Below are 57,671 nucleotides of genomic sequence, written 5' to 3'. Positions count from 1 at the left end.
CTGTCGGCAGCAGCGGCGACCCTTTCATATAAAGTCCGAAGATAATCTGGCACACCGCCAGGAGTAACATTCCGCTGCAGTTCACTGCCCCCACGATTATCATATTCTTCTTCTCGCTCATGTTCTTAAACCGGAAGGAATTCACTAGCATGCTGTTTATGAGATAGAACGGGAAGAAATACAGTGCATATAGGAAATAACTGTAATATTGGTGATCCGCAAGCGCCGCATACATAATCTTTCCTAGCAGCGTGACCTTCATGTTCGCAGCGTGAAAACAGGTATAGAAGCATTGGAGCAGCACAGCGATCACGGCGAAAATCACAAGTCCTAATACGATACTTTTCCCTATATTTTTCCAGCTTATCTTCAGACCATACATCTCCCGGAAGCAAACGCCCATCCGTTTCTTATCATATGCATAATATTTTACAACTATCAAGGCCAGAATCATCAGCGCCATCAGCGCGGCCCAGAAGGCCGTCTGGGTTGCAATCTGGATCGTAGAGAGCGGACTGGCTTTTACATTCATCGCCCACCCCACGCCTTTGGAATATAAGAACATCGGTACAAATATCGTGATCAGCGTGGTAATCACAAGGGCTGGCGTAATTTTCGTATGAAGCGGCTCGCTTGGAGTGTTATGCATACTTTGAAACATACGGCTGTCAAGAAGCAGGTTGACGAGGGGCATAATCATAAGCAGCAGGGCAATAAATGCGAACCCGCTTGCCGCCTCCTTGATCTTCCAGCTGCCTGTTGAAGCAGGCGCTGCGCTTGCCGCATTGACCCCAACCGCCAGCTTCCCATTATCATATGTAAGGGTCGTCGTAAAAAACTGCACCGCGGCCGTCGCCGTCTCACCGGAAATGTAGGTAAATGCATGCCAGCCCTTAGGCTGGACCAGAACTCTGAGGCTATGGGAGTCCGCCAGTTTTTGGATTGTCTCATCCGATGGGCTGGTATAGAAGTCTAATACCGCCGTGCTCTCCTCCTTCACCGCAGTTCCCGAGAGCTGAACGGAGTACCAGGTATTCCGCTCTGCTTTTGTACTCAGGCCCATAATTCCAAGCACAGATTCTGAGCTGAGGCAATAATCTTTGTCCTTGATTCCCTTTGAGAGTCCGCCGCTTATGTTGGCAAATAATGCAAAATTCGCCTGTACATCCCGCCAAACCGGATTCCCGGCAACCTCGACCTCCTTGGGGGCGCTGAATCCAACGTCCGCATCCAGGACAATCACATTGCGCACTCCCAGGCCGTATTCTTTTGTAATCTCTGCTTTTCTCGTCTCGTATAGAATCCGCTGCTTTTCATCCAGCTTCTCATTTGCAATGGAGTCCGCATCTTGTGCTGTCACCTGCTCTGCGGATATCGGAAGGCCGAATTCGTCGTGCAGCAGATTAAGAAGCTGATCCTGCAGCGTATAAAATCCGGCTGTACTCGCCGCCATCGCTCCAACGGCGCTGCCGCCCAGAGAGTGTCCCACCATCCCGATCCGGGTTTGATCCACAAAGCCCAGGCTTCTGAGATAATCCAGCACATCATAAGCGCCCAACAGCGCCATGTCATCCCCAAAAGGATCCGGCACATTTCCATAGCCCCTTGTGGCGGTCGTGTCACTCTTGCCGTGCCCGTACATATCAAACTGCGCCACTACAAATCCCCGCCTGGCAAGCTCAATGGATACATTATCCAGACAGGCTCTGTTTTCCGTGTAACCAGAGTTTATAATCACAGCCGGATAGGTATCCGCATTTACAAAGTTACCGCTGTCATCCGTTTCCAGGGCGGAATCCGGCATATACATTGACATCGCAAGATCTGCTCCGTAGGGAGAGATCACTACTTCTTTGACCGTAATATTGCCGTTATCCGTTTTAACCGCCGATATGATAAGTCCGCATATCATAATCACAATAAGACATACTGCTAACAGAACTTGATTTTTATAGTTCTTAATCCTATTCATTCCCTATTTCCCTCCTAATCCTCAAAAGTTGAACACAGTAGTTTCAGATGCCGACACTCTGCCGCGTGTCTCTGACTGATGACACGCACGTATCCCGGAACACAAGATACACCTCCTCCTAACAGCTTATCATTATGGGACCTCGTTTAGTACCATTTCCACCGCCTTTCTCCAGAGTCTTAACCTGCGAACTCTTACTTTCTCATCCATCTGATTCTCAAACCGGGTAAAACTCTGCCGGGAGAAGATCTCCCTTTTATCATAGATTCCCGCCGTAATCCCGGCCAGATAAGCCGCTCCTATACCGGACAGTTCCTCATTCTCTGCCACGCACACGGCTGCGCACAGCAGATCGCTCTGGAACTGCATCAGATAACCGTTTCTTGTAGCTCCGCCATCCACGCGAAGCTCCACGATACTTTTGCCGTAATCCTGCGTCATGGCCTGCAGCACATCAACGATCTGATAAGCGATACTCTCCAACCCGGCTTTTATCACTTCCGCCTTTCCGGTGAGTCTGCTCATCCCCGCCAGCACCGCTCTCGCGTCATCTTTCCACCAGGGCGCCGACAGTCCGGTAAAGCCCGGAACCAGCACTGCCTCATCCGCCGGATTGGCCCGGCATGCCTGTTCTTCCGCTTCCTGAGGCGATGCGATCAGGTGCATATCATCCTTCATCCAGGAGATAACCGCGCCGGTATAATTGATATTGCCTTCCAGCACATAATTCACCTTACCGCCGATCTTCCAGGCCAGAGAGGCTGCTAATCCGTGTCTGCTTCGGATATATTCCTCCCCTACATTCAACATAATAGAGGTTCCGGTTCCGTAGGTCGCTTTTACCATTCCCGGTTCATGGCAGCCCTGCCCGAACAGCGCGCCGTGGGAATCCCCCAGCACGCCGCAGATGGGAATGGGCGCCTTAAGATAACCGTCAAGATCCGTTTCCGCAAAATAGCTGTCGGAATCGCACACTTCTGCTAAGGCGGACATCGGGATGCCAAACAGCTCACACAGCTCAGAGTTCCACGTTAATTTCCTGATATCAAATAATTGCGTTCGTGACGCGTTGGAATAATCCGTCTTAAATACCTTTCCTTTCGTCAGCTTATAGATCAGCCAGCTGTCGATCGTTCCGCAGCAGAGTTCTTCTCTCCGGGCGCACTCACGGGCGGCATCCACATTCTGCAAAATCCACGCAAACTTTGCAGCTGAAAAGTAGGGCGACAAAGGCAGTCCGGTGCAGTCGCGGATCAGATCATCCTGTTCCTTTATGGCTTCACAGATCCCGGACGCCCGCGCACACTGCCAGACTATGGCGATAGATAGCGGTCTGCCCGTCGCTCTGTCCCAGGCCACGGCCGTCTCTCTCTGGTTGCTGATTCCAAGCGTCCGAATCCCGGCTTTGTCGATGCCGGATTTTCCAAGGAGATTCTTTGCCACCTGAACCACGTTTTGGTATATCTCCTCCGGATCGTGCTCCACCCATCCCTTATCATTTACAATCTGACGGTGCAAAAGATCTTCCCGAAACAGCAGCGTTCCGTTTTCATCAAACAGTAATGCCTTGGTTCCCTGGGTACTCTGATCAATCCCCAATACATAACCGGCCATTTTACAAATTCTCCTTTATCACTATCACAAGTCCATTTGCGTTCAGCCCATAGTGCTCAAATACCTCGCCGGAAGTTCCTGTAATCACCGGCGCGTCGGGAAGCGCCATGTTAATGACTTTTCTTGGAGCCCTGCTTCCGATAAGCTGGCTGACCATAGCGCCAAGACCGCCAAACGGGGAATGCTCCTCCATGGTCACCAGCAATTTCGTCCTGGCCGCCGCTTCAAGGACCGCCTCCCGGTCTAAGGGCTTCAGGCAGTACATATCCAGCACCGTGATATAGATTCCTTCCGCTTCCAGCATTTTGGCCGCATCCACCGCCGGCCTGACCATCTCCCCGCAGGCTATGACCGCCGCATCTTCGCCCTTTGCCAGCAGATTCGCCTTATTCAGCTCAAAGGGGCAGAACTCCTCGCTGTAGATATCCTCCACCGGGTTTCTGCCCACACGGATATACGCGGGTTTGTCGTCTTCCAGCAGGGCCTTTATCAGCTTTGCCGTCTGGAACCGGTCGCTGGGAAGATAGACGCGCATATTCGGAACCGACGACATGGCCGCGATATCCTGCGCAGAATGATGGCTCATCCCCAGCGCGCCGTAGCTGACCCCGCCGCTGACACCGATCAGCTTCACATTTGTGTTGGAATAGGCGCAGTCCACCTTTACCTGCTCGTAGCTTCTGGTGGAAAGAAAGCTCGCCGGAGAGGCTGCAAACGGTTTTTTACCGCATTTCGCAAGTCCTGCGGCGATACCAACCAGATTCTGTTCCGCGATTCCGACCTCTACAAACTGCTCCGGGAATTCTTGTGCAAAGGGAGTCATGGAAGAGCTTCCCCTTGAATCACTGCACAGCACGACAATATCTTTATCGGTTTTCGCTTTTTCTATCAGAACATCGCAGATCGCCTGACGGTTCGGTATCTTATTCATGCAGCGCAGCCTCCTTTCGTTCCTCCAGATCTCTTACAATCTGTCTGTATTCATCCGTGGTTGGAACCCTGTGGTGCCATTCCGGCTTATTTTCCATAACGGCAGAGCCATATCCTTTTATGGTATTTGCTATGATTACGGTTGGCGCGCCCGTGTAATTCCCGGCCTCCCGGAACGCTTCGTTTAACTCCCGGTAATCATGGCCGTTTACCGGGATTGTGTGCCACCCGAAAGCGCTCCATCTCTCTTCCTGACTGTCCTGGGCCATCACGTTCTCCGTATCGCCGGAGATCTGCAGCCGGTTTCTGTCGATCACTGCGCACAGATTATCGAGCTTGTGGTGATGGGCAGCCATCGCGGCCTCCCATATAGAACCCTCCGCTAACTCCCCGTCTCCCATCACGGTATATACCCGGTTCTTCCTGCCATCCATTTTCCCTGCCAGCGCCATACCGGCGCATACCGACAACCCGTGACCCAGCGAGCCGGAATTCATCTCGATACCTGGAAGTTTATTATTGGGATGCCCTATGTATTGGGAGCCGAACTTCGAGAAGCTGTGAATGACCTCCCCGACCGGGAAAAATCCCTTCCGCGCCAGCACCGCATACAGCGCCTCCACAGAATGTCCCTTGCTCATCACCAGGTAATCCCTGTTTGGGCTGTGCATGTTCTCGGGGCTGATATTCATCTGGTCAAAATATAGTTCTGTCAGAATATCCATCACGCTCATATCACCGCCGATGTGGCCACCGCCGCCTTCCACCACCATATCGACCACATTTTTCCTCAATTCAAAGGACAATGCTTTTAAATTCTCCATGCTATCATTCCTCTCATTCTCCGCGCAGATATCCCTTGATCTCTTCTTCGATCGGATCATATAGATCCGGCTGGATCCCCAGGTATTTGCAGGCCTCATACAAGACCGGTACCACATCCTTGTGGATTCCAACGCAATGGTGGATGTAGGGTCCTTCCACAATCTTTGCCTCTAAGCGCTTGATATTCTCAACCTCCACCCACAGGTAAGTACCCATTCCCTTCGGGCCGTCTATCCCCTTCGCCCGGCCCAGCAGCATGGAATACTCTCCATTGTCGCCGTCGAATCTGGCCAGTGTGACATCCCCATGCTTCGCCTCTGCCGTAATACTCCCGGGGTAGTCAAAGGCCAGCGGATAGGTGAGCCTGGGCTTCTCCATCGCCACCGATATGGGCCACGGACCGCAGTGCTGCAGCAATTCACCGTTGGGTACATCCGGATGCCGGATGGTCCAGTCTGCGAAAAAGCTTCTGGCCTCGTTCATCCCTGCGGCCTCCACCAGAAGCGCCGTAACCGCTCCATGGATATCCGTCTCACAGACGACCGGAATACCTTCTTCGTTCATAAGAGAATTGGCGGCGCAGGGCATAATGCCGATCTCCGACTGCAGCTGATTCCAGCATTGGATGGCGGCGGCCTGACAGCCATACTTTTGCACCAGATGCATCATGGCCACTTTCAAAGCCGCCACATTTTCCAGCTCTTCATCTTTGATGCAGATATCCAGGTGTTCCCGGCAGTCCCTCATCACCTCTGCGGCCTCTGTCTTTTCCTCTTTTACCCTGCGCATCTCATCCGTTAATTCCGGCATGGGGACCGGCGCCAGCTGGATATTGAATCTCTCCAGTAATTCCCCTTCATTGCACATGGTGCTCCAGAAATCAAAGGGCCTCGTGGAGATCTGTAAAATCCGGATATTCCGAAACGTTTTCACCACATTGCAGACGGCTAAGAAATCGCGGATTCCCCGTTCAAAGACCGGATCATCCAGCCTGCAGTTTGTCATATAGGTAAACGGCACCCGGAATCTCCGCAGGACCTTGCCTGTGGCAAACAACCCGCACTGTGTGTCCCGCAGCCGCACGCCGTTCTCATCCGGGCGCTCATCCAAGGGTCCCCAGAGCAGCACCGGAACATCTAATTCCTTCGCCAGTCTGGCACACTCGTACTCGGTGCCAAAATTACAGTGGGGAAGAAATAATCCATCCACCTTCTCTTCCTTAAACTTGGCGGCAATTCTGAACATATCCCCGTCGTTGTACAGAAGCCCTTCCCCGTTGATGTCCGTGATATCCACAAAGTCGATATCCAGCTCTTTCAAGCGCTCTGCCGTCAGGTCTCTGTATTTTATCGCGTCCGGCGCGCTGAATATGCTTCGTCTGGTGGGGGCATACCCCAGTTTTATTTTTGTCATCTCTCTCCTCCAATTTGATCATCCTCTGATGATGTGATCTGTGTTGTTATCTTTAGTTTATTTAGAACTATACTTTATTTCAATATAATATAAAGTATATTTTACTTTATTTTTAACTTTACTATTGTCTTATGTCTGTTTTGCAGATAAAATAAGGTATATCCGATCGTAACAGGAGGCAACGCAATGTCTATTACTGCAAAAGAATTAGCCAGGGAGCTCCACTTATCTGCGACTGCCGTCTCCATGGCGTTAAATAATAAGCCAGGGGTGAGTACCCAGACCCGGAATATGGTGATTGAAGCCGCCGAAAAACGCGGTTATGATTTTTCAAAATTGTCCATGAAAAAAAATAAGACGGGGAATATTTATACGATTTTTTACAGGACTCATAATGCGATATTAACTTACGCACCGATCTTTAACGAATTGTTAGATGGAATTGGACAGGTATGCCGCGAAGAAGGGTATACCTTGAAGATAGAGCAGTATTTGGAAAAACAGCAGGATCTGCAGACCTATATCGAGGATCTGCTGGTATCAAACTGTCTGGGTATCATTCTCATCGGCACAGAGATGGGCGAGGAAGCCGGGAGGCAGTTTCTCGCATCACAGCTGCCCGTCGTGATTCTGGACTCTTATTTTGAGTCGCTGAACTGCAACTGTGTGTTAATCAACAATACACAGGGCGCTTATACGGCCACGGATTATCTCATCAGCCGCCTGGGGAAACAGCCCGGTTACCTCCGCTCCTCCTACACTCTGCGCAATTTTAATGAACGCAAGGACGGCTTCTACAAGGCGGTAAAGGCGAACGGGATGTCTTCCTCCCAGTGTGTCGTCCACCGGCTCTCGCCCAGTATCGAGGGGGCTTTTGCGGACATGCTGGAAATCATCGACCGGCAGGATGAACTGGCGGAATGTTATTTTGCCGATAATGATCTGATCGCCATAGGGGCCATGAAGGCGTTCAAGCTCCGGGGATACCGGCTGCCGGAGGACATTGGAGTCATCGGCTTTGACAATATCTCCGAAGCAAGAATTGTCGAGCCGTCCCTTACCACCGTCAGCATTCCCAGGCATTACATGGGACAGACCGCGGCCAGGCAGCTGATTGCATCCATCACGAACCCGGTGCCGCATACGAGTAAGATTGAGGTGTATACTTCTTTGGTAAAGAGATTTTCGGTTTGATATGCAGGCAAAACTGATCGTGCGGGAAATGGCCGACCTGCTGGCGCTGGACCTGGTCGATCAAGGACTTATGACGGACCAGATTGTGCTGACCGTAGGATATGATATTGAAAACCTGTCGAATCCGGAGAATTAACGTCACGGCAAACCATGTGATAGAGAAAAGCAGCATACCGAAGCAGGAACCGTTTAAGCAGATGGATCTGTTTACCGATTATGCTGCACTCTTAGAACAACAAGAGCGGGAGAAACTGTAACTGGAACGGGAAAAACGGCTGCAGAAGGCGATGTTAGACATTAAAAAGAAATTTGGGAAAAATGCCATTCTAAAGGGGACGAACCTGGAAGAAGGCGCCACAACCATACAGCACAACAATCAGATCGGAGGCCACTAGGCATAATCCGCAAAAGGAGAGATAAATGCAGGAGAATCATAAAAATCCTCATCGCTATGATTATATCATGGATCTGCCCCGCCATGGTTCATCCGCCCGTGGCAGTTGCAGACCGTACCGCCCAGTTTTCACCGTTTGCGGCCCTGACCGATCACGAAGCCGCCATCCGGGAAACAGCGCGGCTAACGGACCGGAAGATAAAACGAGATAGAATATGAACACCGTAAGCGTCTGGAGGCTATGCAGTGGGAGAATGAGGCGGCTCAGGGTGGAATTACCAGCCAGTTCCAAGTCAGTAAGACATCCGTGCAGCAGTGGATATTCAGAAATTATAGGCGAATATCCCTTACCATATTATAGTTTTTCGAACCAAAGAACGCAAGCCCGTATATAGTTTCCAGACTCCATAAACGATCATCATCCAACCGGCCACCAATGGCAGATGAAAGAGACCAAGTGTTGATGCAGTGCCTCCAACCATTTCTCCCTTTCGAAACTGGATTATTATAATAAACAGGTAAATACCGAATGCCGGCAGCATCCAGGGTATAATCCTATATCCCTTCGCCGGTTACGCCTCCAGAGGTACGGGTGACATACATAATAGTACCAATGCAGTAATTAAATCGCCTAAAATTGTGACATAAGCCCAACCATTCGTTTTTTCTAATCCTTCCATTACAGATGGTTCAGCGGTTAAGTCAGGAGATTTTACAGACATAGTTATAAACCCCCGAACCGTATTGCATTACCTGGCCATCCGGCAGCGGGGCTATCCGTATCTTCTTATATCCAGGCTCTAACGGCTGAATACCTCCAATATAGCGATACATCCAATCACCGACACAGCCAAACGCATAGTGGTTGTAAGAAACGGAGGTAGGCGTACCAGCCGGAAGCATCGCCTGCCATGCCTCCCAGATGGTAGTTGCTCCCATTTTGACTTCATACAGCCATGAAGGGCCCTCCTCTTGAAAGAGTAATTGATAAGCAAGTTCTGACTCTCCCTCCTCTGTTAGCACATCCAGCAGAAAAGGAATCGATAGGAAACCTGTATCCAGGCGGTCCCCATTTTCATGAATCATTTTTTTAATTTTTTAACTGCATTTTTTCTAAGGTCTTCAGGAACTAACCGCATTTTTAAGGCTAATACATAGACACCCTGCAGCTGTGTTTTTATTTCACCGCTTTGATCCATACACTCTTTCACAAATGCTTCTTTTATATGCCGGTCTAATTCCTTATAGTATACTTCATCTTCCTGCTTTCCAAGTACTTTTGCTATCTCAGCCATGAGTTGTGTCGTATAGGCATAAAAACAGGTGGGGACGATATCCATCGTACGTATCGCGCTCTGTACCATATCCACATCACCCGTTGCAAAATTAAAACTGACACTGGGGGTCAGCCAGTCACCAAAGTGGAAGTTCGTATTCCACAAATTTTCTGCCATTCTCTCCGCTCCGGGGTGATATCTTTTTCCACTCCTGCCGGCATTTCTTTTTCAGCCCTTCTTCCATGGCGTTATTATCTAAGAATCGTATTCAATCCTCATAAACCGTTGTAATAATCTCTCCGTTGGCGCAGTCGAAGGTTACGGCATCGGAGTAAGCGTAGTTGCCCATGGCATCCCACATCTCATAGACCATGGAATAACCGCCGTCCGGCAGTGTTATCTCTCCAAAAGCTGTGTCTGTCGTTACCGTAATAGTGGCGGCAGTATAGGGTTCAAATTCGTCGTCACCGGAGGCAGAGGCCATGTACCACACGGTAGTGAGCTCATCCCCTTCCTGCAGCAGGCGAAGCTCTTTATCCGCCATGCCGCTTTCATCAATGCCCTGCCGCGCACCCAGGACACTCCACAGTTCTGTATTGAAGTCGTAGGCTACCTGGAGGTTATATTCCTCACCGTTCAGGAGGATGGGCACGGAGTAGAGATTGTAATTCTCGCCCTCATAGGAAAGCTCCATATAGACGATATTACCGTCAATGCTGCCCCAAACACCCCGGAAATTGTCGTAGAACACTCCATTATCCCAGTCGGCGTCCATGTCGTTGTCAGTGCCCAGCAACAACATGGTATCGTTGGCCTCATCCACGTAATAGAGTGAGAAGCCAATACCCGCCAGCACATCATTGGCCTCCGGCCCCAGAGTCAAAAAGGAGGTACCCTCATCGTCCAGATCCAGGGGAGCGCCGCTCCAGCCCATAGTGGTCAAATTCTGGATCTTGGGCAGCTCGTCAAGATTCATGTCCGCGATGTAGTCCATACCTGCCTCGTCCAACTCTCCGGTTAACTCATAGGCATAGAAATACTTAAACGCGGTTCCGGCCCCCAAGTCGGCATAGCCTGCAAAATCATCCACGTCACCATCGTAGGAATAGTAGCAGGAAAGACCGGTGGCCTCGGTGCGGTACTGTCCGCCCACCTGATACAGAACGCAGCCGTCCAGTGCATCCAGTACGCTCTGGGCCGTGCTCAGAGTCCCCACATTCTTACGGGCCAGGTGTCCCAGGTCCACCATGTTGGTGAAACCCTGCTCCTTGGTGTTGCCGCCGTAATTCTCACACTGGGCAGCGGCACGGCCGAACTGTGAAAAGAAGCCGGGGTCCTCGCAGGCAACGGCCAGAGCCTCCGCGCCGAAGTTCTCGTATGCCTCCATTAGTGGGCCCACCTTAGACAGATCGGTGAGAGACAGCGTTGTATTATCCTGGGTTCCAACAACCTCGCATCCGGTGTAATAAGCGTCACAGATATTCTTTCCCAGCACTTCCCCATCCATGGTGGGATCCTTTGCCAGCGCACCTACCCACTGGGAATAGTACCAGCCGTTGCCAGGCTCCACCTCCTCTGAGGCTACTAGGTAATGGGCAATATCCGAGAAAGTATCGGCCACATCCACCGTGGCCATCAGACAGGTGTCAAAACCCACCAGCTCCAGCGCAGGACTCTCGGCAGAAGGTTCCCATACACTTTGGAAGGCGTCAGACATCTCCTCCAGCGTTAGAGAATCATAGCCATACAACTCGTCAAAGGATGCACCGGAGACGCTCCCTCCGCCGTGATTCCAAAACACCACTGCCGTCTTGTCAGCGGGATAGTTATTCTTGGCAAACTCCAGGAAGTCCGCCAGTGTCTGGGCCTCGCCCATGCTGGCGGAGGGCTGCTCATCCACCAGCTCCAGTCCCTCACTGCTATATACATAGCGCTGGAGCTTCTCGGCATCCACAAAGTCGTTCTGCCAGGCCGATGAGCCACCGGTCTCAATAACCACGTTCACATTCTCAGGCAGTTCCACTTCCATCAACTCCCCAAGATCTGTAGATGCGAAGCCGCCTGATGATTCCAGATCACTGCCGCAGAGATACCAGTAGATGGACCAGCTTCCCTCCTCCACTTGCCTGGCCGCTTCATTCTCGACCGGGCCTGGATCGGAAGCGGCCGTTTCCATAACCCCGTCCCCGCAGGCGACCAGGGAAAAACTCATAGTCAGGACTAAAAATATCGCGAGCAGTTTCTTCTTCATTCCGCTTTTCCTCCATAAATGCCAAGTAACTATTTGCGCTTTTTGGCCGCAAATTCCTTCCTCTGTGATAACACCCGAATCTAACAATGTCTTATTTCTATATCTGGTGGTCAGACAACACATGAAAGAATCGTTATTTGCCGCATTACTTTTTCCTGCCAGTGATTCCTGCAAGAACCGTCAAGTCCGGCGTTGCCGTTTTGAACTCCCTCCTGTTTCAAGACCTCGTCCGGTGTGGACTTTGCGTTAATGATACTTCGGCAGAATTTGATAGTCTCGATCAGAGGATGGGCTTCATAGGCGGCGTAGTCTTTCACCAGCTCTAACAGGGCTGTCAAAGCGTCAAAGCGCGAGGAGAGCTGTACGTCGATCTGAATCATAGCGTTGTTAATATTCTCGTCCATGACCACCAGCTTTCGATACGTAGTCATGACCCAACTCATGATTAGAGCTAAGACCAGAGCTATGATGATTAAAATTGCCATTGAGAACTCCTTTCAGTAAAAAGCACGAATTTTAACTCGGCATTGTTACGTTATTTTGCCGGTGCCTTAGGGAGGGCTCCATCGGCCGGCTGAAGCTTCTTTTTATAAAAGGCCAAAATCAGGTCTCAGAAATCTGCGTGAAATAGATGGCATTCAGGCCAGTATCATCAGGAAAGAGCATCATCACCGGCGTACCACCGGCATCCGTGAACAGTGCTGCATAGTTCAGTTCTGCATTGTCACTGGAAAACACTATGTGCAAAGTACCCTCGTCCGCCTGTGTATAAGTGCCCTCCAGCGTGCCTTTGCCCTGTACCATGCTGACTTTCGAACCATCTGCGAACACGATCTGCAATGCGCCGCCGTATTGTTCCAGTGTGGATGCAGCCTCTTCCTGGTTCATTTCCTGGCCATCAATATAACCACCCGAGAATTCCCAGCCGCTACCTGCAATTCCTTCCGGAATCGAATAGAATTCCAAAGTATCCAGAAGACTCTTACCAACAGCGGCGGCCTCCGTGTCATCCTTCGCACTGTTATCCGCAGCCTCCTCACCGTTCTCTGCAGCAGCCTTTGCATCGTCTTTGGCAACGTAAGGTTCAGCAACTATGGCGCTCATATCGCCCACCCACGCATTGAGATCATCACAGCTCTTTTTAAGCTCATCGATCTGCTCTTGGGTCGCATCGGAAGGATCCTCGATAACCAGCTTGACCGTGCTTATTTCATCTACGATCTTATTCAGGCCATCGGCGATCTCAGTGTCCTGATTCCAGCCATTGTTAGTAGCGATATCCACCATTTCGTTATAGGCGTCGGCCAGATTGTTATAGCTCTTGGTCAAAGCCGTAACATCAGGGCCCGAGTCGCCGCAGGCCGCCAGAGAGAGGGTCATCACAAAAGCAAGTAATGTGGCAAAAAACTTTTTCATCATACATTCTCCTTTTTCAATCTTTATGTGCTTCTCATCGGTATACAAGTACAGAATAAGACACTGTTCCCCCAAAAAGGATATCTTTGTATGAAACGAACGAAAATTGTATTGAATCGTCAGTTCGCTCAAACAGACAATTGCAAAACAAACTTACCATACTTTGACGAAAAGGAATGCACCCCGCCGTAGCGGTCCACAACCGGACGGGTCCGATTTCATTTAGATTTAACCGGGTAACAGCCTTAAGTGAGGAAGAGGCCCATAGACACCGCTCTCCCTGGCGGGCTGCGCCTGGTTTTCGGACAGTCTCTCCGGGGGGTTCCGTGGGGGGGAACAGATTATATCCAAAAGAATTGCCCCAGGAATTATTTGGGGCATATATCACGCACTTACAAATCAATACAATCGGGCAGGAGGCAGCGCTCACCCAGGGAAACTCCGGAAAATCTAACGCGCCTGCATTGTGATTCATGAAAAAACGGTGTATAATCATTTTCATTGATGAAGGCGGGGAGGGATAACGATTGAACCGAATTTTGATCGTGGAAGATGATTTGGAGATAAACAAGCTCCTGGCTGATTTTCTAACGGAAAATGCTTATGAAACCAAGAGCCTTTATAATGGGCTCCATGTCTTAGACTATATGCGGGATAACCAGGTAGATCTGGTCCTGCTGGACCTTATGCTCCCCTATCGGAGCGGCGATATGGTTCTCGCCGGAATACGAGAGCAGTCCTCTGTTCCGGTCATCATACTTTCCGCCAAAGAAACCACCCGGAGTAAGATTGATCTGCTGCGGCTGGGAGCCGATGACTATATGACGAAGCCTTTCGACATGGAAGAGGTGCTGGCCCGGATCGAAAGCAACCTGCGGCGGATTCAATACCAGGCCGGGCCGTTGGAGCTCCTTGCATATAAAGATCTGAATTTAGATATCAATAAAAATACAGCACACCTGAGGGGTCAGGAACTGATCCTGACAGCCAAAGAATTCGCGATTCTGGAATTGCTGATGAAGTACCCGGATAAAATCTTTTCCAAAGCAAATCTGTATCAAAGTGTATGGAAGGCTGAATATTTCAGCGAGGATAATACGCTGAATGTACATATCAGCAATCTGCGCAATAAAATAAAAGCGGTCTGCCCGGATGATGAATACATTGATACGGTCTGGGGGATTGGTTATCGCTTGCATAGGGCTAAGGACTGAGGTCCTTAGTTTTCTTTTTATTCCATAGGTAAGTGCCCCTATGAAAGAAAGAATTAAATCAACTTTATTTAATCCTTTCTTTATGGTTTTTCAGACAAAATTAAGGAATTCTTTAAGCTTACCGTTTAAACTAACGGATAGAAGGAGGCTGATCCTATGAGCTCTGTTATTTTAGAAACACAGGCGTTAACAAAAACCTATAAGCGGACCATTGCCCTGGATCACATAGACCTGAAAATCGAGAAGGGTAAAATATATGGTTTTATTGGCCAGAACGGCGCCGGCAAGACCACGCTTCTCAGGCTTGTGACCGGACTTTCGTTCCCTGACAGCGGCACCTTATCCCTATGGGGAAAATCCAGCGATTCCCAATTGCAGGAACAGCGAAAGCGGATCGGCTGTATGATCGAAACTCCCGCCCTTTTTCCCAGTCTGACTGCCCGGCAGAACCTGGAAGTGCAGCGCATCCAGCGCGGGATACCGGATAAGGCCATTATAGAACATTGTCTGAATCTGGTGGGATTAAAGGAAACCGGAAAAAAGAGAGTCCGGAATTTTTCGCTGGGAATGCGGCAGCGGCTGGGCATTGCCGCAGCTCTTTTGCATATGCCGGAGTTTCTAATCCTGGACGAACCGGTTAACGGCCTGGACCCCGCAGGTATCGTGGAGATCCGAAATCTTTTGAAAGCCTTAAATAAAGAATACGGCATAACCATTCTGGTATCCAGCCATATCCTGGAGGAACTATATCAGACCGCATCAGAGTTTATTTTGATAGATAACGGGAAAATTATCGAGGAACTATCAGACCGTGAACTGAATGAACGCTGCAGGCGCCATATTGCCATACGGACGAAAGATACGGAAAAAGCTTTGCTGGTACTGGAAGACCGGTTGGATACCGAGCAGCTGCAGCTCATGCCGGATGGGACGATCCGTCTGTATGACTGCCTGGATGACCTGGAAAAGGTCGCAGCGGTTCTGTCGGACGCGCATCTGCTTGTCACCGGCCTGACATTGTCCGGCGATACCCTGGAGGATTATTTTCTGAGCAAAGTAGGTGGAAAAAGCCATGACTGATCTTCTGAAGGCAGAATTTTACAAACTGATGCACAGCCGCAGCTTTTGGGGAATGACACTTTTTTCCCTTATACTGGGAAGCATTCTGCTGCTGGACAGTAAACCGCTGGTCTTCGGCCTGTTTCACGCATCCCTCTATAATACACCTCTGCTCTATTTCCTGGCCATCGTCTTTGCGGCGCTCTTCGTGGGTGAGGATTTCTCAGAACAGACCCTTCCCTGCTATATCAGCGCGGGCCACAAAAGAAGTACCGTGCTGTTTGCGAAAACAATCGTATACCTGGCTTCCTGTGTATTCCTGCTGGTCCTACCGCTGCTCGTCCACGGCCTGGCTGGAGTGATCAGGAACGGGGAAACCCGTTTTATCACCGATATTCTGGCCGAAGGAGCGGTTATCCTTTCAGCGGTTCTTGCCATGTGTATGCTGCCCCTGTTCTGCGCTTTTGTTTTCCGGGATATCGGCAGAACCTTAGCGGTACCTATGGCGATCTATTTCCTGATGATTTTCGCGATGAACAGTGATCATTCGAAAGCCTTCGCCGCTGTCTTACCCATGGGACAGCTCCGTTTGCTGGCTTTGCAGGAACCTGCGGTTCCCAAAACGGCGTTTTTCTGTGTGGATGCCTTATGGATTATTCTCCTATATACCGGGGCATACGTCAGTTTCCGCCGTTGTGATCTGAAGTAAAGGAGGGACCAATATGAACAACTTACTCAAAATGGAGAGGTACCAGCTGTTACGCAATCGGACTTACTGGTTTGGTATGCTGGGCGTATTTTTGATTGGTTTTATGACCGCAGAAACTTATGTCCCGGAGGTGATGGGGCCTTCGGGCGGAGCAGCCACGTCTCTCACTGATATTTTTAACGGGATGGTCTACGATTCTACCTTTCTCCTCATTTTTATCTCCAGTATTGCTGCGCTGATTTTTGGACAGGAATTTTCCTGCCGGACTCTGAGCCAGGAAGTTTGCGCAGGACATACCCGCAGGCAGATTTTCATCAGTAAGGTCGTCTCCTATCTGGCGGCGTTTAACCTCATGGCGCTTGTCTATCCGGTCTCCGGCTGTATCCGTGAGTTCTCTAGATTCGGGATTGCCAGCGAAGATCTGTTTCTTTACCATGTCAGCAAAGCTGTCTTCTATTCTTTTATGCTGAACAGCGCGGTTTTTCTGATCGCCATATTTTTATGCTGCTGTTTTCAAAATGCGGCAAAAGCTGTGGCGGTCACGGCTGTTGTCACCTTTGTACTCAGCCTGTATTTGGGTTATGGCCTGATGTTAAAACTCCCGGTTTCCTTTTTACCTACATTTCAAATCCGGGAAGCCCTCATCATACCCGGTTTTCTTACCGTTCCCGCTTTCCTGGTAGCCGCCGTCTGGATGGCGGTACTGTTAAGCGTGTCCTGGGGGATATTTTGTAAATGTGATTTAAAATGACAGGGAAGGAAGGTGGCCGATATAGACACGTTTATCATTGTTGTTCTTTCTTTACTGCTGTTTTCGCTCCTGCGCAGGCACCTTATGCTGAAAATGCAGATCCGCCATCTGAACAGACAGATGTGTGATCTGGCCGGCGGCGCTTCGGATAAGATGCTGGATATTTCCCTGATGGACCGCGACCTGGAGAAGCTGGCAGGCGTATTGAACCGGTACCATACCCGGCAGCGCTATACAGTTGCCCAGGCTCTGCGTCATGAAGAACATCTGAAGGAATCGATTGCGAATATTTCTCACGACCTGCGAACTCCGCTGACGGTCATTCTCGGACATCTGCAGCTGCTGCAAAAGTCTGACTTGACACCGGAGCAATACCAGCGGATAGAGACGGTTCTGCATAAAGCGGAGCGGATGAAGGAATTCATCGGCGCTTTTTATGACCTTTCTGTTCTGGATTCCGATCAGGTAACCCCCCGGAAAGAACGAATCAACCTTTCCAACCTGCTGATCGATCTGCTCACGGAAAATGCCCCTGCTATGGAAAGCAGAGGCATCTGTCCGGATATGATACTGCCGGATCACTCCATTTTTATATTATCTGACCGCGATATGACCGAGCGGATCTTTCAAAACCTGCTGACAAACGCGATACGGTATACCGCCGGGATAATAAGAATCCGTCTTTCCCAGGACGAAAAGGGAAGGATTCTTTTCTGCATTGAAAATACGGTATCCGAAGATTTGGATCTGGATACGGCGAGAATATTTGAACGATTCTATACAGGAGATACCTCCAGGCACAGCGGCAGCAGCGGATTAGGACTTGCCGTTGTCAAATTACTGACTGTGAAACTGGATGGCCAGATATCGGCGGAGATGACGGCAGGGGGCCTTGCGATCCGCTTGATGCTTTAGCCATAAAAACCCAGATTTTATTCGTATAAATTACTGATAACAAATATCAATTATTCAGCAGAAGCACAGCTGGAACAGCTGGCGCCACAGCTTCCGGAACCCGAACAGCTGGAGCTTCCGCAGTCACAATCCGCCGCCCCTGCATGATCGTATCCCAGCGGTTTTATTCCCAGTAGGCGCCGTACGACCGTTCTAATCTCCTGCTTCTGCAGAACTCATTATAACTCCAGTTAAGCCCCGCGGCCTTCAGATTCCCGATCTGCGTCTCGGTCTGTATGGGAAATGCCAGTGGAACCTGGGACTGATAACCAGGCAGTTTCTTACTCAGCCCTTCCTGTACCCCGGGCGTCAGATCCTGGGCTTCGATACGCGCCCCCTTCGCAAGGATCATAAAATCAATCACATGTTCTAACATACGCCGTACCACCGGATAATACTCCGGCTTTTCCTGGAGCGGACACATTTCCTCTGTATTACGCACCAGTTCACATTCGCCGGAAAACGGATAATAGACAAACCGGTATTCCCGGTCCACCACGATCTTCGCGCTGTCGCAGAACTCACTGTAGATCACCTCTCTGCGAAGCCTAGGCTTTTGGTACAGTGCCGCCATATCCCTGGAATACCCAAACGGCTTCTCATCCCCCATATATGCCAGGACCGTCGCACCGATATCCAGATTGCTCGTAAGCTCCTCACAGACTTCTCCCCGCGGCAGATCCGGGTGATGTGCCACGATCAGCGGGATATCTAACTGCGCCCCGTACAGAAACGGCCCCTTCTGGCGCATCCCGTAATCCCCGCACAGGTCGCCGTGGTCCGCAAAGAACAGGATCAGGGTGTCCTCATACAGCCCCTGCTCCTCCAGATGGCGGATCAGTCTCCCTACCTGGCAGTCAATCTCTTCCACCAGGCACCCATATTTCTTCCGGTACTCCCGATGCTCCTCCTCCGTAAAATGGCCGTCCAGCCGGTATTTCCGGTAACGGGCCACCTCGCAGGGAGGATCATAATCCAGGTGCAGATCGGCTGTTGGCTGTTCTCTGCCTTCATAGACTTCCGGAAATGGATCCAGCGGCGTGTGGGGACCCTGGAAGGAAATCCAGGCAAAAAAAGGAGTGTCTGTGTCCTTCATGAATTCCATCGCCCGGTCCGCAATCCAGTTTTCATAATACAGATCCCGTCCGAACGGGAAACAGCCGTCTTTTTCCGGAAATACATCCAGCTTAGCAAATTCCACTGCCTGCGCGGTTGACGCAGCCTCATCCATAATCTTCTCTTTCAGCCACAGAAGGTAATCCTCCTGTTCCCCCAGTCTGTTTTCTTCCATCTGATATGCAGTCTGGAATCCTTTGGCATCTCTGGCCGGATAATGATGCAGCTTTCCAAAACATCCGGTCCGGTAGCCCAGTGCGTTCACCCTGGCCGGCAGACATTCGATCCCTTCACGAAACGGCACATCATTGGTCCACACCTGATGGTCGCTGACATACCTGCCGGTCATCATAGAAGCCCTGGCCGGGGCACACACCGGTGAAGCGGTCACAGCGTTCGTAAACATCACTCCCTCCTTTGCCAGCCGGTCGATATTTGGGGTGTACGTATCTTTTGCACCATAGCAGGATAAATGGTCCAGCCGCAGCTGATCGCACAGGATCACCGCCACATTTTTCTTCTTCATTACAATCTCCATTTCCGCAGCCTTAGCTGGCCGCACAAATTTTCTCCGTTACTTAGCTAAGCTGTCCTTCTCACTCGAAACATCATTCTCTATCACTCGATCTCGATTTTCAGAATCACCGGCAGCTTTAACTCCTTAAGCCCGGTTGTGACTTCCAGCCAGTCCCCGCGATATTCATACAACGGGCTGCATTCCTGCCCCAGCACCCGGATATTTCTTATGGTACTGGCCAGATAACCGGCTCCGCGCCCCAGAGAATGGATCCGGACGATACCGTCCACCGGCCATCTCATCACAATAGCATAGATATAGTTAGCCCTGGCGGTAAACCGTATATCTTCTGGGGTAAATACGGGCGCCTGCTGATCCTGAAAATGGCCTTCCTTCATCTGCGTGGGTCCTTCCCCGTAGATCTTCCAGTAGGTTGTCCCATAGACTGCCTCCCCGTTTATCGCAAGCCAGGCGCCGATATCCTTCAGAATCATCCGTTCCTCTTCTGTTATCGTACCGTCCGCCTTCGGTCCTATATTCAGCAGCAGTGCCCCATTCTTACTCACCACGTCGATCAGGTCCCACAGGATTTCTTCGGAGGGCTTGTAAATACTGTCCTTTGTATAGCACCAGGAATTCCGTGCCGTAGAAGTATCGCTCTGCCAGAAATCCGGTGAAATGCCGCCGAGCTTTCCCCGCTCCACATCCTTCACCGCGCTGCCGTGTACATAACTGTCGAATTTTGCGGCGATGGCGGTCTGAAGTCCCCATTCATAACTTCTGTTATAATAGTAGGCAGCGAACTTTCTAAGATAGGGTTTGAAGGCACTCACCTGGATCCACCAGTCAAAATACAGCAGCCCCGGCCGATAGCGGTCCACCATCTCACAGGTCCGCAACAGCCAGTCTTCCAGGAAAGCTTCATCCGGCGGGTTATCGTACAGGCTGTCCTGATCCCTGGTGATACCGGCCGCCGGACCGTACAGTTCCTGATACTCCGGATCACACACATCCGTGTCACCGTGAAGCCTCCCCTGATTGAAAAACCACCAGTGTTCCGCCCGGTGGGACGATGCGCCGAACATCATTCCCCGCTTTCCGGCCTGCTCTTTTAACTCTCCCAGGATATCCCTTTTCGGCCCCATCTGAACCGCATTCCAGCGGGACAGTCCGCTGCCATACATCTGGAATCCATCGTGGTGTTCTCCCACCGGAACGATAAAACGGGCCCCCGCAGCCTGAAACAGCTCTCCCCACTCGTCCGCCTGAAAATTCTCAGCCCGGAATTCAGGAATAAAATCCTTATATCCAAATTTGTTTAACGCACCATATTTTTTCAAATGGTATCTGTTTTCCCTAGAATTCTCCTTATACATATGCCGCGGGTACCACTCGCTGCCAAATTCAGGTACGCTGTACACGCCCCAGTGGATAAAGATACCAAATTTCGCTTTCCGGTACCAGTCCGGCATCGGGTGCTCACACAGGGATTCCCAGGAATCCCTGTACGGTCCCTGTGCGATAACCTTCTCGATCTCCCGCAGATAACCTTTTCTGTCCATACGCTCTTCCTCCTATCCTTTCACAGCTCCCGCCGTCATACCGCCCACGATATATTTCTGCAGGCACAAAAACAAAATCAGAATGGGCAGAATCGTGAGTGTCAGCGCCGCAAACACGTAATTCCAGTCTCTGGCATACATGCCGAAAAAATTATAGATCGTCAGGGGCACGGTCCATTTGGCGGAAGAATTTACAAAGAACAGCGGAAGCATAAAATCATTCCACACGCTGATAGCCGTGATCACCACATTAGTCATCATGATCGGTTTCAGGATGGGCAGCAGTACCCGGAAAATCAGATTGTGGATGCTGCACCCATCGATGATAGCTGCCTCATCGATCTCCTGGGGAACTCCCTTCACGAATCCGGAGAACGTCATGATCGTAAACGGCATCCTCATCCCCACATAGATGCAGATAATGGCCATCCTGGTCCCGTAAATGTGAAGGACCTTCAGCAATGCGAAGGTGCTGGCCGTCTGCATGGTCATAGTCAGTCCCAGCAGGAAAAAATAGTACAGGGAGCGGGAACAGCGGTCATTTCTTCTTCCTATGACGATCCCGGCCAGCGCACCGGCCAGAATCGTCAGCAGAGTGGCAGCGACCGTAATCAGGATACTATTTTTATAGCCGCCCAGGATATTGCCGACCTCCAGCACGTGAACATAGTTTTCCCAATGGAACTGTTCCGGCCAGCTTAAGTCGAAGCGGATCGCCTGGCTGTTATCTTTTACCGATCCCAAAAGCATCATGGCCACCGGCACCAGATACAGACAGGCCAGCCCCGCAAGGAACACATATTTGATACCACTGTATATTTTTCTGCGCTTCATTACAGCTCGACCTCCCTTCTTCGAAGTATTTTATTCAGAATAAATGAGATGACTGTTACGACCACCATCAGCACAACCGCCGAGGCGCTGGATTCTCCCAGAAGTCCCAGGCCAAAGGCACGATAGGTAAAAGTACTTAATACCTGTGTGTCAAATCCGGGGCCTCCGTTGGTCAGTACATAGATCAGGTCGAATACTTTGAGGCTTCCCGTAACATTCAGGGTGATAATCACGGTAAAGGACGGCACCAGCAGCGGCAGGGTGATGTGCCGGAACTGATTAAAGCGGCTGATTCCCTCTGTCTCGGCAGCCTCGTAATAATCCCTGGGGATGGCCTGTAGGCCGGATATGAAGATAAACATATTGAATCCCGACCACATCCAGCCCTCGATCAGGATCACGGATCCCATAGCCGTTCCGTAGGAAGCCAGCCAGTCCTGGGCCATAGGCGACAGATGCAGCACCTGCAGCAGATTGTTCAAAAGACCTTCCCGGGCCAGGATCGAGGTAAAGATAACGCCGATAATCAGCGGACTTAACACACAGGGCACGTAAAATATGGTTCTCAGCACGCTGTTCAGCCTTGTGGCTTTCAGCAGTCCCAGCGCCAGCAGCAGGCCGAACACGGTCTTCAGTATGGTGGTTGAGAAGGCAAATAACAGCGTATTGCCCAGGGACCTTATAAAAATCGGATCCTGAAAAATCGTGACATAGTTATCTATCCCTCGGAATACCGGCTGAAACAACCTGTCGATATTCCAGTCCGTGAACGACAGTACCATACTCATGAAAAAGGGAACCACGATGAACAGGCCGTAGAAAAAGAGGGCTGGAATGGAAAGCCTGGCCGTATAAAAACTTTTTTTTGTATTACTTTTCCTTCGCATCTATACTATTCCTCCTATTTTTGGGCGCAAAAAGGGCTGCTGCACAAAGGGGAGCATTCAGCTTCTGACATAGTGCATCCTGAATACCTATTCCTGTGCAGCAGCCCCAACCCGTCCCGGACTGTTAGAATCCCGGTGCCTGTTTTTCCTTCATATATTTTTCAACATCACCCTGGAACCGTTCCAGCAGCGCCTGTCCATCCATCTTTCCTTTCGAGGGCGCCTCCAGATAATATACCCACAGGGTACTGCTGAATAAGGGCTGCAGATCGTTGAGGATCGGGTTCATCTCTTCTACCAGCTTCCCGCTGTCCAGATATTCCTGATAGAGCTTGAGCACTTCCTCATTCATCTTCCCGCCGTCCACATCCGGGAATGCCGGGAATCCGGCGTTTTCCTCAAACCACAGATTACAGTATTCCGGAGTGGACCACAGATTGAAGATCTCTTTTACCGTATCCAGGTTCTTGGAGTCTTTGTACGCGGAAAATCCGATAGAATTATACACCGCGCCCATCACATCACTCTGGTCAAAATCTGCCGGCATATTAAACATCCCGATCTGGGCATCCGGGAAAGTCCCCTCGATCGTGCCGACCATCAGGGAAGTCCCGTACAGCATTGCCCCTTCCCCATTTGCCAGCCTCTCCAGACAGCTGTCATAGCTGACGGTCAGATAGTCCTCGTTGACATAGCCCTTCGTAAAATTAGACAGATAGTTATCGATTACCTGTGCAAGCTCCGGATAATCCGTAAGCTTCGCCTGATTGCTGAGCACTGCCTCGGCGAACTCGTAGCTCTTCTCATCACTGCCGAAAGCGCGGCTGAAACCTGAAGTCATCCAGATCTGCGGTACCCAGGTGTCGGACGGAAGCAGAATCGGGGTTACTCCCGCTGCCTTCAGCGTCTCACACATCTGGTCGAATTCTTGCGGTGTCTTGGGAAGATTCGTGATCCCGTTCTCTTCCAACACCTTCTTATTGTAGATCATACCCTGTATTCCATTGAAGGACTTGAAGGTAAACGAATAGATTTTTCCATCATCATGGGTGGAGATATCCGGATTGACCAGACGTGACGTCCACGCTTCCCCCGTCAAATCCGCCAGGTACTTCGGCGCATCAATCAGGCCGTACAGCTGGGGCACACTGTAATCGATCATATCCGGGCATTCCCCGGACCCCAGTTTCATTTTCAGCAGGTTGTCATACTGATCGTCCGGTACTACCTGCAGATCCACCGTAATATTTTCTTCCTCTTTCAATTTGGTGATCATTTTTCCAAGTCCCGGATAATTTCTGGACTGCATCACCATGGCGGAGACTCTTCTCTCTTCCTTGTCCCCCGCATCCGCGGTCTGATTCTTATCCGCCTGACTCTCTTCTTTTGCCGCAGGACTCTCCCCAGCCGTATTGCTGTCTGGTTTCGATGGCTGCGCCGCCTGGCCGCATCCCGCTAACCCTGATACCCCGACGATCACCATACATAGCAGCGCGCATAACCTGTTCACACTTTTCTTTTTCATTATTTTAATCCTCCTTTCTTTGATGTGCTCATGTTACCATTTCAAGCGCTTGTGGAGAATGTAAGAAAGAAAAATTTTCTATGGATTATTGGAAACTCTTTTTCGATACTCCGATGGTGCCATTCCCTCCTGTTTTTTAAATATCTTAGAAAAATACATGGAATCCTGATAACCGATCTCCTCTGCGATCTTCTTCAATGAGATCTCCGGCACCGCTGACAGCAGTTCCTTTGCTTTCTTCAAGCGCAGCTTCTGAAGGTATTCGTTAGGCGTACATTCATAATGTTCCCGGAAAATAGACCGCAGATAGATTGGCACAAAACCGAACCGTTCCTGGAGGACGGCACTGGTAATCTGTGTGGCGAACTGTTCTTCCAGATACTTCTTCATCTCCCAGGCCAGCGCTTTTTTATTGCCTCCCTCGCTGACATTGAAGCGGAAGCAGTATAAAATCACTTCCTGCAGCCCCTCCTCGATTTCCTGCAGGCGATATCCCTGCTCCATCACCTTCAGAATATCTTCCTCCAGATCCGCGTAGGCACACTCACAGTTGGCTCTTCCGCAGATATTCTGGAAAAACCGTTTGATGTTGTCCACCATCACGCTTCTGATATCTCTCGTCAACTCCAGCTCATGACGCAGCGCACGGGAAATCCCTTCGATACTGTTATAAACCGCAACGAAACCGCTGTCCCTGAGCCTGCTTTGCAGGGGCTCTGAGTCCTCCCGCTGTTCACCAATACGCACGGAGAAAAAGCCGGAAGCCGATATCCGCATGTTTTTCTTAGCCACCCGTCCCAGTTCTTCATAAGCCCTGTGAATCTGTCCCATAGTAAGAGGTGTCTCCTCTAATATAGCGGTCACAGGCACCCCTTCTTCCTGATCCATCTGTTGTATGAGTGCCCTTATTCTCCTGCCCACTCCCGTAACCATTTCCTTAACCAGCAGTATCCACTCCGCCTGGTATCTTCCATTGATCAGCCAATAGCTATCTGCGGGAAACTCCCGTTCCAGCAATTCACGGATTCTTTTTACGCGCTCTTTTTGCCGGTCGGTCATAAAATAACCTTCGTCTGTCATCTGGTAGGTACCGGCCCAGAAAGCCCCGATATAATACTTTTCCCCGTCCAGTCCCTGCCCGCTCTTTGCGCCGTCCTCTCCTAACAATAGGTGCTCATGAAGTTCCTGCAGCCGTTTATAATCCCTGGCCTGAAACTCTCCCTCCAATTTATCAAGCAGATCCGCCAGCTTTTCCTTGTTCAACGGCTTTAGCAGGTATTCTTTCACCCCATAGCGGATGGCCTGCTGGGCATAGGCGAATTCCCGGTAACCGCTCACTATAACGGTTACCACCTGCAGCTTTTGATCCTGGATATATTTCAATACCTCCATACCGTCCAGCACCGGCATATTGATATCCAGAAATGCCAGCGAAATCCTGTGGTTTTTAAGCGCCTCGATCGCTTCCTGCCCGTCCGCGGCCCTGGCCGCCACATGAAATGCCCCGTTCAGCTTCTCGATATTATTACTCAGATTCCTCAAGAGGGGAAGTTCATCTTCCGCCACCAATACTTCAATCATTCTTCAATCCTCCGATACACACCACTGCACCCTCGTTTCCGATTCCAGGCATCTTGATTTCAAAAAACATTGTATTTCCATAATTCATCCACAGCCGCATCATCACATTGATCAGTGACAACCCGCCGATCTTCAGATTCTCCATCATCTCCTTGGGATTCTTCGTCTGTATCAGGGAAAGCTGCCTGCTGATCTCTTCCATCTGCTCCTGATCCATTCCCACACCGTTGTCCCTCACTTCCAGATACCAGTTCCTCTCATCTTCATAACAGCGGATTTCGAGCTGCCATGGAAACCCCTTTTTCTTAAACCCATGCCGGAAACAGTTCTCCACCAGAGGCTGCAGGACATACTTGGGAATCTGTATCCGCCAGTCGATCCCGGAAGAGATCTGATACTGAAATTTGTCCTCATACCGCACTTTCATAAGATCCAGATAATTCTCAGCATGCCGGATCTCCTCCTGCACCTGTACCCGGGCATCGCCGTATTCGGTGTTGTACCGGATCATCTCCGACAGCTTCTGGCACATAAGGACCGCTTTTTCATTTTCCCCCTCGTCCGCCAGCGCCCCGATGACAGCGATGGCGTTGTGGATGAAATGAGGGTCCATCTGGGCCTGTAATGCCAACAACTGGGCGTTGAGCTCGCTGGTCCTGGCGAGAACCACTTCCTCCATGGACTGGCGCAGATTCCCCAGCATCTGATTAAATGCCGTTTCTATGTGGGCAAATTCATCATAACCGCCTTCCAGGACTAGTCCTTGTTCCGCTCCTCCCCCCTCAATTCTCGTTACCGATTCACATAACTTTATAAGGGGACTGGTCAGCCTGGTCAGAATCGATTTCTGTATGATAAACACTCCGCCGGTCAATACAATCAGCACGGCCAGGATGGTGAGCATCATATTCCGCATGAACACAGCCTGTCCGCTGTTATCCTGCTCCATCTCTATCTGAATACCATATTTTTCTATCGGAACAGCCCGGCGGATAATCGCCTTATCTTTCACCGACTCGGGAATTTCGCTGTCCGAGCCGAACAGAAACTCTTTACTCTTTAGATCCTTCACACAGAAATATTCGGTGTCGACCCCGGTGTTAAGCATCCTGCCCAACACCGTTATGGACAGCTGCACCTCCACATACCCAAGAGGGGTCCCCCTTAACATAGGGTCTTCCTGAATCGCGCGGATCACCGACACGTATCCCGGATTTGATTTTAACGTCAGCCGGTCCTCCTGGCAGTTTTCGTAAAGGCTGTATATCCCATCCTGCGCCAGTTCCTGTTCTATACTGTCAATATGGTCCCGGCGAATGTATTCCACCACTTTTTCATTGTCCACCGCATTGCCGGTATAGACAAAATCTCCGTACCGGTTATAGATACACACGCGGCTGGCCACATCTGTCTTCAGGATATAAGACCACATAAACTCGTGGATGCGCTTCGTCTCTACCACTTCACTCTGAAAATAATTATCAGGATTCTGAACATCCAGATCTTTTAATACGCCTACTATGTAATTGTTCGTGCTCAGCTGCAGAGCGATACTGTCCAGCATTTCGATAGAAGTCTCCATCCCGCTGCTCACCTTCTGGATGGTGCGTTCCATCTCTTCCGCATTTTGATCCGAACGGATATCCAGATAATACCAGAGAAAGGAAACCAGGAAGACCGTGATGACGGCCCCGATCACGCATACGTTGGTGAGAAGCAGTTTAAAGCGGAATTTGTATTTGCGCATCTCTTTTCCTCCAATGTTCTGTATCACATTTGCCTGCGCCGGCCTCTTTTGCTCTATTGTATCATATCATAACGGTTAGCAAAAATCTTTTCCCAAACATTCTGGTGTTCTCCTTCTTCTTCCAAGCAGTTCTTCCACCATACTGTATAAATCTACAAATTTCGCGCATGAAATTCAGGACATATGCACAAATATTTTTTATCATCTGATCGTGTATTGACTATTATGCATAACCATCATATAATAAAACCAGTTTACTAATGGGAGGGGGCGTTTGACACCTGTATAAGCAGTTATGTTGTGCAACTTGCGGAATCGATTCCGCGGAAAGGAGGAATTTATGAAACCCACTCTGCTGGATGTGGCCGAACTTGCCAAGGTATCCCGGACTACCGCCTGCCGTGCAATGAACAATGAAGGACGAATCGACGAGGAAACCCGAAAAAGAGTTCTGGAAGCGGCAAAATCACTCAACTATCAACCCAACCGTCTGGCGCAGTCCCTGCGGGTAAAACAATCTTTTGTGATCGGAGTAATCTTTTCCAATCTGTTTGCGGGTCATTTTTATTCTGAGATTTTCCGGGGGATCGAGGAATACACGTCCGGTCAAAACTATAATCTGATTCTGGGCTGCTCAGACGGTAGTGTGGAAAAAGAAACGGAACTGATTGAGTCCTTCCAGGCCAGACAGGTAGACGGATTGATCATGACTCCTACCAATCACATGAGCGCAGAGGCCATCGAGATACTGGAAAAAAGCAGAATCCCTGTTGTCTTTATTGATCGCTGTTCTACCGATTATGAACATGACTATGTCGGCACGGATAATCTGCTGGGTGGAAAACTGGCGGCGGACTATTTGAAAAAACTGGGACATCAGAATGTAGCCGTCTGCATGGGGCCTGATGGGGAAACTATGTCTGTGACGGACCGCCTAAGAGGCGCGGTACAGGTCTTTGAAAAAGAACAGATGCACTATTTCACAATTACAGGTAAGAGCAAAGCCAGGAATTCCAAGGAATTTTCCTATGAGGCGATGTTGGAAGCCATGGATACACTGGAAAGCAAAAAAGTGACCGCGGTTATGGCAATGTCGGACAGCGTGGCCCTGGGCGCATCCCGGGCATTGATCGAGCATGGTTACCGGATCGGAAAAGATATCGCCCTCATCGGTTACAACAACGATGACTTTTGCCCCTATCTAACGGTTCCGCTGACTACGGTCGGACAGCCGAAATACGAGCTTGGCGAGCGTGCAGCCGAGTTGTTGCTGAATAAAATCCGCGACAAAATGAGTAAAAGCAACACAAAGATTATTCTGCAGCCAAAATTGATGATCAGACAGTCTTGTGGTGAATCATAACAGGAAAGTTTCTTAATATGTAGTATTTGGAATCGGCCTATAGAAAGAATGTAAGGCAGAAAGCAGAAAAGTATAAATTTTACAAACCACTCCACTGGCTGTAAAACCTATACTTCTCATGTAACTACAATCCCTGATGCAATTTGTAGAAGATCATTCCCGCGAATCACTTTCCCACCAATTCAGCAAAGGATCAGAAAGTCAGATCGAAGTGAATGCTCATATTCTACCTGTCCGTATTTTAACACAAAGCTCGGATAATCACAACTCTTCAGCCACACAATGTTTCACTGCATAATCAACTTTTCACTGCATAATCAACTACTTATCACTACATAATCAACTTATCACTGCATAAGTAACGAATCAAATTGAGATTATTATACAAACCTATCCGCTTTAGCGGGGAAATGGAGTAAATTATGAAAAAGAAACTTAACATGCTGTGTTCTTTTCTTCTGATTATGATAATTATGGTAACAGGCGGATGTTCCGGCAAACAGGCCGGTGAGAACAGTCCTTCGTCACAGCCCCAGCAGAAAAAAGAAGAAAGCGGCGCAAAGATAACCGTGTCTCCTCAGATGATCGGAAATGAAAACGCCTCCATCGAGTTGGTGTGGCAGCCGAATCCGCCGCACTCCCTCTCCGATTCCAACCCGAAGAAACTGGAATATCTGACTGCAAAGGCAACCGAATGGGCGCAGGCACACCCGGATGTCAAGATCAAGATTATGGATACGACCACGGCGATCACAGAGTCTATGGCGAAAACACTGGTACAGGCATCTTCCGGACAGGCCCCTGATATGGGCGCCATCGATTCCTTTATTTTCCCTCAGTTTTATGACTATGTACAGCCGATCGATGACGTCATGCAGGAAAAGGGCATTCAGATTGATGATTTCTATGACTTTGCCAAGGGTGTCATGAAGCCCCAGGACGAGACGTTGGGGCTCTGGTACACAACGGATGTGCGGGTTCTGTTCTACAGAAAAGATCTGATCCCGGAAGCCCCGAAGACCTGGGCAGAAGTGGAAAAGATCGGCAATGATCTGAAGGCCAAGGGAATGGACGCCTTTATCTATACCGCGGCCAGAGACGAAGCAACCGTCATGAGCTCTGTACTGCCGTACTTCTGGGGACAGGGCGGAACCCTTGTGAATGACCAGGGCCTGCCTGCCTTCGGCGAGGGTGACAACCGGCAATATCTGATCGACCAGCTGACTTTCCAAAAAAAATGTATCGACGATGGGATCACGCCGTCCAGAGTGGTGGGCTTCGGCACCGATCCTGACTACATCCCCGATGTCGCGGCCGGACAGGTCGGCATGTTTGTGGCCGGAAACTACATGGCTGGACAGCTCAGCTCCGTGATTGGTGAGGATGAGTACAACAAAATGTGGGGAGTTGCCCAGATTCCCATGAAAGATGAGGGCAGTCATGTCACCGCATCTGGCGGATGGGTTTCCGCTGTATTTACCAAGGACGAGGAAAAAAGAAAACTGTGTGCGGATTTCCTGATCAGCATGTATGTGGATGATGAGGGGATGGCAGGCTGGTGCAAAGCCGGCGGTTACCTTCCGACCAGAGAATCCGTGTACGATACCGATGACTATTTCAACACAGACGAAGTGATGCAGGCCTGCCGGGAGGAATTAAAATACGCCGAAGTACGGCCGTCTGTTGATTCCTATACCAAAATCTCAGAATCCCTTCAGATCATGCTCAGTGATGTCCTGACCGGTACCTCTTCCCCGGAGGAAGCTGTTGACAACGCATTTGAAAATGCATTGAAGGAATAGAGGGATATTGTCCATGAACAGAAAACACTCAAAATCAAAAGCAGCAGGGGCGGGTAAACCGCCGCTCCTGTGGCTTGTGCCTCTGGCTGTCGTATTGCTCCTGATCTTCATCTATCCGCTGCTTGATGTGGTCAGATTGAGCTTTACGAATACGAAAATCGGAAGCCTGGATTACAACTATACCATAGCTTCCTACAAAAGCATTTTGACCGACCGCAACTTTTACTATATGCTTCGCACCACATTGGTCTTCGTGTTCTTCAGCGTGGTCTTTCAGACCCTGCTGGGTCTGGCCATCGCAGTATCTGTTGATAAAGGGGAAAAACTTGGACTTCGCGGCACTGTCTGCGTCCGCACCATATCCCTGATCTCCATGGTCATTCCCGGCGTCGTCATCGGTATCATCTGGAAAATGATGTTCGATGAGTCCAATTCCGGCCTGCTGAATTATATGATACAGAAGCTGGGTTTTGGCCCGGTACCCTTTCTGACCAGCCCAAACGTGGCACTGGTATCGGCGACGGTCGCCAATGTCTGGAGAGGCACCGCCCAGAGTATGATCCTTCTGTACTGCGGCATCAAAACAGTCTCCGCCGATATTCTGGAGGCAGCCATGGTAGACGGGGCCAGTGCCTGGAAGCGTCTGATTCACATTACTCTGCCATCCATGAGAAATGTACTGGCAGTTAATATCATCCTGAACCTGATCGGGACCTTCAACACGTTCGATATGGTGATGTCCCTTACAGGAGGCGGCCCCGGCAGAAGTACCGAGGTACTGGCGCTCAGCGTTTACAACCAGATCTTCGGACAGCTGAACATGGGTAAGGGAAGCGCCATTGCCGTCATACTGATTGTGCTGAACATGATTATGGCATTTGTCTATTTTAAAATCCAGCAAAGGGGGGAAGTACAGTGACAAAAAAGAAAAGCAGGACAGGCACAAAAATAGGCCTTTATCTGGTATACATCGTCATCAGCATTTTCTTTCTATATCCCGTGCTGTGGGTACTCTCCTACTCATTTAAGACGGTCCCGGAATTATTTTCCGTACCGCCGAAGTTTTTACCACAGTCCCTGCAGCTGGACAATTACAGATATGTGATTCAAAATACCTATATTGTCAAAAACATCTGGAACTCCTTTTATATCGTAGTTCTCACCATACTGGGAACCCTGGTGCTTGCCTTACCCGCGTCCTATCTGTTCTCCAGATTCCGGTTCCGGTTGAGCCGCCAGCTCCAGTTCTTTATCCTGATCTTCCAGATGATTTCACCTATCGTCATCGCCATCCCGCTTTACAATTATCTAAGCAGGATAAACCTGGTCAACAATCACGCCGTCCTGATCCTGATATACATCGCCATCAGCATTCCCATGGCGGTGCTCAACATCAAAAGTTATCTGGATACCATACCAAAAGAAATCGATGAGGCAGCCATCATCGATGGCTGCAGCCACTGGCAGATCCTGACGAAGATACACATTCCCACCTCCATATCCGGAATCATCTCCGTCTCTTTGATGATCATGGTTTCCCTGTGGGGGCAGTTCGTCGTGCCGTTTATCCTGTTAAACGATGCCGTAAAGTTCCCGGTATCCGTGGGCCTGATTAACCTGCAGAGTTCTTCGGAGGCGATCACCACACATTATCTGGCCGCGGCCTGTATATTGGGGATCCTGCCCACCACTTTGATCTTCCTCATACTGCAAAAATATATCGTTTCCGCTATGACTGCGGGAGCAGTGAAAGGATAACAGACTGTATAAAATGAAAAAAATATTGCATGTGATTTCACACACCCACTGGGATCGGGAGTGGTACCTTTCTTTCGAGGACTTCCGGATCCGGTTGGTGGATATGATAGACCGGCTTCTGAACTATCTGGACCGTGATCAGACGTACCGTGCCTTCATGCTGGACGGGCACACCGCACTGATATTGGACTACCTGGAGATCAAGCCTTATAAAAAAGAGCTTTTGAAAAAATATATACGGGAACAGCGGATTCTAATCGGCCCATGGTACATACTCCCGGATGAGGTTCTGATCTCCGGCGAGTCCCATATCCGGAATTTCCTGATGGGAGCCTCCATCTGCCGGGAAATGGGCGGCTGCATGAACACCGGTTACCTTCCGGATGCTTTCGGCCATCCATCCCAAATGCCCCAGATCCTGAAAAAACTGGGACTAAACGAGATCGTATTCTGGAGAGGGATGCCGGATTCCATCAAAAAAAATGAATTCCTGTGGGAGGCACCTGACGGCGAAAGCCTGCTGGCGATAAATCTGCCTTACGGTTACGGCAACTGTCCCCATCTTCCCAACGAGAAAGAGGCATTCCTTCAGCGGATCCAGGCGGTGGCCGATGCCTACGAGAACAAATCATGGAGCGACGTGATACCCATTATGAACGGAAGGGATCATCTGGAGGCTCAGGAATGCATTACCGATATGCTCGCCTCTCTGAAGGATGAGACGGAGGATTACGAGATCATCCACTCCACCCTCCCCGATTTTGTCCGGCAGCTCCGGGAACAGCTGGATCTGGAAAAACTGCAGCACTATAAAGGCGAAATGCGCTCAAGCGACAGGACACTGTTATTAGGCGGGACACTGTCCACCAGAATCTATCTGAAACAGCACAACGAAGAGGTAACACGCCTCTATGAAAGATGGGTGGAACCGTTTACGGCGGCAGCACGGCTGCTCGGCCTCCGGAATTATCCCAGGGACCTGATCCGGCAGGGCTGGAGGTATATCCTGCAGAATCATCCCCATGACAGCATCTGCGGATGCAGTATTGATGAAGTGCACCAGGAGATGGAAGTACGGTTTCTAAAAGCTCGGCAGATCGGAAGAGAACTGTGCAGCAGAGCACTTCAGGCAGTCACAGGCGCCCGAATAACAGATGTGAACGACGATGATGTCTGGATTACCGTATTTAACCCGTTGGCCTACAACAGAAGTGCCATTATGACCTGTACCGTGGAGTTCTATCCGCAGCTTCATAATCATTTGAATTATCAGCATATGAATCAGCGGGAGTATTACCCCTACGCAAAAGAAAACGCTGACTTTCCTTCCTCGGTCACCCTGGAAGATTCCCGTGGGAACCGCTGTGAGGCTGTCGTGAACCGCGCCTACATAGGGCAGGGTCTCTGGCTTAGTACACAAGAGCAGCCCAAAGAATACAAATGCCACTGTTATGAGATCACCTTTACGGCGGATCAGGTTCCGGCCTTTGGATTCAAATCCTACCGTGTTATTCCCCGATACGGCACTCAGACAGTACAGACAGAGCCGGAAGCAGCTTCCGATGATATGGGCTGTTTCATCGAAGATGAGTATTACCGGGTGGAATTCCTGGATGGAAAACTGAATATTTACGACAAGGTGCTTCACCAAAACTATGAGGACTGCGCGCGTCTGATCGACAGCGCGGATGCGGGGGATGAGTATACTTATTCTTATATTGAGAATGACCGCGATATACGAATCGACCCTTCCTCCCTGAAAATATGTGCGGACGGACCCACAGATATCGGCAGGAGCCTGACCATATCCGGATCCATGAATCTTCCAAAAGGTCTGACGGCCGATGAGAAAAGCAGGAGGCAGGAAACAATCGCCTGTGCATTTACCATGAAAGTCGTGCTGCAGTCATTCGCCAAACGAATTGACTTTACAGTTACCTTTGATAATCAGGCCGAAGACCACCGCCTGCGTGTCTTGTTTCCCGCTGCATTTTACACGGACCACTCCTGGGCTCAAAACGCATTCAGCGTCGATCGGCATATGATCCGAAGGCTTTCGGATATGCATGGTACCGAGATTTTCTATACAGATTGTCAAAAAGAATTCGTCAGTATCGACGACGGGCATACCGGAATATCCATCTTCAACAAAGGATTGCCGGAATATGAATTAGTACAGACTGACAGCGGCAGCGCACTGGCACTGACTTTAGTACGGTGTGTGGAATATCTCTCGAAGGCGAAGATGCCGACCCGGACAGGGGATGCCGGCTGGAATCTGGAAACTCCGATGGCTCAGTGCCGCGGTATACATGAATTTGAATTCGCCTTCACCTCCCACGCCGGTACAGCTCTTAAGAATCATGTGCCCAGGATGGCGCAGGAATACTCGAATCCGCTTAAAGCCCACCAACTGCCGGATCATTGCAGGCCTGCGCGGGAAGAGTGTTCTCTGATCCGGATTGATCAGGAACGTTTCATCCTGTCGGCTGTTAAACTTGCTGAGTTAACCGATGATGATCTGATCGTAAGATTCTACAACTGTAGTGATCATATGGATACCGGGACGATCCAGTTTGGATTTCCGGTAACCCGGGTGCAGTTATGCGATCTGAAAGAGGATTCCATATCGGAATTGGATGTTCGTGACAACCGGGTTAAAGTGTCCGCTAAGGGCTGGGAGATCGTGTCCTTGAAGATCGGGATCGGACAATAAGAGCAGCAAACTTCTGAATGGATATCTACTTAATAAGACTGCCGGGACCAGATAGTCCCTGAGAGGCTGTAAAATAAGTCCCTAACAGAGGGAATTTTTACAGCCTCACATTCCTCAACACGTCCTGTTCACTTATCGATTACCTCAGACTGCGCCTTTTAACTTGGCAAACATATCACCAAATACTGCATCTCGATAAATAAAATTACAGATACGCATCAGATGCCGGGACGGGTCACTTTTCCACTTGATTTCCGGCAGGAGGTGCGGCGCAGGCACCAGAGTGGAGGGACACCAGATCGGATTTACCATATATCCGATGGTTGAAATATCCCATATGATACGTGATGGCGCTATATCTGTAGTAATCAGATCTTTTACCAATTTATTGTCATAATCATCCTGTCCCCTTAGATACGAATATCGATAACCATTAAGCATAGCGATAGATGCCTCTTGGCCTAACTGATTTACAACGATATCAGTAAGATAAGTTCCGATTCTGCTTTTACCTTTTATTTCCGTTTCCAGCTCAGGCTTCGTTGTCGTTAGATGAGAGCATACGCCCATACATGGAAGCAATACCAGCGGGACACCGCTATCAAATATCAGTTGCGAGGCAATCATATCCTGGCCTAAATTAAACTCAATTGTCTGTGGCCAGTAAAAAGGCTGTCCCGCCAACCATATAACTACGATTTTTTTTACGATCTCCGGTTCTAACATCAATGCGGAAGCTACATTGGTAATTTCACCAATCGAAACCACATAGAGCAGATCATCACTTGCCATAGCCTTCTCGACCAGATCATGCGCCGCATCGCTGTGCACAGGCCGTTCAGGATCGGTCAGATAGGTATCCGATCCTTTGAACACCTTTCCTTTGGATGACATCCCCAGCAAATCATATATTTTTATTATCTCCCGGTAGCTTAGTTCCATGCCTTCTGTTAGATCATGCGTCATAGGGATGGACGCTTCGTCCGCCCCCAGAGCTCTGGCAAAAAATGAGGAGGAGTATGGCGCTGCATATACAGCTTGCACATCAAGGCGATTTGGTGAAAGCAAGGCGTAAGCCAGCGCGAATTGATCATCCACTTCATTATAGGTGTCTGTATCCAAAACCATTGACAGTTTTCCACTACGTGGTCTCAAGCGTTCTTTTCTTTCATCTTCACTCAATACAGGAAATTTCATTGTCTTTATCCTCCCCTTTTATACCTCTCGTTCGTTGTTTCCCATCTCCGGAACAAATAAGTTATCGATCTCCTGCCTAAATGGCATAGAAGGTGCCGTTCCAAACTTTTGCACTGACAATGAAGCCAGGGCATTTCCAAAATCAGCAGCCTCAAAAACATCTTTTCCTTCCGCCAGCGCAGTCACAAAACCGCCATTAAAGGCATCTCCCGCTCCCGTCGTGTCCATTGCTTCGACAATTCGTGCCTCTACCATTTTTGACTTTTTACCATCACTCACGAAAACTCCGGATTTTCCCATAGTGATTACAACAGTTTTAACCTGATTTGCGTGAAAAATTTCAGCGGCTTTTTGAGCTGATTTTTCATCAAAAACACTTACGCCTGTCAATACCTCCGCCTCCACCTCGTTAGGCGTAATGATATCAACCATAGATAGCAGTTCCTCAGATATTTTCCTGGCGGGCGCAGGATTGAGCACAATCATCCCTCCCGCCTGCTTCCCGATTTTAACTACACGCTCCAAGGCATCCAGGTTTATTTCGAGTTGAACCAGCAAAATATCAGAAGCCACGATCTTCGGCCTTAGTGTCTCTATATCCTTAGCCGTAAAATTTGTACAAGCCCCCGGGACAACAAGTATTTGGTTTTGCCCGGTATTTTCATCCACACAAATCAATGCAATCCCAGTATCATAGTCTTCGTCTAACAAAATGAGATCCGTCGAAATATTATTCTCGTGGTAAAAATCCAGCGCATGATCACCAAAAGTATCCTTGCCTAATTTAGTAACAAGCATTACATCAGCCCCAGCGCGATGCGCAGCAACCGCTTGGTTGCTGCCTTTACCTCCAGGGCCGGTCTTAAACCAATTTCCAAATACTGTCTCTCCTGCTCTTGGTAAATGTGGCGCTTTTCCCGTTAAATCGGCTACATAGCTTCCCCAAACCATAACTTTTTTCGACATGTTTTCTCCTCTGCAACATATGGCAGCGTGGGGATTACCTGTTTTCTGATCCGGCAATCCCCACACAATATATATTACTACAAACGAACCAATTCGCTGTTTAACATTACATCAAGGTGATTCCTTCCCCGTCGCCATAAAGGATTTCTATAGATCTTTGGAGTTCTCCACTCGCATCATCCATTTTTTGATGATAAAGGCCCCAACATTTTGCATTGCTGAAAAAGCAGGTGAAATCATCCTTACTCACAACGGGCTCAAATCCTATTTGTCCTTTTGTCATGTCATATTGATACCCGGAAGCAGCGATCAGCAGTCCCCAGCATGCCATTGAGCGTACATAGTGGTGCCCCTGTTCCACTTCATCCCACGGGTTTCGTTTGACGCCGTCATACCTGTTGCGTGAAGCAGATACAACCTTCATGGCTTCATCGAAATAACCTTCGTATACCAAATGTGATGCAACCTGGTATTCAATGCCGGACCAAAGTTCATCGCTATATACAAAAGGTACGATCGGCTTTTCGCCGTGGGGCCATGTACAAGTGATTAATCCCCCTTCATCATTCAATCCATATACACGCTGCACATTTACATGGTTTGTCATATCCGATTTAAAATTATACTTAAAGACGGAATGGATGGCCTTTTTTACATGTTCTTCCGGCAATATATATCCCAGTCCCGCAATATGCGCCAATTCCTGTCCAAATACCTGATCTGACAAACACCCTTCATGATATTGATAATTATAAGTATCTCTATCATTGAGTTTTTGTATATAGTATTCATCGTTAAAGAGCATTTCGTCCATTTTTCTGGAGCCCTGCTCCCGTGCCTTCTTATACTTTTCGGCCCTGCCATCCTCGCCTAGATATCTGGCTATTTCTTCTGCCGCTTTTAATGCTGCGTAAAAAATTGAGTTTGTCATTGAGGAAACCCCATAAAATTCAATATCATAGGTATTATGCTGTTCACTCTCAAAAACAAAATCTCCATCCTTATCCCACTTTGTGAACGCATACTCCAGTGCGCGCACCGCGGGTTCCCACATTTCTTTTAAGAACTCATCATCACCGGAAATCTTCCAGTCCCGGTAAAGCTGAACGATCGTTCCCATCTGTCCATCTGCGCATGGTGGTATATATTTAAAACGATCAAATCCGAATACCACATTCGCTCGATAACACATCTCACCATCTTCGTCCGTTTCCTGGATGAAGTTGATCCTTCTCATAGTTTGTTCCAGCTCCGGGAACAAGAATGCAAGTATCTGCTGGTAATTCCATACATGGCTGCAGTTACCTTCACAGCTTCCGGCATCGTCAAAGCAACCTTCCCAACCAAGAAATGTGCCGTTTTCCAACCGGAAACACGTATTACTCCTCAATACCGTAATATTCGCTGCCATTGCATCGATCATAACCGGCGGAAGTGTTGTTTGATACAGTGCTCTCCTAAAATCATCGGATTGTTTTTCCAGCTTCACCAAGTTTTTTACAAGGTAATCGTCCACATCCCATGCACTCTTAAACAGGTTCGTATAATAATTTTTCACCCGCCTTCCATCATCTTTGCCTGTGCGGTCAAACATCATACCGCCGGCCCATTTCGCCGGCCGGTCGGGGAAGTACCAGGATATAATAAACTCTATTTCCTTCTCTTCTAATGCATCCAGCTCAAAATCTGAGCATATGGAACCGACCGACATTTCTCCTAACATCGGCAACGCACTTTTATGCTTGCTTAGAGTCGGCTCTATTTCCAGTTTGCCATCCTGTTCAAAATCATGCCAGAACTCATGGGCTCCATTCCACCAGCCGCTGCTGCTCCAATAAGGCGTCACCGTAACATTTTCTTTTGTTGTCGTTACGATCGACATGCTTCCTGCTGTCAAATGGCCTTCGGGAAGATCCGGATTGGTGTAATAGAGTCCGCGCAGCCCATCCATCTCACGGTATTCATTAATAGGCTTACCTTCCGTTCTGAGCAAAGGGAAGTATTTGACATATCCTGAAAATCCTACCGCGTTTATGATCGATCCCGCAATCGATACATTGATTTTGCGGTTTTTCTTATTTTTGACCTTGTATCTTATAACAGCCGCCGGTATTCCGGAATTTGCCGCATCCAATGGGATAAAAGGCGTAAACGCAACCAGATCTACGTCAACCGGCATATCCGGGTCCCGCAATTCCACCATGGCTTTGCTTACTTCGCCGGAAATACGCGCTTCTTCAAAACGTGGTATCCCGTAACCGTCCCATGGCCAATACCCATTCGAAGTTTCAAAAGGCGGGCGCAATTTGGATTCCAATATCTTGACTTGTGCGTTATCATTGCCTTCTTGTGTTCTTATCGCAAAGAATGTATAGGAAAGCTTCCCCCCTTTTTGAGGTCTGTTAAATATTTCCCAGTCACACATCTGCCCTCTGGAGCCTATTGAGAAATTACCGGTACCTATACCGCCCAATAAAAACTTTGCTACCGTAGCATCATCTTTATACCAGATACGGTTTGAATTTATATTATCCATATTTATTATCCTTTTTCTTTCTACTAAAAGTTAGATACAGAACTCCTATCATTTTTATTATCACCTTCCTATGCAAGTGTTTTTTTACGCAAACGTTTTTTAGGTCCCTGACGGCCTACCACAAAACCGCAAACTGACAGTAATGTGACACCAAGCACAACGTTTTGCATAATGCTGGGAAGTCCCAGCGCAATAAGGGCGTTAAAAATCATGGATAAAGTAAACTGACTGACAAAAACACCAATCGCCATATTGCAGAACGGTTTCATAGTACTTGCAATAAAAACACAAATCATAGGCCTGAATATCATGGTGACACTCGTCATACTCTGTGCCGTCGAGATAGTATCCGCATATGTTATTTGCAAAACTGCAGTAATTCCCAAGAATAAACCGGAGACTGCAAAAGCCAAAAATTTTATTTTTGAAGTTTTTACGCCCATTGTTCTCGCTAACAGCTCATCGCTTCCGACTACACCCAGATGACAGGAAAATTTAGTATGATAATACATGAAGTAGAACAGTACGGCAGCGCCAATCATGATAAAAATACTATAGGGAAATTTACCGATCATACCGTAGACTGGATCGATGGTAACAAAAACCCCGTAACCAAGTTGCGTGCCAAGCACCTCATAAACAAGCAATAGTCCTAAACAAACGATCAGAGAAGGGATTTTAAGCGCTATATATACCGCACCATTTATAATTCCCAGTATTAAAGCTATTAAAACGCAGCCAACAATCAATCCTGCCATTCCATAAGCGCCGCACAGCTTTCCCCCTATCATCGCTGCCAATACAATAATAGAACCGCTGCTGATATCAAAAAGCCCTGCAGCTATTGTGAAACACATTGCGTATGACATGACCGTTGGAATGACAGATTGAAGCAGCACGATCTGTACTGTAGCCAATCTAAAATTCGGAATCAGCAATGTGCAAATTACAAAGACGATAATCGGAACTATTGCAGTTTTTAATATTTTCTTTGATAAGTTCTTCGTATTTTTCACGTCCTTTACCTATGGTTCTACATATCCTTCATAATCTTTTATGGGGCCGGGAACCGGCGGTTTAAGATCCGCATGTCTTTTCGCAACTTCTTCTAAGCTGAAAGTTGCCGCCATGTTCACAATATCGTCTGCCGATACATCCGGATTATAAGCCGAGAGATAATGTTCTTCCTCCTCAAATGTATACCAGGGCAGTTCGCCTTCAAAATAGTAATAATAATCCTTAAGATCATCCATATCCTTTATGGTAATAAAGGGCACCTTAATATCTAACTGCTCGCCTCCCATTAAACCATTTTCCGAAATCGTATTTACCATCAATGTCGTCAATGTATTAAGGGATGATATCCATATCCCGCCTTTCGACACAAGAACACGGTCTTTTGCCATTGCGGTATCTAAGCCATCCAGGAAGTCTACGACACCTAATTTCATGTGCCCTTCCGGATCATATTGATCTAACGCGGAGGTTATTCCGCTAAGCAGATTATAGCCCATAGATCCGGCAATCAAAATTCCGTCCAGATCGGGATAGGCTGTAATAAAACTTTCCACTGCTTGCGCCGCATCCGCAGCCTGTGCAAGATCACGCGCCTCCGCAACGATCTCCAGCCCGAATTCTTCTACTGCTCTATCAAGCCCCTCTTCTCTTCGTATTGTTGCCGTGTTGCTCTTGTCTAAAGATATTAAACCGATTTTTTTCATGCCATAATCAGCCATCTCTTGAGCGACCTCATAGCATACGTTTTTATCGTCCTGCGTAACCGTACCGATAAAATATGGTGATTTATAAATCACTTCGCATACCTCAGGATCAATGACTTCTCTCCAGACGACACCCCAATATACACCCGCTTTCTCACAAATCTGCGATGTTTTAATCAGCATGGAATCATTAACCGGACTAACCAAAATACCATTACATCCCGCAGCAATAAGCTTTTCAATGGCTGTGAGTATAGAATCCGCATCTGCGCCGCCACCGGTTTCGTAATACATTTCACCTCCATTCGGCATATTTCCCACAATATATTCGGCGTTCGTTAGCATCGTAACCATATTTCTGCTTTCAAAGCGAGCCATTGGTATCCCCAGCTTTATGTATGGAACATCCGAGTTTCCGCCACCGGTTTCAGTACCTCCAGTACTTCCAGGTACATTTTCTTTCTGCACATTTTGTGGCCCCTTCTGAACTCCTGCTTCTTTTTTTTGCCCGCATCCCACTGGCAATGACATCATGAGCACTACACATAGCACGAAAGCCAAACTCTTCTTTTTCATTCTTCTCTCCTTTTTCATAAGTTATTTAATTACTTCAATACTTTTACGGTCAAAAGTTAACGCTACAACAATGATGAACAGCACCCCCTTTACCAATTGCTGCAGTGTGGATTCCACGCCACATATAGTTAAGCCATTAGAAATGACAGCCATTATGATACTGCCTATAATCACAGCCCGGAATCTCACAGAATAACCGCCGGATAAAACAGCTCCGCCAAACAGCAAAGCCTGCATAGCGCTAAATTGAAGGGTAGATCCCGTTGCTGCCGTTGCTGTGCCCGAGCGGGTCAGGAAAAAGAACGCGATTAACCCCGCGATCGCTCCCATTAGCATATAGCTGCTGACCTTAACCCATCTGACCTTCACCCCCGTTTGCCTCACAACTTCGACACGCGAGCCAACCGCTCTGCACCATTTCCCGTAAGCGGTATAAGTAAACAGAATAAAGCAGATTATTGCAACTACCGAGGCTACGATAATTTTGATCCATACTTTATCATATTCCAATAATTCATAGGGTACTGATTTTGAGCCATCTCTCAATATCAGTTCTACAATTCCTCTAAGCATAAACGATATCGCAATTGTTACAAAAAAAGAGCTGATTTTTAACTTAGACACCACAAATCCGTTTAACATTCCGAGTCCTAAGCCTACAATTATAGCAACGGGTAAAGCTAAGTTGACATTTACAGATGCCGCGTAAGCCCCTATTGCGCAGCATATCGCAGCAACTCCTGCAACAGACAGGTCCATCTCTCCTTGTGCTATAATAAATATCAACCCGCACGACGTAAGTAAAATCATAAACACTTCATTAAAAAACGCAGTGAAATTTTGAGCAGTAAATATTCTGCCTCTACTGGCAATACCAAAAAAGAGTATCACTGTAACGAGTCCGATAATCGGTACCAGATTCTGTTTGCTGATCTTAGTAACGAAAGATAGCTTGAATTCTTTTTTCTCATTTGCAATTTGTGTTTGCATTCTTATACCTCCGAGCGAACAATTTATATACGAAGTTATATCATATAATCGATCAAATCATTATCTTTCATATCCTTTTGTCTCGTAAATTCGGCATTTATTTTACCTTCCTTCATCAATAATATTCGGTCACTCATTCCAATCAGTTCAGATAATTCTTCTGATATTAAAATGATTGTATTGCCTTCATTTCGTATTTTCACCATTAATTTATAGATTTCAGCTTTAACCCCTATGTCAATCCCCCTTGTCGGACAATCCATGATCAAAATTTTTGATCCAAACCCGATCCACTTTGCAATAATCACTTTTTGTTTATTTCCGCCCGACAGATGCATACACAGCTGGTCGATGCTATTCCTTTTAACCTCCAGAATATCAGCATAATTTTCACTAAACTCGTTCTCACTCTTGTTTGTGATAATAACGCCTTTTCGCAGCTTTTTAAGCGATGGCAGGCAGATGTTATCCTTGATGCTTCCTTCCGTCATTACCGCCTCTTTATCCCGGTCCTTCGACATATAACCGATTCCATGGCTCATAGCCTGCGACGCCGTTTTGTACTTTATATGCCCTTCATAAAGCATTTGTCCCCGTTCCGGTTTCGTAAGCCCAAAAAGGATTTTCCCCAATTGATGCATACCACTTTCATTAAGGCCCCCAACTCCTAAAATTTCGTTCTTGTATGCTGTCAATGAAATATCTTCAAGAAAGCCTTCACAAATCCCTTCGGCCTTAAGTGCAATCTCTTTATTGGGCTCTTGACCGCCATAATCAGATCGGTAATAGGACCCTACCATTTCACGGCCTACCATCAGCTGTTTAATTCGATCAACATCAAATTTATCTTTCGTTAACCGGTCTACGTAGACTCCATCCTTAAGTATCGTCAGTACATCACAATGTTCCATCAACTCTTCAATGTCATGTGAGATAAAGACAACTGTTTTACCAATTTCCTTCATATGCTTCATGATAGAATACAGTATGTCCCTTCCCCTTTTAGAAAGCGCGCTTGTTGTCTCATCTATAATTAGGATGGAGGGTTCCGTATACATCGCTCTTACCACTTCAATTAATTTTCTATCTTCATAGGACACGGAAAATGTAGGTTGATCCGGATCAATATGAAAGATATTATGTTTATGCAGTAACCCCTTCGCTTCTTCGCTCATTTTTTTGATGCTCAGAATACCGGATTTATAAAATTCCGATTCTTTTCCTACGAATAGATTTTGGGCAACCGTAACTTCTGCAAAGGTACCTTGTTCCTGAATGATCATACAGACACCTTTTTGAGTTCCGCTTAGAACCGATTTCGGCGCATATGGTTCGCCATTTAAAAACATTTCTCCATAATCCGGCGGTTGAAGGCCTGCTATAATTGTGGCTAACGTACTTTTCCCGGATCCATTTTCACCAATCAGACCATACACTTCTCCCCTTCCCAATGTTATAGATACGTCCTCTAAAGCTCTTGTTGGTCCAAAAGTCTTATTTATGTTTTTGCTCTCAAAAACAGTTCTGCTATTCATCATTTTTCACCACCAGCTAATATTGTTAACTACTGTTAAAAGTATAGCTATATTTAAAAAAATATTAAACTATAAAAAAGAGACAATTTGTTAGGATTATCTATGTGTTTCTCATATAATATTGTCAAATTCATTCTTGTCTTTTATAATTATTATGGTCATTAAATCCATTTCACCTTATACAACAAGCAAATCAACTATGCAACTTTTAATTTTCCGAATGTGTGGTGTACATTATGAATAAAGATATGATTTCTATTATGATTGTGGATGATGAACCAATATTCATCGAAGAAATAAAAAGATTATATGATTTTGAAGCAAATGGCTTTGATCTTGTCAGCGAAGCAAGTAACGGCAAAGATGCATTAGAAATATTTGATCGCTATAAACCACAAATCGTTATTTCTGATATTGATATGCCTATTATGGATGGCATTACTTTGGGAAAAATAATTCGATCCAAAAACATAAGAACCGAATTATTATACCTGACCGTTTATGACGAAACAGAATATATTAAATCAGCTTTGCGCCTTTCCGCTTCCGATTATATATTGAAGTTTGAGTTATCCGAACAGATATTGGAAGACAAAATGTATAAACTAAAGCAGCAAATATTACAGCGTAAAAAAACCGAGGCTTCATTACTACAGAATCTTGTGCTAACAATGTATCAGAATAATATACCAGGTAAAATTGATGGCATACCCTTGGTAGATGAAAATATTATTCATCAAAAATTTTTATTTCTGGTTCTGGAGTTGATTCAACCGTTAGCTTTGATTACTGCCACACATGTTAACTATAACAATGAAATAGGTCTTGTAACCGATTTTATAAAAAAAGTAAACTCTAATAATAATCTCTTTTATATGGGAAATTCCCGTTATTTGTTACCTTTTGATCCGCCCAAAAGCCTCAGCGAACAAAAATATTTTAACATTTTAAGTACTATAACAAATAACCTCAAACAATATTTGGAAACATATCATATCAAATATGCCCTTTATATACTACCCAAGCCCACTGACCTCATGGAGTTCCAGAAAATATATTATAGTAATACGCATATTTTTGATATAAAATATTTTGTTGAAGATGTAAAAATTTTTTCATTCAGTCAGCATTATCTGAAAGGTATGGATAAAACTATACAGGCATCTCTGGATGAGAAAGCATCTGTATTAAAAAAATCTATTGAGAGCAAGGATATAGATAAAATTTACTCTTATCACAACGACATCATGGGTGAGTTGAAAAAAACCAGGAATGTAAAAACACTGATTGGATATTTTCAGTCTTTTTATTACTATCTGGAAAACTTGAGTCATCAGTTTGCCTTTGATATCCCGGTGCCGGGCAATTGCTATCACATCGATGATGTCTCGATCTGGCTGCTAAAAACGATACTAAATATAACAAATGAGTTAGGATGCTTACATATAGACTGCCTATCTAATACGATCCAAATAACTATCGCCTACATCAACAGAAATTTTTCTAAGACAGATATGACGATCGACGTGATCGCTGAGCAGACTTATTTAAGCGCAGGAAGGTTGAATAAATTGTTTAAATCTGAAACTGGCATAACCATATACAAGTATTTGAAAGAAACGCGCCTGAATAACGCGAAACATTTACTTAGTACTACAACACTGCCGGTTTACGAAATTTCCGAAAAATGTGGATATAGTTCTTCGCAATATTTCAGTCAGGTTTTTTATGAAACTTTTAACATGACACCAAATACATATCGAAAAAGCAAATGAAAATGAAGAAAAAATATAAAAGTTTGAAAGTAAAACTGTTTCAACGAATTGAAGCTATTGTAGCCATCAGCTTGTCTATGGCTATTATTATATCTTTTTTTACCATCCAGCCGATCCTTTCCGGTCAAACGCTCGATCAATGCGAGCAGGCTACACGGCAAATGACGGAATTGCTTGAAAACACTTTTGATCCTATAGTAAACTATGCCGATACCATAACCTACAGCCGCGATCTTAAATATTCAATTGACAAATATTTAGCATATCCTTCGTCTCAATATAACAGCCAGCTTCAACTTAATCTCTCTGAATTCTCTAACAATCTTTCCTATGTTAGAGGTCTTATGCTGGAACTTCCTAATCAGGAACGCGTTTTTTCTATAAGTAACATATACGATGAAGATCTTCAAATAATTAAAAGTAATTGGTATAAAGAAACGGAAGGTACTTATCTCCTAAAAAAATTCTCCGATTTTTATACAACTGTACAGACTAACGCGACAGCTGATACGCGTGAGGCTATTTCATGTGTTTATTGTCTGAATTTTGAAATGAAGGCACGTAGTTATAGGCTAGTGGTGTTTTTTGATGTGAGTAATCTTATCAGAAGCTTTGATAATATTGCAGCAGCATATTTGGACGACTATACTTTAATCAGTTCAGACGGTCATCCTCAGCCATTACTGGGAAATAATATATTATTGTCTAATGATCTGGATTTCCGTGATCCCACATCATATGAGGAATTGACTGATGGCAGATATTTCCACAGGCAGTCCAACTATGCTAAATGGGCAGTGCTGACATATATTTCAAACAAATCTATCAATAGAGCTTACCGCCTGCTCTTAATCTTCATTGTGCTGATTTATGTTTTTATGTCCGGTCTCACCCTCTTGCTGTCACGTTTCTCCTTTGCGCAATATGTCGTTCCGATCACCAAATTATCCCAAACAATGATCCGGATATCGAAAGGTGATTGGAAAGCACAGGCCAAAATACAAACAGGGGATGAAATCGAAGACCTGGCGAATGTTTTCAACGAAATGCTTAATAACCTCAACTATTACTTCAATATTTCTCTAGAGCAGGAAAAGCAGCAGCAATATATGCGTTATAATCTGCTCATCAGCCAACTGGATCCACATTTTATTTATAATGTTATGAGTATCATCAATGTGCTGGCAAAAAGAGCAGGTAACAAAGATATCGTGGATATTAACACTGCACTGATCCATCTGCTGCAAGATCGTTTGCGCATATCAAATACGGAGATTTTTGATACGGTGCAACAGGAGATTCATGCATTGGAACAATACATCTTTTTGGCAAATTATAAGTTCGGCAAAAATGCCGTAAAGGTTAATTGGCACATTGATGAAACAGTCCTAAATGATAAAATACCCAAAATCATCTTAAGTACACTTGTCGAAAACAGCTTTAAGCACGCGTTTGTTGAAACAACCCGAAAAAACATCTTAGACATCCGGATACAAAAGGAGAATAAGGCCATTACCATTATTGTTCATGATAATGGGATAGGTATGGACGCCGCTACTCTGGCAACGCTAAATGCTTCAACGCCTGTCCAGACGTCCCCGCGCGGTATGCACATCGGTATAAGCAGTATGAAACAGATTTTGCAATATCTATATAAAGATAATATCTCCATTTGTTTTTCTTCGGAGCCTGATAAGGGTACGACTGTTAGAATTTTGTTTCTTTAGTTTAGCAATAAGGCCATAGAAAAGCAGATTGAAGAAATTCAATATTCAGACTGTGCAGGTATCATTTTACTTGGTACTGAAATGACTCCTAAAGATTTCAGGCCATTTACAATACTTCCTATTCCAATCCAGGCAATCCGCAAACGGCATGTCTGCTTCCCAAAGCATTTAATAAGCGAACTATGCCAATACAAAAAAACTTCATCTTTCGATGAAGTTTCAGACCAGGGGATGAGGGAATCGAACCCCCACCAAAGGTTTTGGAGACCCCTATCATACCATTTGACCAATCCCCTGTATTTTTGGTCACTAGATATTTATATCATACTCCCACTTATTTGTCAATAACCTGATTGATTAATATAGCAACATTACTCATACCCCTTCCACCCCACTGATTCGTGTAGGTCCTGATGGGGCCAGGCTGTGGGAATTGCTGCGTCCCCGAAACCAGGCACCCGCCCACAGCTTGGCCCCATATCAGGGCCGGCTCCTTAAATAGTGTTCTTATTTCACCTGCTTTTTCGTCTGCAGCGAGTTAATCAGAACCGCGCCAATAATCAAGGCCCCTTGTACAATATACTGGGTATAGTCATCCACGCCGTTCAGCGTCATCACATTGTTAATGACGCCCAGGAAAATCAGCCCCAGGAACGTCCCCCAAACGCGACCGATTCCCCCAGACAGGCTGGCGCCCCCAATAATAACTGCCGAAATTGCTGTCATCTCCCAGCCTTTTCCGAAAGAGAACGTCCCGGACATAACCTGAGAGGACAACAGGATTCCACTGATGGCACTGCAGAACTGGACGATTGACAGCACGCAGATTTTCACCAGATTTACATTGATACCGGACAGTCTGGCCGATTCCGGATTTCCCCCCACTGCGTAAACCATTCGTCCGAACATCGTATACTTCAGAACCACAAAAGAAATCACAAATATAATCAGCAAAAAGAGCGCCGGAACCGGTACCACTCCAAACAGCATGCCTGCCCCGAACCAGGAAAACCAGCCCGGCAGCGTGGTAACTGGGAATCCTTTCGAGATCACGGCTGCCACACCGTACAGCAGATTCATCATTCCCAATGTGATGATAAAGGAAGGCATTTTAAACTTTGTAAGCAGAATACCATTAAATATCCCGATCAGCAAAGAAACGATCAAGGCTGCCAGCATCCCCAGGATTACAGCGGTTTCCATGCTCATTGCGCCGGCTGCAGACAGTTTTCCGGTAATCAGCGCGGTGATAACACCGCTTAAGGCAACCGTAGAGCCGATCGACAAATCGATCTCTCCCGCAATAATGACAAAGGTCATGCCAAACGCCACGATGCCTGTCATAGACATACTCCGCAGGATATTAAACAGGTTCCTGGTATTTAAGAAAGCGCTGGATGTAAAACTGACTACGATAATCAGTATGACCAGAATAATTTCCAGCATATATTTACTCAATACTTTGGATATTGAGGCAGATTTATTTTCCATTATGCTTCTCCTCCCATGCAAATCGCGTATAATTCTTCGTTGCTGACCTCTTCCGGTCTGATTTCTCCCGTGATCTTTCCTTCGCGCATGATCAGAATCCGCTGACATACCTCCAGCAGTTCCTCCAGCTCTGTGGACACCATGATGCTGGCTACGCCTTTTCTGGACTGCTCCCAGATAATCTTGAATATCTGCTGCTTTGCATTCACATCGATCCCTCTGGAGGGCTCGTCAAAAATCATGACGCTTGGGGTTGTATTCAACCAGTTTCCAATAACCACTTTCTGCTGATTTCCTCCAGAGAGGGAACCCACCGGAAGATCCGGGCTGGCAACCTTGATCTGCAGATCATCAATCTGCTTTTGTATGTAACGGCTCTCTTTTTTTCTTTTTATAAATCCATACCGGGACAGCCGGCCCAAACTCGCGTAACAAAGGTTATTGGCAATCGAAGCGTCCAGGATCAGCCCTTCCGTCTTTCGGTCCTCCGGAGTCAGTGCCATACCTTGTTCTTTCATCTTCCGTATCTGCGATTTTCTTATGGACTGTCCCTGAAATACCACCTCCCCCGATTGATAAGGGTCTGCGCCAAATATGGATTTTAACAGCTCGGTGCGCCCCGAACCCAGCATACCGGCGATACCCAGCACCTCTCCTCTACGCAGTGAGAAGCTGATGTCCTGAAATTTTCCCGGACGGGTCAGATTTTTCACTTCCAGCACCACATCGTCGGATACCATCAGGTCATCCGGCCGGCTCGGTATCTCCACGCTGCCAAACATCATATCGATCAGTTCTTTTCTGGTCGTATCCTTCATGATGGCTTTTCCTATGTATTTACCATCCCGGATCACGGTACAGGTATCCGCGATCTCCCAGAGTTCCTGCAGCTTATGCGATACATACAGGATAATGACATCCTTTTCCTTCAGCGCGCGTACCATTTTAAAAAGCGCCTCCACCTCGTGTTTCGCCAGAGCTGAGGTCGGTTCATCCAGCTGCAGTACCTTAGGATGAAAGCTCATGGCCTTGGCGATCTCGATCATCTGCTTCTGCCACATGCTCAGCTCACTGACCAGGGAATCCTCTTTAATATCGATATCCAGTTCCTGCAGCAGCTCCTTCGCTTTGGCATGGGCGCTTTTCCAGTCAATCAGTTTATTTTTCTTCGGAAGTCTGCCGATCAGTACGTTCTCCGTCACAGTCAGGGACGGAATCAGGCTCAGCTCCTGATAAACTGTGGCTACTCCTTTCGAGAACGCGTCCATTGTACTGTCAAATCTCATTACTTCCCCGTCCAGCAGGATCTCACCTTGTGTAGCCGGCTGGGCACCCGAAAATATTTTTAACAGCGTCGATTTCCCAGAACCATTCTTCCCCACCAACGCATGAACCTTTCCACTCTCAAAGGAAGCTGACACATGGTCCAGCGCTACTGTCCCCGGAAAGATCTTACTAATATTCCGACATTCCAATACACTCATCTGTCATCTCTCCATTTTCCAATTCTCTCATAACTACCTCGCTGTTTTGATATAATATGGGGAGTTACAGCCATAACTCCCCATACTTTTCCTTCAGGATTTATTTGTGTCTCTGTTTATTCTCCTGTTCTCTCTTTCAGATTGGCTAAAAATGTATTGATTCCATCCGGGTCAGCCCGGTCTAACAAGATTCCATCAACGGTCAGAATCGAACCTTCCTCGATATTCGTCTCTTCACCTTCCAGTGTTTTGATCAGCAGTTCCATAGAGTTATATCCCATGCCATAAGCGTCCTGTCCGGTTACGGCCTGAAGAATATTATCGGAATCCTGCAGCATCGCTGCGATCTGCTCCGAAGCGTCGATACCGAATACAAACACCTCACCGGACAGGCCCGCATTTTTCACTGCCATGGTACATCCAACCGTACCGCCGTCATTTGCAGCAAAGATGATATCAATATCCGGATTCGCGGTCAAAATATCATTTGCAGTGGTAACTGCGGTGTCCTGCATCCAGGCATCCTGATCCGCTACTACTTCTACTCCCGGCATGTCTTTGATCTGGCTTAAGAAACCGTCCACACGTGCAGCGCTTTTCTCGGGCAGCAGGGATTTAAACTGTACAATCGCTACTTTGGCTTTTCCATCTAATTTTTCCTCGATGAATTTTTTAGCCACAGCCCCGGTGGATTCTCCCAGCTGGGACTGATCGGATGTATAACCGCCTACGATAAAGTCCGCGTCCGCAAGCGTGCTGTCGGTCAGCGTAATCTTCATGCCTTCCTGGGCTGCCGCCTTCAGGGACGTGATGGAGGATTCCTCATTCAGCGGAGCGATTGCGATTCCGTTGACTCCCTGGCTCAAATAGGTGTTAATCTGATTTGCTTCCTTCGCCTGATCGTTATTCACATTGCTGGTCAGACATTTTACGCCGTAATCCTTAGCTGCGTTTTGATATCCGGTCGACAACAGCTTCATAAACTGATCTTCCAGATAAACAATACCGGCCACGGTGATTTCTTCCGGTTTTAAACCACTGGCCGCATCATCCGTACCAGCCGCATCCTTAGCTGCATCCGGCGTGTTCTTGGTATCCGTCTGTGAGTCCGCTGCCGGTGTCTGCTCTGCAGTTTCCCCGTTGCTTGTGCAGGCTGCCATTGAGAAAACCATTGCTGTAGTCATTCCTAATGCCAGTAGTTTTTTCCACTTTTTCATACTTCTAACTCCTTTTCTGTAGGCCATTGCCATTTGATATTGCTATTATATAATCCCCCTGCCCGGTCCACAACATGACAGTTTTTTGATTTTTTGTAATATTTATACCTTATCGTGCAGCTTGCTGCACGCCGGCCCGTAGGGCATGTATTATGGGATGCCATTCATTTATTATTCATCCTGGTATCGGATAGGCAGGCAGATTATAACTTTGGTGCCTGTTCCCTGCTCTCCTTCTATGTGAACGCCATAGCCTTCCCCATACCGGAGCTTAATCTGTGTATTAATATTCAGAATAGCAAAATTTTGCCCTTTCGCCCCCTTGCTGTCTTTCAAAGAAGCCTGGAGCAGCTCCATTTTTTCATTGGACATTCCTGCCCCATTGTCCTCTATCGTAAGGTATAGTATTTCATCACTGGTTTCTGCTCTGATGAAAAGCTCGCCTGCTTCCCGCTTTTTCTCCAGGCCGTGATAAATCGCATTTTCCACAAATGGCTGCAATACAAGTTTTGGTACTCTGCAAGGATACAGCTCCTCAGAGGCAAACACCTGATATTGGAATTTCCCCCGGAAACGTATATTTTGTACGGTCAGATAGCTTTCCACAATATCCAGCGCATCCCGGAGAGTAACGATATCTTTTCCCTCCGATAAACTGACGCGGAAAAACTTGGACAGGGCGTATACCATGTCGGCAATATCCGGTACATTGCGCAGCCTGGCGATACTGTAGATGGAATCCAGCGTGTTATACAGGAAATGCGGGTTGATCTGTTCCTGCAGCAGCTTGATCTGTATCTCTTTGTTTAACAGCCTCTCTCTGCTGAGATCTTCGATCAGGCGTGATAATTCCTCTACCATCTGGTTGTATCCCGTATATACATTTTTGTATTCATCCTGGCGGTTATCATCAATCCTGTATTTTAAATTGTGTCTCTCTATCTCCTGCATTGCCTTCACCAGCTTCTGAATCGGCCCGTATATCATGCGGGAAAGAAGCCCGGACACCAGTATGATCAGAAAGACGCTGATTACAATCGTGATGACCAGGAAACGCTTGGTCTGCTCCATCCCTTCCAGAACCCGGGCGGAACGGATCGTAATCAGATATCTCCAGTTTGCAAATTCAGAAGTGTCATACAGGACATAATATTTTTCTTTTTGGATATTTTGTTCAAATTCTCCTTTCGTCCTGCCAACGGAATCGATGTGTTCCATCATCTGCCGGTATGCTTCCTCATCGATCTCGTCGCCGGAGCCATATACGAATTCCCCATTCAGGCCCGCGATTCCAATATCCCCTGCAAAGCTGCTGATATTCGAGGTATTCAGGGTATGAAATACATTTGGTTTGATATTTATCGCGCAGATTCCGATCACTTCACCCGTACTTCCCATTACCGGCAGATTATAAGTGATCAGCTTATTTTCTTTACCTTTCCCCTTTAAGGAATAATAATTTACTTCGTTGGTCGCGTACCAACATCCCTGATATTTTTCTTCCATCCCCTTGCACAAAAAGGACACGTTCTCTTCCTGGATATCTTCATAATAGGTGGAGCTGGAAGTGATGATAGTATTCTGGTGCGGCAGATACAGATAATAGGAATCGATCGAACTCATGATTTTTGGAGCTTTTATCATCGAAATATAATTATTGATTGTCTGGTAAATAGAAGGGTAATAGACTGCCTTTTCAGCCTCTGTAAATGGTTTTTCCTTTTCCATTACCTGCAGAATATTCTCTTTGGACAGCATGGACTGGCTGAGACTCAATACCGCACCCAAAGATGTATCCAGATCCTTGATTGCATTTCCGATATCCATCTGGACACTTTCCTTCATCTGGGATACGACTGCTTTCTGGGCACTTTTATATGTCATCATGCTGAGTAAGGTGGAAGGAATAAAAATAGACATAAAAATAAGGATAAATATTTTCACTTTCAGGCTCATATTTTGAAATGACATCTGATACCCCCTGTTTTTCCAGTCTCTGTTCCAAATACAAATGCCCTCTGTGATACCGCCAAAAGTGTCACAGAAGGCGTTTACGTTTATAATGTAGTTTTTAGTTATGGTACGACCATAACCGCTTTTAAAGCATGTTCTCTGTCCTCAATGTATTGATGCAGCCCTTCCACCATGTTTTCCAGCAAAAATACATGGGAGATCAAATCCTTTGTGTCAACCAGGCCGGCTTTCAGCATGTCGATGCATTTTGGAAAATACAGCGCCGGTATCGCATTGGAACCGCGGATCTGCAGCTTGTTTAAATGAACCTTATTGGAATCAAAGGACACGATCGCGTCAGGACCATAACTGATACCCAGGAAAGCAATGGTTCCCCCCACGTTGGCCACATTCACCGCGCTGCCGATCGTCTTCGGAGGCGCGGTCACCAGGACTTTGTCCACTCCCCCTTTTTCAAAGGGATAGTCCTCAAGCTTTACTTGATCTGTATATATAATTTCATCTGCGCCATATTGCTTTGCCATCTCACAGCGTGCTGTGGCGTCCGAAAATTCAGCCGCATAGATCTTTCTGGCTCCGCTGGACTTCGCCATCTTAAGGGCCATCAGGCCGATCGGTCCCAGCCCCAGAACCAGCACGTCGTCATTCAGATGCAGGTCTGCCGTCATCACCAGATCCGCAGCCACGCCCAAAGGCTCCATGATGCAGGCCTCCTCAAAGGATAGTCCGTCAAATTTTACGCAGAGTTCCGCTGGTACGATAGCATACTCGGCAAAACCCATGCTGGGATCTTTCATTTCCATAAAACTGGGGCCGTTCAGATCCCAATCCGGCCGGCCGTTCAGGGAACACTCCGCCAGCGGATTAAAAGTGGAAGTCTCGATTACAACCTTATCCCCCACTTTTATATGCTCTACCTCTTCTCCGGTCTTCTCTATCACTCCGGAAAACTCATGTCCGAATGGTTCCCAGTCTTCTGCCGCATAGCGTGCCAGTATCGCATCATGTCCACAGAATCCACAAGCTTTCACCCGCACCAGCACTTCACCCTTTTTTAACTCACGAAGGCTGACATCTCTTAGTTCAAATTGGAAGGGGGCCTTCAAATAACCAGCTTTCATTATTATCTCTCCTTTGCACAATGACTTACTTTCCAGACAAGTATAGCAAAAGAGCATACAAAAACATACAGGACAATTTTGTGATATTTTATACTATTTTAAGCGATTCCGGTAGTGTGTGGGGATATCCCCGGTCACCGTTTTGAAAATCTTCGTAAAGTATTGGACATCGCTGTATCCGACCTGTTCTGCGATCTCATAGATCTTTAAACATGGATCGTTTAAAAGCTCAACCGCCTTCTTAACTCTGAATTTCATCAGATACTTTGTGAAGGATTCATTCATCTCCATTTTGAAGATCTTGCAGAAATAGGATGGATTCAGGAAGATTTCCCCCGCCACATCGTTCAGTGTGATCGGCTCCTGGTAATGTTCCTCAATGTAGGCCAGCGCAAGCCCAATGATTTTGCGTTTGTGTTTGCTTCTGACCTGCAGCAGATGATCGATCAGCAGATATGATATTTCTTCCAGATTTCTTTCAAAATCATCTATGCTTTGTATATTGTTCAACTTTTCGAAGAACAGATAGTCAAAGGTAGGAAGAATCTCCGGTAAAGTCTGAAACTCGTCGGTTGATTTGATTACAGAATATATAATATCCATATATGCCGCTTTTAAATCCAAAGGCCGCGGAACAGGCTCCTGCTCTTTCAGCGATGATATGATACGCTGAACAGAACAAGCCACCTCGTTCTTATTTCCCGCTTCTATATGATTTTTAATCTTCTCGATCTCATAGCTGTCGATTCTGTAAGCGTTGGATCTATCCTCCATACTCTGAGCATGATACACCATATCTTTACCCAAATAAGCCTTATATAACAAAACCTGTCTGGCCTGCTGGCATGATAGAGACAGGTTCAGAATATCCTGGCACGGATTACCGATACCAATAGAGACTGTCTTGTGAAACACTTCTTTGATCAATGCCTTAATCTCATAGGCGCTGGCTACCACCCTTTTCAGGAAATCCTGCAGGGAGTCCTGGCAGCATAATACGCAGACAACCTCACCGTTACTGGAAAGCACCACATCATTTTCACCAATAAAGTCCGCATAATCTTTCGTAATGTTACACATCCCGAACTGAAGCAGGTTTAATTCCTCCACAGATTCTTCCCGCTCCAGCTCATCCAGCTGTACGACAAAACAAAGATAGTTATAATGGTCCACGGATTTATAAAAATAACGGAATTCCTGTCTTGCTCTTTCCTCGCTGGGATAATAACCATTGAGCAAATTCAGGATAAACCGTTCTCTCATTACAGCGCTATTAGCTTTCATTTTTTTCTGAAGGTCTTGTAACAGGCTGTCCCGTTTTTCTTCCTTCTCCACTAGAAGTGTGCATCGTTTTACCGTATTCAGTAATTCTTCATCATTTACCGGCTTCAGTATATAATCAAAGGCCCCCAGCTTAATCGCAGACTGGGCATATTCAAAATCAGAGTAGCCGCTGAGTATGATAACCTTGCTCTTTAGCTGTTCATCTTTCAGCGCTTTCGTAAATTCCAGACCATCGATGCACGGCATTCGTATGTCGGTCAGGACAATATCCGGCTTAAGCTCCCTGGTTTTCTTAAGCGCCTCTTCCCCGTCAGCAGCCTCTCCGATCACCTCTACCTGTATAAGATTCCAGTCGATCATCTGGCTGATTCTCTCCCGTATCCAAACTTCATCGTCTACAACTAATAATCGAAACAAAGTTCTCTCCTTCTACATGTGGTCCGTATATTAAAAAGTTACATAATATTAAAAAGTTACATAAAATTAATGTAAATCAAAAAAATTCCACTGGATATGGAACCCCCCATATACAGCAGAATCAAAGCAGATAAGCATATGCCTTCAAAACTACACACTGTAAAAATCATTACCATCCGTTCAGCTCTCTTCCTAGCCTCTAATCTCAAACCACCAGACCATTCTGGTCAAGCCCTCGACCTATTAGTAGCAGTCAGCTCCGTACATTGCTGCACTTCC

General features: G+C 47.1%; 43 protein-coding genes, 1 tRNA gene and 1 pseudogene (1 of these 45 running past the window's edge). 14 read left to right on the top strand and 31 right to left on the bottom strand.

Annotated elements, in window-relative coordinates; all coding sequences use genetic code 11:
• The 5 genes from KTH90_RS24400 to KTH90_RS24380 all read right to left on the bottom strand — a co-directional run.
• Window positions 1-1,972: the 5' portion of an alpha/beta hydrolase gene (locus KTH90_RS24400; protein WP_238727601.1), read on the bottom strand. 179 nt of this gene lie to the left of the window's left edge; only the first 1,972 of its 2,151 coding nucleotides appear in the window; the start codon lies at window positions 1,970-1,972; its stop codon lies beyond the left edge, outside the window.
• Between the two features lie 132 nt (window positions 1,973-2,104).
• Window positions 2,105-3,586 (bottom strand): FGGY-family carbohydrate kinase, encoded by a 1,482-nt coding sequence (locus KTH90_RS24395; protein WP_238727600.1) that lies wholly within the window; start codon window positions 3,584-3,586, stop codon window positions 2,105-2,107.
• Between the two features lies 1 nt (window position 3,587).
• Window positions 3,588-4,517, bottom strand: a complete 930-nt coding sequence (locus tag KTH90_RS24390; RefSeq protein ID WP_158355627.1) for a transketolase family protein — start codon at window positions 4,515-4,517, stop codon at window positions 3,588-3,590.
• Entirely contained in the window at window positions 4,510-5,340 is an 831-nt protein-coding gene (locus KTH90_RS24385; protein WP_158355626.1) for a transketolase, read from the bottom strand. The genes KTH90_RS24390 and KTH90_RS24385 overlap by 8 nt, the downstream gene beginning before the upstream one ends.
• Before the next feature lie 13 nt (window positions 5,341-5,353).
• Entirely contained in the window at window positions 5,354-6,754 is a 1,401-nt protein-coding gene (locus KTH90_RS24380) for an L-fucose/L-arabinose isomerase family protein (protein ID WP_158355625.1), read from the bottom strand.
• 186 nt (window positions 6,755-6,940) lie between these two features.
• Here KTH90_RS24380 and KTH90_RS24375 point away from each other — a divergent pair, with 186 nt between their 5' ends.
• On the top strand, window positions 6,941-7,948 hold the full coding sequence (locus KTH90_RS24375) for a LacI family DNA-binding transcriptional regulator (RefSeq protein WP_158355624.1): 1,008 nt from the start codon (window positions 6,941-6,943) through the stop codon (window positions 7,946-7,948).
• 4 nt (window positions 7,949-7,952) lie between these two features.
• Window positions 7,953-8,343 (top strand): annotated as a pseudogene (locus KTH90_RS25390) (DNA methylase); the annotation flags it as partial.
• A gap of 701 nt (window positions 8,344-9,044) precedes the next feature.
• Here KTH90_RS25390 and KTH90_RS25550 read toward each other — a convergent pair.
• The 5 genes from KTH90_RS25550 to KTH90_RS24350 form a co-directional block, all read right to left on the bottom strand.
• A complete protein-coding gene (locus KTH90_RS25550) occupies window positions 9,045-9,428 on the bottom strand; it encodes an alpha-L-rhamnosidase-related protein (protein ID WP_275061497.1) in 384 nt (127 codons plus the stop codon).
• A complete protein-coding gene (locus KTH90_RS25545) occupies window positions 9,425-9,796 on the bottom strand; it encodes an alpha-L-rhamnosidase-related protein (protein WP_158355622.1) in 372 nt (123 codons plus the stop codon). The genes KTH90_RS25550 and KTH90_RS25545 overlap by 4 nt, the downstream gene beginning before the upstream one ends.
• Window positions 9,797-9,887: 91 nt before the next feature.
• Window positions 9,888-11,870, bottom strand: a complete 1,983-nt coding sequence (locus KTH90_RS24360; protein ID WP_238727599.1) for a clostripain-related cysteine peptidase — start codon at window positions 11,868-11,870, stop codon at window positions 9,888-9,890.
• A gap of 110 nt (window positions 11,871-11,980) precedes the next feature.
• The gene (locus KTH90_RS24355; protein ID WP_238727598.1) at window positions 11,981-12,355 is read right to left on the bottom strand and encodes a LemA family protein; all 375 of its coding nucleotides are present in this window, start codon (window positions 12,353-12,355) and stop codon (window positions 11,981-11,983) included.
• Window positions 12,356-12,473: 118 nt separating this feature from the next.
• On the bottom strand, window positions 12,474-13,418 hold the full coding sequence (locus KTH90_RS24350; RefSeq protein ID WP_238727597.1) for an LptM family lipoprotein: 945 nt from the start codon (window positions 13,416-13,418) through the stop codon (window positions 12,474-12,476).
• A gap of 395 nt (window positions 13,419-13,813) precedes the next feature.
• Between KTH90_RS24350 and KTH90_RS24345 the strand changes: the two genes are divergently transcribed.
• The 5 genes from KTH90_RS24345 (at window position 13,814) to KTH90_RS24325 (ending at window position 17,934) form a co-directional block, all read left to right on the top strand.
• The gene (locus KTH90_RS24345) at window positions 13,814-14,500 is read left to right on the top strand and encodes a response regulator transcription factor (RefSeq protein ID WP_238727596.1); all 687 of its coding nucleotides are present in this window, start codon (window positions 13,814-13,816) and stop codon (window positions 14,498-14,500) included.
• Window positions 14,501-14,656: 156 nt separating this feature from the next.
• A complete protein-coding gene (locus KTH90_RS24340; protein WP_238727595.1) occupies window positions 14,657-15,580 on the top strand; it encodes an ATP-binding cassette domain-containing protein in 924 nt (307 codons plus the stop codon).
• Entirely contained in the window at window positions 15,573-16,268 is a 696-nt protein-coding gene (locus tag KTH90_RS24335) for an ABC transporter permease (RefSeq protein ID WP_158355616.1), read from the top strand. Before KTH90_RS24340 ends, KTH90_RS24335 begins: the two co-directional genes overlap by 8 nt.
• A gap of 13 nt (window positions 16,269-16,281) precedes the next feature.
• On the top strand, window positions 16,282-17,019 hold the full coding sequence (locus KTH90_RS24330; RefSeq protein WP_238727594.1) for an ABC transporter permease: 738 nt from the start codon (window positions 16,282-16,284) through the stop codon (window positions 17,017-17,019).
• 84 nt (window positions 17,020-17,103) lie between these two features.
• Window positions 17,104-17,934: a sensor histidine kinase gene (locus tag KTH90_RS24325; protein WP_158355614.1), complete on the top strand. Its 831-nt coding sequence runs from the start codon at window positions 17,104-17,106 to the stop codon at window positions 17,932-17,934.
• A 163-nt stretch (window positions 17,935-18,097) separates the two neighbouring features.
• Here the strand turns inward: KTH90_RS24325 and KTH90_RS24320 are convergent, their stop codons facing one another.
• From KTH90_RS24320 to KTH90_RS24290, 7 genes are all read right to left on the bottom strand, one after another.
• Window positions 18,098-19,615 (bottom strand): sulfatase family protein, encoded by a 1,518-nt coding sequence (locus KTH90_RS24320; RefSeq protein ID WP_238727593.1) that lies wholly within the window; start codon window positions 19,613-19,615, stop codon window positions 18,098-18,100.
• Window positions 19,616-19,707: 92 nt separating this feature from the next.
• Window positions 19,708-21,168, bottom strand: coding sequence for an alpha-L-fucosidase (locus KTH90_RS24315; RefSeq protein ID WP_238727592.1), 1,461 nt, complete (start codon window positions 21,166-21,168; stop codon window positions 19,708-19,710).
• Window positions 21,169-21,180: 12 nt separating this feature from the next.
• Window positions 21,181-22,002, bottom strand: coding sequence for a carbohydrate ABC transporter permease (locus KTH90_RS24310; protein WP_238727591.1), 822 nt, complete (start codon window positions 22,000-22,002; stop codon window positions 21,181-21,183).
• Window positions 22,002-22,889, bottom strand: coding sequence for a carbohydrate ABC transporter permease (locus KTH90_RS24305; protein ID WP_238727590.1), 888 nt, complete (start codon window positions 22,887-22,889; stop codon window positions 22,002-22,004). The genes KTH90_RS24310 and KTH90_RS24305 overlap by 1 nt, the downstream gene beginning before the upstream one ends.
• Before the next feature lie 124 nt (window positions 22,890-23,013).
• Window positions 23,014-24,414: an ABC transporter substrate-binding protein gene (locus tag KTH90_RS24300; protein WP_238727589.1), complete on the bottom strand. Its 1,401-nt coding sequence runs from the start codon at window positions 24,412-24,414 to the stop codon at window positions 23,014-23,016.
• Between the two features lie 78 nt (window positions 24,415-24,492).
• Complete coding sequence (locus KTH90_RS24295) at window positions 24,493-25,995, bottom strand: response regulator transcription factor (RefSeq protein ID WP_238727588.1); 1,503 nt, start codon at window positions 25,993-25,995, stop codon at window positions 24,493-24,495.
• Window positions 25,988-27,742: a sensor histidine kinase gene (locus KTH90_RS24290; protein WP_238727587.1), complete on the bottom strand. Its 1,755-nt coding sequence runs from the start codon at window positions 27,740-27,742 to the stop codon at window positions 25,988-25,990. Before KTH90_RS24290 ends, KTH90_RS24295 begins: the two co-directional genes overlap by 8 nt.
• Window positions 27,743-28,082: 340 nt before the next feature.
• On the opposite strand from KTH90_RS24290, the gene KTH90_RS24285 reads away from it, so the two are divergent.
• The 5 genes from KTH90_RS24285 to KTH90_RS24265 all read left to right on the top strand — a co-directional run bounded on the left by KTH90_RS24285 (window position 28,083) and on the right by KTH90_RS24265 (window position 35,381).
• Window positions 28,083-29,105, top strand: coding sequence for a LacI family DNA-binding transcriptional regulator (locus tag KTH90_RS24285; protein ID WP_238727586.1), 1,023 nt, complete (start codon window positions 28,083-28,085; stop codon window positions 29,103-29,105).
• Window positions 29,106-29,527: 422 nt separating this feature from the next.
• Entirely contained in the window at window positions 29,528-30,907 is a 1,380-nt protein-coding gene (locus tag KTH90_RS24280) for an extracellular solute-binding protein (protein WP_238727585.1), read from the top strand.
• Between the two features lie 13 nt (window positions 30,908-30,920).
• A complete protein-coding gene (locus KTH90_RS24275; protein WP_238727584.1) occupies window positions 30,921-31,826 on the top strand; it encodes a carbohydrate ABC transporter permease in 906 nt (301 codons plus the stop codon).
• Complete coding sequence (locus KTH90_RS24270; RefSeq protein ID WP_238727583.1) at window positions 31,823-32,665, top strand: carbohydrate ABC transporter permease; 843 nt, start codon at window positions 31,823-31,825, stop codon at window positions 32,663-32,665. Before KTH90_RS24275 ends, KTH90_RS24270 begins: the two co-directional genes overlap by 4 nt.
• Window positions 32,666-32,678: 13 nt before the next feature.
• Window positions 32,679-35,381, top strand: coding sequence for an alpha-mannosidase (locus KTH90_RS24265; RefSeq protein ID WP_238727582.1), 2,703 nt, complete (start codon window positions 32,679-32,681; stop codon window positions 35,379-35,381).
• Window positions 35,382-35,525: 144 nt separating this feature from the next.
• Here KTH90_RS24265 and KTH90_RS24260 read toward each other — a convergent pair whose 3' ends face one another.
• The 7 genes from KTH90_RS24260 to KTH90_RS24230 form a co-directional block, all read right to left on the bottom strand.
• On the bottom strand, window positions 35,526-36,578 hold the full coding sequence (locus KTH90_RS24260) for a nucleoside hydrolase (protein WP_158355610.1): 1,053 nt from the start codon (window positions 36,576-36,578) through the stop codon (window positions 35,526-35,528).
• A gap of 18 nt (window positions 36,579-36,596) precedes the next feature.
• Complete coding sequence (gene rbsK / locus KTH90_RS24255; protein WP_238727581.1) at window positions 36,597-37,544, bottom strand: ribokinase; 948 nt, start codon at window positions 37,542-37,544, stop codon at window positions 36,597-36,599.
• 106 nt (window positions 37,545-37,650) lie between these two features.
• Window positions 37,651-40,080, bottom strand: coding sequence for a GH116 family glycosyl-hydrolase (locus tag KTH90_RS24250; protein ID WP_238727580.1), 2,430 nt, complete (start codon window positions 40,078-40,080; stop codon window positions 37,651-37,653).
• A 68-nt stretch (window positions 40,081-40,148) separates the two neighbouring features.
• Window positions 40,149-41,096: an ABC transporter permease gene (locus KTH90_RS24245; RefSeq protein WP_158355607.1), complete on the bottom strand. Its 948-nt coding sequence runs from the start codon at window positions 41,094-41,096 to the stop codon at window positions 40,149-40,151.
• A 9-nt stretch (window positions 41,097-41,105) separates the two neighbouring features.
• Window positions 41,106-42,377, bottom strand: coding sequence for a sugar ABC transporter substrate-binding protein (locus tag KTH90_RS24240; protein ID WP_238727579.1), 1,272 nt, complete (start codon window positions 42,375-42,377; stop codon window positions 41,106-41,108).
• Between the two features lie 21 nt (window positions 42,378-42,398).
• Window positions 42,399-43,367 (bottom strand): ABC transporter permease, encoded by a 969-nt coding sequence (locus KTH90_RS24235; protein WP_158355605.1) that lies wholly within the window; start codon window positions 43,365-43,367, stop codon window positions 42,399-42,401.
• Window positions 43,368-43,402: 35 nt separating this feature from the next.
• On the bottom strand, window positions 43,403-44,905 hold the full coding sequence (locus KTH90_RS24230) for a sugar ABC transporter ATP-binding protein (protein ID WP_158355604.1): 1,503 nt from the start codon (window positions 44,903-44,905) through the stop codon (window positions 43,403-43,405).
• Between the two features lie 233 nt (window positions 44,906-45,138).
• Here KTH90_RS24230 and KTH90_RS24225 point away from each other — a divergent pair, with 233 nt between their 5' ends.
• The gene (locus tag KTH90_RS24225) at window positions 45,139-46,677 is read left to right on the top strand and encodes a response regulator transcription factor (protein ID WP_158355603.1); all 1,539 of its coding nucleotides are present in this window, start codon (window positions 45,139-45,141) and stop codon (window positions 46,675-46,677) included.
• A gap of 2 nt (window positions 46,678-46,679) precedes the next feature.
• Window positions 46,680-48,404 (top strand): sensor histidine kinase, encoded by a 1,725-nt coding sequence (locus KTH90_RS24220; RefSeq protein WP_238727578.1) that lies wholly within the window; start codon window positions 46,680-46,682, stop codon window positions 48,402-48,404.
• Between the two features lie 225 nt (window positions 48,405-48,629).
• Here the strand turns inward: KTH90_RS24220 and KTH90_RS24215 are convergent.
• From KTH90_RS24215 to KTH90_RS24185, 7 genes are all read right to left on the bottom strand, one after another.
• Window positions 48,630-48,700, bottom strand: a tRNA-Trp gene (locus KTH90_RS24215).
• Between the two features lie 211 nt (window positions 48,701-48,911).
• Window positions 48,912-49,895, bottom strand: a complete 984-nt coding sequence (locus tag KTH90_RS24210) for an ABC transporter permease (protein WP_238727577.1) — start codon at window positions 49,893-49,895, stop codon at window positions 48,912-48,914.
• Entirely contained in the window at window positions 49,895-51,379 is a 1,485-nt protein-coding gene (locus KTH90_RS24205; protein ID WP_158355600.1) for a sugar ABC transporter ATP-binding protein, read from the bottom strand. Before KTH90_RS24205 ends, KTH90_RS24210 begins: the two co-directional genes overlap by 1 nt.
• Before the next feature lie 116 nt (window positions 51,380-51,495).
• On the bottom strand, window positions 51,496-52,596 hold the full coding sequence (locus KTH90_RS24200; protein ID WP_238727576.1) for a substrate-binding domain-containing protein: 1,101 nt from the start codon (window positions 52,594-52,596) through the stop codon (window positions 51,496-51,498).
• Window positions 52,597-52,767: 171 nt separating this feature from the next.
• Window positions 52,768-54,567 carry a sensor histidine kinase gene (locus KTH90_RS24195; RefSeq protein ID WP_158355598.1) on the bottom strand — a complete coding sequence of 600 codons (1,800 nt, stop codon included), beginning with the start codon at window positions 54,565-54,567 and terminating at the stop codon, window positions 52,768-52,770.
• Window positions 54,568-54,671: 104 nt separating this feature from the next.
• Window positions 54,672-55,691, bottom strand: coding sequence for a zinc-dependent alcohol dehydrogenase (locus KTH90_RS24190; protein ID WP_238727575.1), 1,020 nt, complete (start codon window positions 55,689-55,691; stop codon window positions 54,672-54,674).
• A 93-nt stretch (window positions 55,692-55,784) separates the two neighbouring features.
• Window positions 55,785-57,392 carry a response regulator gene (locus KTH90_RS24185; RefSeq protein ID WP_158355596.1) on the bottom strand — a complete coding sequence of 536 codons (1,608 nt, stop codon included), beginning with the start codon at window positions 57,390-57,392 and terminating at the stop codon, window positions 55,785-55,787.
• Window positions 57,393-57,671 lie beyond the last annotated feature (279 nt).

This window comes from Diplocloster modestus, from assembly GCF_019042245.1.
Classification (GTDB): domain Bacteria; phylum Bacillota; class Clostridia; order Lachnospirales; family Lachnospiraceae; genus Diplocloster; species Diplocloster modestus.
The sequence above is the reverse complement of the archived record's forward strand: the minus strand, read 5'-3'. Positions and strand labels throughout refer to the sequence as shown.

Excerpts from the sequence above, each read along its gene's own strand:
- KTH90_RS24395 (WP_238727600.1), bottom strand. The coding sequence starts at position 3,586 with ATGGCCGGTTATGTATTGGGGATTGATCAGAGTACCCAGGGAACCAAG.
- KTH90_RS24390 (WP_158355627.1), bottom strand. The coding sequence starts at position 4,517 with ATGAATAAGATACCGAACCGTCAGGCGATCTGCGATGTTCTGATAGAA.
- KTH90_RS24385 (WP_158355626.1), bottom strand. The coding sequence starts at position 5,340 with ATGGAGAATTTAAAAGCATTGTCCTTTGAATTGAGGAAAAATGTGGTC.
- KTH90_RS24380 (WP_158355625.1), bottom strand. The coding sequence starts at position 6,754 with ATGACAAAAATAAAACTGGGGTATGCCCCCACCAGACGAAGCATATTC.
- KTH90_RS24375 (WP_158355624.1), top strand. The coding sequence starts at position 6,941 with ATGTCTATTACTGCAAAAGAATTAGCCAGGGAGCTCCACTTATCTGCG.
- KTH90_RS25550 (WP_275061497.1), bottom strand. The coding sequence starts at position 9,428 with ATGATTCATGAAAATGGGGACCGCCTGGATACAGGTTTCCTATCGATT.
- KTH90_RS25545 (WP_158355622.1), bottom strand. The coding sequence starts at position 9,796 with ATGGCAGAAAATTTGTGGAATACGAACTTCCACTTTGGTGACTGGCTG.
- KTH90_RS24360 (WP_238727599.1), bottom strand. The coding sequence starts at position 11,870 with ATGAAGAAGAAACTGCTCGCGATATTTTTAGTCCTGACTATGAGTTTT.
- KTH90_RS24355 (WP_238727598.1), bottom strand. The coding sequence starts at position 12,355 with ATGGCAATTTTAATCATCATAGCTCTGGTCTTAGCTCTAATCATGAGT.
- KTH90_RS24340 (WP_238727595.1), top strand. The coding sequence starts at position 14,657 with ATGAGCTCTGTTATTTTAGAAACACAGGCGTTAACAAAAACCTATAAG.
- KTH90_RS24335 (WP_158355616.1), top strand. The coding sequence starts at position 15,573 with ATGACTGATCTTCTGAAGGCAGAATTTTACAAACTGATGCACAGCCGC.
- KTH90_RS24330 (WP_238727594.1), top strand. The coding sequence starts at position 16,282 with ATGAACAACTTACTCAAAATGGAGAGGTACCAGCTGTTACGCAATCGG.
- KTH90_RS24325 (WP_158355614.1), top strand. The coding sequence starts at position 17,104 with ATGCTGAAAATGCAGATCCGCCATCTGAACAGACAGATGTGTGATCTG.
- KTH90_RS24320 (WP_238727593.1), bottom strand. The coding sequence starts at position 19,615 with ATGAAGAAGAAAAATGTGGCGGTGATCCTGTGCGATCAGCTGCGGCTG.
- KTH90_RS24315 (WP_238727592.1), bottom strand. The coding sequence starts at position 21,168 with ATGGACAGAAAAGGTTATCTGCGGGAGATCGAGAAGGTTATCGCACAG.
- KTH90_RS24310 (WP_238727591.1), bottom strand. The coding sequence starts at position 22,002 with ATGAAGCGCAGAAAAATATACAGTGGTATCAAATATGTGTTCCTTGCG.
- KTH90_RS24305 (WP_238727590.1), bottom strand. The coding sequence starts at position 22,889 with ATGCGAAGGAAAAGTAATACAAAAAAAAGTTTTTATACGGCCAGGCTT.
- KTH90_RS24300 (WP_238727589.1), bottom strand. The coding sequence starts at position 24,414 with ATGAAAAAGAAAAGTGTGAACAGGTTATGCGCGCTGCTATGTATGGTG.
- KTH90_RS24295 (WP_238727588.1), bottom strand. The coding sequence starts at position 25,995 with ATGATTGAAGTATTGGTGGCGGAAGATGAACTTCCCCTCTTGAGGAAT.
- KTH90_RS24290 (WP_238727587.1), bottom strand. The coding sequence starts at position 27,742 with ATGCGCAAATACAAATTCCGCTTTAAACTGCTTCTCACCAACGTATGC.
- KTH90_RS24285 (WP_238727586.1), top strand. The coding sequence starts at position 28,083 with ATGAAACCCACTCTGCTGGATGTGGCCGAACTTGCCAAGGTATCCCGG.
- KTH90_RS24280 (WP_238727585.1), top strand. The coding sequence starts at position 29,528 with ATGAAAAAGAAACTTAACATGCTGTGTTCTTTTCTTCTGATTATGATA.
- KTH90_RS24275 (WP_238727584.1), top strand. The coding sequence starts at position 30,921 with ATGAACAGAAAACACTCAAAATCAAAAGCAGCAGGGGCGGGTAAACCG.
- KTH90_RS24265 (WP_238727582.1), top strand. The coding sequence starts at position 32,679 with ATGAAAAAAATATTGCATGTGATTTCACACACCCACTGGGATCGGGAG.
- KTH90_RS24260 (WP_158355610.1), bottom strand. The coding sequence starts at position 36,578 with ATGAAATTTCCTGTATTGAGTGAAGATGAAAGAAAAGAACGCTTGAGA.
- rbsK (WP_238727581.1), bottom strand. The coding sequence starts at position 37,544 with ATGTCGAAAAAAGTTATGGTTTGGGGAAGCTATGTAGCCGATTTAACG.
- KTH90_RS24250 (WP_238727580.1), bottom strand. The coding sequence starts at position 40,080 with ATGGATAATATAAATTCAAACCGTATCTGGTATAAAGATGATGCTACG.
- KTH90_RS24240 (WP_238727579.1), bottom strand. The coding sequence starts at position 42,377 with ATGAAAAAGAAGAGTTTGGCTTTCGTGCTATGTGTAGTGCTCATGATG.
- KTH90_RS24235 (WP_158355605.1), bottom strand. The coding sequence starts at position 43,367 with ATGCAAACACAAATTGCAAATGAGAAAAAAGAATTCAAGCTATCTTTC.
- KTH90_RS24230 (WP_158355604.1), bottom strand. The coding sequence starts at position 44,905 with ATGATGAATAGCAGAACTGTTTTTGAGAGCAAAAACATAAATAAGACT.
- KTH90_RS24225 (WP_158355603.1), top strand. The coding sequence starts at position 45,139 with ATGAATAAAGATATGATTTCTATTATGATTGTGGATGATGAACCAATA.
- KTH90_RS24220 (WP_238727578.1), top strand. The coding sequence starts at position 46,680 with ATGAAGAAAAAATATAAAAGTTTGAAAGTAAAACTGTTTCAACGAATT.
- KTH90_RS24210 (WP_238727577.1), bottom strand. The coding sequence starts at position 49,895 with ATGGAAAATAAATCTGCCTCAATATCCAAAGTATTGAGTAAATATATG.
- KTH90_RS24205 (WP_158355600.1), bottom strand. The coding sequence starts at position 51,379 with ATGAGTGTATTGGAATGTCGGAATATTAGTAAGATCTTTCCGGGGACA.
- KTH90_RS24200 (WP_238727576.1), bottom strand. The coding sequence starts at position 52,596 with ATGAAAAAGTGGAAAAAACTACTGGCATTAGGAATGACTACAGCAATG.
- KTH90_RS24195 (WP_158355598.1), bottom strand. The coding sequence starts at position 54,567 with ATGTCATTTCAAAATATGAGCCTGAAAGTGAAAATATTTATCCTTATT.
- KTH90_RS24190 (WP_238727575.1), bottom strand. The coding sequence starts at position 55,691 with ATGAAAGCTGGTTATTTGAAGGCCCCCTTCCAATTTGAACTAAGAGAT.